Annotated in this window: 41 protein-coding genes and 1 pseudogene (1 of these 42 running past the window's edge); 21 read left to right on the top strand and 21 right to left on the bottom strand. The window is 63.4% G+C overall.

Features of this window, described 5'->3' with window-relative positions:
* Positions 1-519: 519 nt before the first annotated feature.
* From XI08_RS35475 to XI08_RS35465, 3 genes are all read right to left on the bottom strand, one after another.
* Complete coding sequence (locus tag XI08_RS35475; RefSeq protein WP_038967951.1) at positions 520-897, bottom strand: hypothetical protein; 378 nt, start codon at positions 895-897, stop codon at positions 520-522.
* 97 nt (positions 898-994) lie between these two features.
* Positions 995-1,504 (bottom strand): septal ring lytic transglycosylase RlpA family protein, encoded by a 510-nt coding sequence (locus XI08_RS46085; RefSeq protein WP_333928941.1) that lies wholly within the window; start codon positions 1,502-1,504, stop codon positions 995-997.
* A gap of 554 nt (positions 1,505-2,058) precedes the next feature.
* Entirely contained in the window at positions 2,059-2,295 is a 237-nt protein-coding gene (locus XI08_RS35465; protein WP_271577967.1) for a hypothetical protein, read from the bottom strand.
* Positions 2,296-2,600: 305 nt separating this feature from the next.
* On the opposite strand from XI08_RS35465, the gene XI08_RS35460 reads away from it, so the two are divergent.
* Positions 2,601-3,248 (top strand): recombinase family protein, encoded by a 648-nt coding sequence (locus tag XI08_RS35460; protein ID WP_333928940.1) that lies wholly within the window; start codon positions 2,601-2,603, stop codon positions 3,246-3,248.
* A 540-nt stretch (positions 3,249-3,788) separates the two neighbouring features.
* Here XI08_RS35460 and XI08_RS35455 read toward each other — a convergent pair.
* The gene (locus XI08_RS35455; protein ID WP_271577965.1) at positions 3,789-6,293 is read right to left on the bottom strand and encodes a primase-helicase family protein; all 2,505 of its coding nucleotides are present in this window, start codon (positions 6,291-6,293) and stop codon (positions 3,789-3,791) included.
* Positions 6,294-7,016: 723 nt separating this feature from the next.
* On the opposite strand from XI08_RS35455, the gene XI08_RS35450 reads away from it, so the two are divergent.
* Positions 7,017-7,286, top strand: coding sequence for a helix-turn-helix transcriptional regulator (locus XI08_RS35450; protein ID WP_271577964.1), 270 nt, complete (start codon positions 7,017-7,019; stop codon positions 7,284-7,286).
* 745 nt (positions 7,287-8,031) lie between these two features.
* Positions 8,032-9,108 carry a hypothetical protein gene (locus XI08_RS35445; RefSeq protein ID WP_271577963.1) on the top strand — a complete coding sequence of 359 codons (1,077 nt, stop codon included), beginning with the start codon at positions 8,032-8,034 and terminating at the stop codon, positions 9,106-9,108.
* Between the two features lie 834 nt (positions 9,109-9,942).
* Here the strand turns inward: XI08_RS35445 and XI08_RS35440 are convergent.
* Positions 9,943-10,344: a hypothetical protein gene (locus XI08_RS35440; RefSeq protein ID WP_271577962.1), complete on the bottom strand. Its 402-nt coding sequence runs from the start codon at positions 10,342-10,344 to the stop codon at positions 9,943-9,945.
* 295 nt (positions 10,345-10,639) lie between these two features.
* Here XI08_RS35440 and XI08_RS35435 point away from each other — a divergent pair, with 295 nt between their 5' ends.
* The gene (locus XI08_RS35435; RefSeq protein WP_027546509.1) at positions 10,640-10,888 is read left to right on the top strand and encodes a DUF2798 domain-containing protein; all 249 of its coding nucleotides are present in this window, start codon (positions 10,640-10,642) and stop codon (positions 10,886-10,888) included.
* Between the two features lie 25 nt (positions 10,889-10,913).
* On the opposite strand, the gene XI08_RS35430 is transcribed toward XI08_RS35435, so the two are convergent.
* From XI08_RS35430 to XI08_RS35420, 3 genes are all read right to left on the bottom strand, one after another.
* Positions 10,914-12,701 (bottom strand): chloride channel protein, encoded by a 1,788-nt coding sequence (locus XI08_RS35430; RefSeq protein WP_271577961.1) that lies wholly within the window; start codon positions 12,699-12,701, stop codon positions 10,914-10,916.
* A gap of 12 nt (positions 12,702-12,713) precedes the next feature.
* Positions 12,714-13,367: an L-fuculose-phosphate aldolase gene (locus tag XI08_RS35425; protein WP_271577960.1), complete on the bottom strand. Its 654-nt coding sequence runs from the start codon at positions 13,365-13,367 to the stop codon at positions 12,714-12,716.
* Positions 13,368-13,536: 169 nt separating this feature from the next.
* Complete coding sequence (locus XI08_RS35420; protein ID WP_271577959.1) at positions 13,537-14,163, bottom strand: MarC family protein; 627 nt, start codon at positions 14,161-14,163, stop codon at positions 13,537-13,539.
* A 144-nt stretch (positions 14,164-14,307) separates the two neighbouring features.
* Here XI08_RS35420 and XI08_RS35415 point away from each other — a divergent pair, with 144 nt between their 5' ends.
* The 4 genes from XI08_RS35415 to XI08_RS35400 all read left to right on the top strand — a co-directional run bounded on the left by XI08_RS35415 (position 14,308) and on the right by XI08_RS35400 (position 18,011).
* Positions 14,308-14,877: a YciE/YciF ferroxidase family protein gene (locus tag XI08_RS35415; protein ID WP_271577958.1), complete on the top strand. Its 570-nt coding sequence runs from the start codon at positions 14,308-14,310 to the stop codon at positions 14,875-14,877.
* Between the two features lie 187 nt (positions 14,878-15,064).
* Positions 15,065-15,448 carry an Hsp20/alpha crystallin family protein gene (locus tag XI08_RS35410; protein WP_092188000.1) on the top strand — a complete coding sequence of 128 codons (384 nt, stop codon included), beginning with the start codon at positions 15,065-15,067 and terminating at the stop codon, positions 15,446-15,448.
* A gap of 8 nt (positions 15,449-15,456) precedes the next feature.
* Positions 15,457-17,850 (top strand): endopeptidase La, encoded by a 2,394-nt coding sequence (lon, locus tag XI08_RS35405; protein ID WP_271577957.1) that lies wholly within the window; start codon positions 15,457-15,459, stop codon positions 17,848-17,850.
* A 5-nt stretch (positions 17,851-17,855) separates the two neighbouring features.
* A complete protein-coding gene (locus XI08_RS35400) occupies positions 17,856-18,011 on the top strand; it encodes a hypothetical protein (RefSeq protein ID WP_271577956.1) in 156 nt (51 codons plus the stop codon).
* A gap of 70 nt (positions 18,012-18,081) precedes the next feature.
* Here the strand turns inward: XI08_RS35400 and XI08_RS35395 are convergent, their stop codons facing one another.
* The 3 genes from XI08_RS35395 to XI08_RS35385 form a co-directional block, all read right to left on the bottom strand.
* Positions 18,082-18,384 (bottom strand): HU family DNA-binding protein, encoded by a 303-nt coding sequence (locus XI08_RS35395; protein WP_008139488.1) that lies wholly within the window; start codon positions 18,382-18,384, stop codon positions 18,082-18,084.
* Positions 18,385-18,729: 345 nt separating this feature from the next.
* Positions 18,730-19,962 carry an acetyl-CoA C-acetyltransferase gene (locus tag XI08_RS35390; RefSeq protein ID WP_271577955.1) on the bottom strand — a complete coding sequence of 411 codons (1,233 nt, stop codon included), beginning with the start codon at positions 19,960-19,962 and terminating at the stop codon, positions 18,730-18,732.
* A gap of 126 nt (positions 19,963-20,088) precedes the next feature.
* Entirely contained in the window at positions 20,089-21,552 is a 1,464-nt protein-coding gene (locus XI08_RS35385) for a GH1 family beta-glucosidase (RefSeq protein WP_271577954.1), read from the bottom strand.
* A gap of 461 nt (positions 21,553-22,013) precedes the next feature.
* Here XI08_RS35385 and XI08_RS35380 point away from each other — a divergent pair, with 461 nt between their 5' ends.
* The 3 genes from XI08_RS35380 to XI08_RS35370 are packed head-to-tail and all read left to right on the top strand — an operon-like array spanning position 22,014 to position 25,537.
* Positions 22,014-22,967, top strand: coding sequence for a sugar-binding protein (locus XI08_RS35380; protein ID WP_271577953.1), 954 nt, complete (start codon positions 22,014-22,016; stop codon positions 22,965-22,967).
* A 29-nt stretch (positions 22,968-22,996) separates the two neighbouring features.
* A complete protein-coding gene (locus tag XI08_RS35375; RefSeq protein WP_271577952.1) occupies positions 22,997-24,499 on the top strand; it encodes a sugar ABC transporter ATP-binding protein in 1,503 nt (500 codons plus the stop codon).
* A 12-nt stretch (positions 24,500-24,511) separates the two neighbouring features.
* Positions 24,512-25,537 carry an ABC transporter permease gene (locus XI08_RS35370; RefSeq protein WP_027546498.1) on the top strand — a complete coding sequence of 342 codons (1,026 nt, stop codon included), beginning with the start codon at positions 24,512-24,514 and terminating at the stop codon, positions 25,535-25,537.
* Positions 25,538-25,634: 97 nt separating this feature from the next.
* Here XI08_RS35370 and XI08_RS35365 read toward each other — a convergent pair.
* Positions 25,635-25,904, bottom strand: a pseudogene (locus tag XI08_RS35365) (family 1 glycosylhydrolase); the annotation flags it as partial.
* A gap of 629 nt (positions 25,905-26,533) precedes the next feature.
* On the opposite strand from XI08_RS35365, the gene XI08_RS35360 reads away from it, so the two are divergent.
* From XI08_RS35360 to XI08_RS35345, 4 genes are all read left to right on the top strand, one after another.
* Positions 26,534-27,301, top strand: coding sequence for a M48 family metalloprotease (locus XI08_RS35360; protein ID WP_167771176.1), 768 nt, complete (start codon positions 26,534-26,536; stop codon positions 27,299-27,301).
* Between the two features lie 546 nt (positions 27,302-27,847).
* A complete protein-coding gene (locus XI08_RS35355; protein WP_156936978.1) occupies positions 27,848-28,633 on the top strand; it encodes a hypothetical protein in 786 nt (261 codons plus the stop codon).
* An 80-nt stretch (positions 28,634-28,713) separates the two neighbouring features.
* Positions 28,714-29,172: a hypothetical protein gene (locus XI08_RS35350; protein WP_027546495.1), complete on the top strand. Its 459-nt coding sequence runs from the start codon at positions 28,714-28,716 to the stop codon at positions 29,170-29,172.
* A gap of 19 nt (positions 29,173-29,191) precedes the next feature.
* The gene (locus XI08_RS35345; RefSeq protein WP_271577951.1) at positions 29,192-30,814 is read left to right on the top strand and encodes a S8 family serine peptidase; all 1,623 of its coding nucleotides are present in this window, start codon (positions 29,192-29,194) and stop codon (positions 30,812-30,814) included.
* Between the two features lie 286 nt (positions 30,815-31,100).
* On the opposite strand, the gene XI08_RS35340 is transcribed toward XI08_RS35345, so the two are convergent.
* The 4 genes from XI08_RS35340 to XI08_RS35325 all read right to left on the bottom strand — a co-directional run bounded on the left by XI08_RS35340 (position 31,101) and on the right by XI08_RS35325 (position 33,953).
* A complete protein-coding gene (locus XI08_RS35340) occupies positions 31,101-31,508 on the bottom strand; it encodes a hypothetical protein (protein ID WP_271577950.1) in 408 nt (135 codons plus the stop codon).
* Between the two features lie 60 nt (positions 31,509-31,568).
* Positions 31,569-31,736 (bottom strand): hypothetical protein, encoded by a 168-nt coding sequence (locus XI08_RS35335; RefSeq protein ID WP_177234646.1) that lies wholly within the window; start codon positions 31,734-31,736, stop codon positions 31,569-31,571.
* A 137-nt stretch (positions 31,737-31,873) separates the two neighbouring features.
* A complete protein-coding gene (locus XI08_RS35330) occupies positions 31,874-32,791 on the bottom strand; it encodes an SDR family NAD(P)-dependent oxidoreductase (RefSeq protein WP_271577949.1) in 918 nt (305 codons plus the stop codon).
* Positions 32,792-32,879: 88 nt separating this feature from the next.
* Entirely contained in the window at positions 32,880-33,953 is a 1,074-nt protein-coding gene (locus tag XI08_RS35325; RefSeq protein ID WP_271577948.1) for an alkene reductase, read from the bottom strand.
* Between the two features lie 104 nt (positions 33,954-34,057).
* On the opposite strand from XI08_RS35325, the gene XI08_RS35320 reads away from it, so the two are divergent.
* A complete protein-coding gene (locus XI08_RS35320) occupies positions 34,058-34,933 on the top strand; it encodes a LysR family transcriptional regulator (protein WP_271577947.1) in 876 nt (291 codons plus the stop codon).
* A gap of 82 nt (positions 34,934-35,015) precedes the next feature.
* Here XI08_RS35320 and XI08_RS35315 read toward each other — a convergent pair whose 3' ends face one another.
* The 4 genes from XI08_RS35315 to XI08_RS35300 all read right to left on the bottom strand — a co-directional run bounded on the left by XI08_RS35315 (position 35,016) and on the right by XI08_RS35300 (position 39,647).
* Positions 35,016-35,249, bottom strand: a complete 234-nt coding sequence (locus XI08_RS35315; RefSeq protein ID WP_271577946.1) for a hypothetical protein — start codon at positions 35,247-35,249, stop codon at positions 35,016-35,018.
* Positions 35,246-35,545: a hypothetical protein gene (locus XI08_RS35310; protein ID WP_271577945.1), complete on the bottom strand. Its 300-nt coding sequence runs from the start codon at positions 35,543-35,545 to the stop codon at positions 35,246-35,248. The genes XI08_RS35315 and XI08_RS35310 overlap by 4 nt, the downstream gene beginning before the upstream one ends.
* 122 nt (positions 35,546-35,667) lie before the next feature.
* A complete protein-coding gene (locus XI08_RS35305) occupies positions 35,668-38,139 on the bottom strand; it encodes a TonB-dependent receptor (protein ID WP_271577944.1) in 2,472 nt (823 codons plus the stop codon).
* A gap of 149 nt (positions 38,140-38,288) precedes the next feature.
* Positions 38,289-39,647: a histidine kinase gene (locus XI08_RS35300; RefSeq protein ID WP_271577943.1), complete on the bottom strand. Its 1,359-nt coding sequence runs from the start codon at positions 39,645-39,647 to the stop codon at positions 38,289-38,291.
* Between the two features lie 210 nt (positions 39,648-39,857).
* Here XI08_RS35300 and XI08_RS35295 point away from each other — a divergent pair, with 210 nt between their 5' ends.
* Together XI08_RS35295 and fghA are read left to right on the top strand one after the other, a co-directional pair.
* Complete coding sequence (locus tag XI08_RS35295; RefSeq protein WP_092188016.1) at positions 39,858-40,478, top strand: response regulator; 621 nt, start codon at positions 39,858-39,860, stop codon at positions 40,476-40,478.
* Positions 40,479-40,556: 78 nt separating this feature from the next.
* Positions 40,557-41,402 carry an S-formylglutathione hydrolase gene (gene fghA, locus XI08_RS35290; protein ID WP_271577942.1) on the top strand — a complete coding sequence of 282 codons (846 nt, stop codon included), beginning with the start codon at positions 40,557-40,559 and terminating at the stop codon, positions 41,400-41,402.
* Positions 41,403-41,541: 139 nt separating this feature from the next.
* Here fghA and XI08_RS35285 read toward each other — a convergent pair whose 3' ends face one another.
* Complete coding sequence (locus XI08_RS35285) at positions 41,542-42,111, bottom strand: DUF3280 domain-containing protein (protein WP_271577941.1); 570 nt, start codon at positions 42,109-42,111, stop codon at positions 41,542-41,544.
* A gap of 59 nt (positions 42,112-42,170) precedes the next feature.
* On the opposite strand from XI08_RS35285, the gene XI08_RS35280 reads away from it, so the two are divergent.
* The 3 genes in view from XI08_RS35280 to XI08_RS35270 are tightly spaced (at most 8 nt apart) and all read left to right on the top strand, a layout consistent with a single transcriptional unit that may run on beyond the window.
* Positions 42,171-43,352, top strand: a complete 1,182-nt coding sequence (locus XI08_RS35280) for an ABC transporter substrate-binding protein (RefSeq protein WP_271577940.1) — start codon at positions 42,171-42,173, stop codon at positions 43,350-43,352.
* A gap of 8 nt (positions 43,353-43,360) precedes the next feature.
* Positions 43,361-44,329, top strand: coding sequence for a YVTN family beta-propeller repeat protein (locus XI08_RS35275; protein ID WP_271577976.1), 969 nt, complete (start codon positions 43,361-43,363; stop codon positions 44,327-44,329).
* On the top strand, positions 44,326-44,718 hold the 5' portion of the coding sequence (locus XI08_RS35270; protein ID WP_271577939.1) for an ABC transporter ATP-binding protein. 417 nt of this gene lie beyond the right edge of the window; the window shows 393 of its 810 coding nt (coding positions 1-393); its start codon is at positions 44,326-44,328; its stop codon lies beyond the right edge, outside the window. The genes XI08_RS35275 and XI08_RS35270 overlap by 4 nt, the downstream gene beginning before the upstream one ends.

Genomic DNA, 44,718 nt, shown 5'->3' with positions numbered 1-44,718 from the left:
GGGGTCAATCGCGTCGGTTTGGGCGGTGACTGCGGACTTCTGCTCCGCGCTCATAAGCAGACATCGTTACCGCCCGCTGGCAGGCCCTCGCACTTCCCAGAGCCGCTGTTAGCGCCGGGTCGAAAAATGTTAGTCCTCAGTCGCAGTTACTTCGCTCGCCCGTCATGCAGGACGAAACAGACCTCGTGGCCCGCTGGCGGTTGCAGACAGTCTGAACCGGGCTTCAAAGCACATGAGCCGGAACTGTTTTGGCGGTCGGCTTTGTGCGGAGCTTTGCCGAAAGACAAGCACGCTTTCCAGCGCTTCTCCCTCGGGTGCGGGAAACAAGCTCCGTAGACTGCACGCGTGATTCACTCCGCGAGTGCGCGATAAACTGACGCTCGGCCCATCGTCCGATCTTCAATGTCTTTGCAGACTGCCACCGCGGACGCTTCAATAGCCAATACACTGGTGCGGCCTCCTCTGCTCGACCATCATCCGATCCGCATCAACTCGGCGTCGATCAATTGCTCGACCATCCTACTTGATCGTCGCGTGCACTGTGATTACCGACGTGCCAGAAGCTTTCGGCCCCTTACCTGTTGCCCTAATTACAAAGGTGTCGCTTCCTTTGTATCTGGCCTTCGTCTTGTATTCGTAAGCCGCAACGTTGATCTTCTTGAGCTTGCCGTGTGCGGGCTTTTGCGAGATTTCCGAGCTACTCGTCGCGCCGCGCAACGTGATCGGGAAGATGCAACTGTCCCCAGACGCAATGCTGATGTCGCCGGTCGCGTTCTCGCCCCAATCCGCCAGCTCCATCGATCTGGAACATTCCGGAGCCGCCAGCGCGATAGAAACAGAAGTCGGGCTAGAAGCTCCCACGATAAGCGCCACAATAGCCAAACTGGACAACCGCATCACAGGCTCCTCGATATGCGTTCCACTGACCTCGGCCCTGCCCCGCCGTCGAGCATTGGTCAGCAATCGTCCGCAATGCCAATGGGCGGCTCCGGTTCTAGTGGCGACGGTGATAGCGGGGCGCAGGAGCCATCGCCATTGAGGATCCGAACGCTCCCAACGGACGCATGACGTCCTCCGTCGGCTGGAAGAACCCTGGCATGGCCGCCGCAGCGACGGGGCGTTGACGATCTCGGCCCGCAACCAATGTCCCACCGGATCCCATTTGCACAATCGTCGCGGTCACGTTGCGATGGGTGCAGCGGCAGCCGAGCGCACTCGCGGCCGCAGGCGATAGATCCAGGAACGCGCCGGTGAATGGACCGCGATCGGTTACTGTGACTTGGATCGACCGGCCGCCGCTTTGGACCATCAGGACCGTGCCGAAGGGCAGCGTACGGTGGGCGGCCGTCATTGCTGCGCAGTCGAGTACGCCCCCGGAGGCTGTTCGGCGACCGCACAGGCGGTCACTCCCGCCGTAGTAGGTCGCGCTCCCGGAAAGACGATGCGCCTCGGCCACGGAAGAGAGCGAGAGAAGGACGATGCCGGTCACGACCATGCGTTTCATGCTGGATCCCTCAGGTATGAAAGAGGCGCTGCAACAGCGTCGCGTCACCGCTAAGCCCAGGCGGAGGTCCTAGGGCCCGGCGCAGGAGGTCAAACAGTCGACCAAGCCCACAGGCATTGGTAACTTTGTTGATCGGCAAAGGTGCCGGAAATGGGGCAAATGGAATGCGAGATAGAGCTGCGGGCAACCATCGCCACCAGGCCGGCGCGGCACCGGCAAATAGATACTCTCGCAACTAACCTCAAATGCCTCGGCCCCCCCCCCGCAGTGCGTAGCCGGCATTTCCGCTGGGTCTACGCTTCGCGCCACGGACATCCCGAGGCAAAACGATTGAGTTCATGATCGCGAATAGTTCGAGCGGAAAGGTACGGGCATTCTCGTCGTAGAGAATTATTCCCCACCGCCACAAATGGTTCGCGGTTCACCCCGCAAAATCCAGCTGCGGTCGGGAGAAGATTTTTCTAAAAGCGAACATGGCGGGAACGCGTGCGGCCCGCCCTTACACTTCGCCTCGGCGGATAGACATCGCGTCTCATCATCGAGGCGGCGATGCCCTACTCTTTGAACCGCTCCCAACAGGAGGGGCATGGACGGTTCAGAGTAATCACGATCTTATCGATCGTATTCCAATCCGGTCCCCGCTCGACGATCTCGTCGAGATCTTCCAGCTCCTCGAACGCGATCGTCTGCTGTGGTCTACCATCCAGATAGGAAATTTCCGCCATCCAGCGATCGGGTACCGGCGTCTCTATTAGCGCTTTTGATATGGCCGCTTTCGCTCTGTGGGACACTTTCGCGCTCCGTCGATCGTGTTGGTGATCGTCGATCGCACGAGCATGCTGTAGCAGCTTGTCGAATGTGCGGCTCGAAAAGTCTGAGAGCGAGAAATTTTGTCGGGGAGCTTTGCGAACGTTCGAGATGCGACTGTTGTGGGACGCCAGGGGGCGGTCGCCGGCCACCAGCCCTGCCCCACACCTACACTGCTTCGGGCATTTAAGCTCTATTCAATGCACCCGCTCTCTTCCCACGCGTGACTCTTGCGAAGATTCGCCTCTTGTAACATACTGACGTTCGTCTGCCTGTTACGAGATGGATGATGTCGCAGCCAATTGTCGCCTATTATCGGGTATCGCGCGAGAAGCAGGGTCGGTCGGGGCTCGGTCTCGATGGCCAGCGACGCCTCGTCTCCGCCTTTGCGAGCAACGAGGCAATGGAAATCGCAGGCGAGTTTACAGAGGTCGAGACCGGCAAAGGAGCAGATGCACTAGACCGGCGTCCACAGCTTGCTGCGGCCTTGCGAAAAGCCAAGCAGCTCAGATGCCCGATCGTGGTGGCCAAGCTGGATCGGCTTTCGCGCGACGTGGCCTTCATCGCCGGGCTGATGGCCAAGCGGGTGCCATTCATCGTCACGGAGTTGGGGAAGGACGTCGACCCGTTCATGCTGCACATTTACGCTGCCGTGGCACAAAAGGAGCGCAGCGTCATTGCTGAACGGACCCGCCTCGCCCTTGCGGAGGCCAAGCATCGCGGCAAACGGCTTGGCAATCAAAGACAAGCCGACATCAACAAAGCCGCTGCAGCAACACGGGACGCCCAGCTAGAGCCTATCCTGAAGGCGATATGGGACTTGCCCTACCGCGATATCGCCCAGGAACTGACGGACCGTCAGATTCCTGCACCCCGGGGAGGCGCCTGGAATGCAATGAGCGTGCTGAGGTCGATGAAACGACTGGGCTTAGTTTGAGACTCCGTTAAAACTCGTCAGTTCGGCCGGCAAGCTTCGATGCTTGCGCATCCCTCACGCGATTTAGGAGTCGTGCAATTGGCAGCCGAGCTAACCTAAGGTGAAGCGACGACCATGTGCCTTCCGCTGAAAGCGCAGGCGCGCGATCAACATCCGGCCGCCGTGGCACTGGCAGACGCTGACCCCACGCATGGCCAGATTTCCGCACATTTGGCCATTCCGCTTCTTCGCAATGCAAGTCGGAAGGCCCGGCCGGCCCGGCCTGAACCGGTACTTTACCGCCGCAGCCTGCCACATTGCGTTCCCTGACCCGAACGAACGTCCCATTTGATGGCCTCGACTGAAGAAAGCGGGCCGAACCTCCTATGGGCTAGGCCGTCCGGTCAAGGCACGATCAGTGAAGTCAGTGAAATCAGTGGTTTTGCATCCTGCTCATCTTGTCGTCCTCGCGCGCGCGATCGACCTTGATCCAGGATATCGGACGTTGGCTGCATTTTTTTCATCAAGATAGAAAGTCACTGATTTCACTGACTTCACTGATCACGCTTGGTGGACAGGCGTGCAGTCTTGGCGGCTTGCGCTTGCCCCCGTCATTTTCGTCGCCGCAGCGAGCCGATCGCGCAGCGGCAGATTCGCCCTGGCATAGATGACTTGGCGCCTCCGATTGATGACCCAGAGACCGTCGCGTGTATTGTTCCGTACCACCACATACCCGCACTGCTCGAAGCGGTGCGGAATTTGCCGGCGGTTCTTGCGGTCTCCCAGCCAGATCTCGAACCCGTCAGATGCCATGGCCTGCACTTGGACCAAGGTCACGGCGTCAGGATTGCCAAGGCGATCAAGGACGTCGGCGAGCTCGGCGTCCTCCGGCGCGCGGCTTGCATCAACAATAGCCCAAAAGGCCTCGGTCTTCGGTGGCGGCGCCTTCGGATTGAAGGCAGTCAGATCGATGGAGGCGAGCCAGGCAGCAACATCCCGGTCTCCCCCGTCATCGTACCACCGCCATAGCTCTGTCCAGTATTCTGCGCTGAAGTCTTCCTTAACAAGGTCGCTCCAGGCGACATAGTGACGGCGGTCGTCGGCGGAGAGATAGATGCCGTCCGTCTTGTGGTTCGTCGTGATCAGGACACCGCACACATTCGGCACGCTGTACTCGCGCACATTCTTTTCGTCGATGCGCAGAACATCAGGTGGCGCCGCTGTAACCGCCTTCATGTGGTCGTAAAAGGCGAAGCGGTCGATTTCGCCGAGATCGCGCGCCTCGCTGATGCGAAGGATGACGGACTTGAGGAAGCCATTGAAGCGCCCCAACATCTGCTTGGGCGACACCTCATGCAAATTCCAGGGGCCGACCGCGCGTTTGACCGGTTCGATGAGCGTATCCTTTCCGATACCCTGCGCGCCACCCAACACCAGAGCATGATTGATCTTTTCCTGCGGACGTTGCACGCGGTGCGCCAGCCAGTGCAGTATGTGGTCGGCATCGCCGGGATAAACGCGCCGGATGTGATCGAGCCACCTTCGGGCGCCGCAAGGGTTGCCGCGATCAAGAGTTGGGGGCCGATACAGGTTCAGGATCGTGCAGCCGGCGCGCGGGATCCAGCCCCCCTCGGAGATCAGATGTCCCTCAAGCAGCGCCGGCTCGCCCGGAGCCCATGTCATCTGTTCGACCGGCCGATTCTGGTCCAACCATTTGTTTGCCGACACCGGCCTGCCGGAGCTGGAGGTTTTGACCGGCGCTAGACGCGCATTGACGCTTGAGGCCGGCCACAGTTCTCGCGTCGGCAAGAATATGTATTTGTGCATAGGCATGTAGGCGACAAAATCTTCGCGCCGCAACTCGATTAACTCGTAGCGGCAGCCACCGTGAGCGAACGAGGAAATGAACATCGATCCATCCTCGCGCCGGTACAGAATCGCTTTGCCGCGACCGTAATCCGGGCCTTCGAAAGGATCGGACAAGGTCTTGCTGATAAATTGGTCCGGCTTGGCAAGCACTTCCCCCACCGTAGCGCCGGCCAGATCGGGATCGTCGAAGAGCAGCGGAAAAGTCGAGCCTAATTCCTTTCGGTCAACCCAATGATCCACCTGAGCACGCGCCTCACTTTCGAGGTATCCCATGGCAGTCAGGCGTGCGATATGGCGAGCGCTCCACCTCGCCCGAGCTTCCCGTCGCTCCGGCAACAGCCTGAGCTCCTCAATGGCTCGCAGTTCGCTTCCCTTTGCTCTTTCATACTCGGAGAGCGGCGGACAACATAGCCGTGTGTCGAGCGAGGCTCCGCCATGAGCGACAACCTCACGTTCCATTTGCTCAAGGGGCGGCTCGACAATTGGACTGCCCTCGAAAACTAGACGTTCCGGCGAGCCAACTGCTTTGTCGATAATCGCTCGGTCGAGGAACGAGCCAGCGGCTGAAACTATGCCCCACCCGAAGCCTGCCAGCCAACAACGCTCATACAAATCGGATAAAAATCGCGGAATATCGGCAGCATCGACCACCGGGACCACAATGTGACGGCCTCCTGAGCCGGGGAAGCGCTGACCGGTAATCCGGTGAAGCAATCCACTGCTGGTCGAGGCGCGTTCAACGCAGGCTGCTCCAGAGAAGCCGGGTATAACTTCCTCCAGCGCGCGCCGAACGTCCCCACCCAATTCCTCTATTCGGCGTCTCGTGGCGGCCGGCATTCCTTTGGTATCGAAATCCAGCAGCGCGAGCCCCGGATTGCCAGCACGGAATGTAAGATAATCCAATGTCCGGGCAATAACGGTTGGATCTTTAGCTCCGTCGAGCTCGTCCTTGCGGACCACCCGGACGCGCTCCGGCAGGCCATCTCGAAGGCTGCCAATCGCGTAGGCTTCATTCGATTTCATCGAGGCGATCAAATCGGCAAGCGACTGCACATCTCTGATCGTAGCGCGGCGGGCAAACCCGCGTGCCATGCGGCAGGCAGAACTATCACTGGCGATCTTACCCTCGCGAAGGGCAATCCGCTTCGTGAGCGGGCCGCCGACCTTTTCAAAGACGGTGATCTCGGTCGGCATCATTGTGACGATCCGTCGTCGGCATGTACTGAAACTTGATTCGGAGGGCTCACGCAGACAATTTCCGTCGCGTTACCGCCTACTCCGCGGTTTAAGACCGTCCGTGAATACCTTTGTGCTTCGGTGCCGCGATTGCGACAGCGCCAGGCACAGCGGTGCCTTCTTAGGCACTTGTCTGCTCCTCGACCTCGAAGTTTCCACGCTTGCGGCGATCGGCGGTGATCGCGGCTTTCTCTTCTCGCTTCGCGATCCAATCACTCACAGCCTCATCAGCGATCCGAATGCCCGTACGACCGAGAACCATTTCACGTGGCCCCCACCCCTCACGCTTTGCTCTTTCATAAGTTGATCTCGAGATTCCAACCGAGGAGCAAAACTCATCGACGGTCCAGGATACCCGTGGCACTGGATTGCGCCGACTATTCTCCTCGCGCGATCGACACGCCATGACACTCCTCCTCTTACGGATGGCGAGCGCCTTCGCTCACCTTGTTGAACAAGACTTTGCGCTCAGCTTTCGGCGGAGAAAAGGGCTTTTCTGAAAAACGTGAGCTTGCTTTTGGTTAGCTCAGAAATCGTGGAATCTCGAAAACCGCTGCTGCACAGGCACTTCTTAAACAGCTTTCTTTTAGTTAGTCCCGAACTCGTGATCGAACAGATGCTCGACTGCATTTTGCGCCGCGCTATCGTGCCCACAGGCTGTTTCAAGGAATATCGAGGTGAAGCATGATGACGACCACCTCCAAGCGAAGCGACCGTCTCGATCTACGGCCCATGCTGACTGAGCAAATGGTTCTTGAGCTTGTTCCGATATCTCGCACCACGCTTTTTCGCCTCGAGCGCGCGGGGAAGTTTCCACGCTCGGTCTACGTCAGCCCGAATAGACGCTTTTGGTTTCGTGATCAGGTCGTCGCGTGGCAGACCGCGATTAACGACAACGACGAGCGCAATCCGAAACGAGGACGAGGCAAAGGTCGCCGGCGACGCGCCGCCTAATTCCCGGCCTGTGGTTCGGTAGATATGTTGTCCCACAAAGACGGAGAGTCACATGATCAATGGATTCGCACACGAGCGACTCGTTCCTGTCTGTCACCCTAGTCCCTACCGGGCTACGTCATAAAATCGCGGGACGAAAGTGTTTGCGCGGAAGTGCCACCTTCGGTCACGAAAGTGGCATGGCCGACGATAAAATTCATTGAAGCCCTCAGTCGCGTGCGAGCTGGCTCTGTGACATGCTCTCGCCGCGGTTGGTGGTACTCGCAGGAGGGCTATTGCCGCTTCTTAGACCATAGGTTTTTTGTCTCCGTGCTAAGACATCCCGGGGGTTGGACGGTAGATCGAGAAGATCTAGACGTGCCGCGCGACGAACGCGGTCCTCCCGAGATCCTTCGCACAGATGCCGGCGTACCGGTTGTGTTTTCGCAATTCTGGCTGGCCGATCTCGCAGCGAAGAGTCCTACCGTATTTGGACTTAGGTGGCTGGCTGGCATTTTGGATAAGCGTGTGGATTAGCTCGCGTTCGACGCTGCGAAAGAAAGACAGCGAGAAGCGGGCGTTTCTTGAGTTTGACGGCCAAAGCGCGAGCGATGCGCCGCTTCAAAGCTAGCGGTGGGTCCGCCGAAATCCGACACTTTGGCGACGAGTGATCACCGGCAGCACGGGAAAGCCCTTCTCAGCTCGTTGCCGTTGTCGGCATTCCCGATGTATCCTTCCGCGAGACCCCTTGGGCAGGAGGCATACAGTGGTGGCGGGGACCGGGATAGACGAAGCGCTCAGGTTAGAGGCAGTTTATCTTTCGACCCCGATACCGCGCAACGACGCCGTGTTGACCGTACTTGGCGCAGTCTTTGATAAGGTCTACTTCCCTGGCGTCCACATGCCGACGACAGGCTATGATCCGAAGGACGTGAAGAAGGAGATCGAGCGGCTCATCGCGTTGAACGACGCCCGGTACGAAACCCAGTTGTTGATCCGTGCGATGAAGTTGGCGCTCAAGGCGAAGACCCTCGAAGGCTTCTGCGAGTTCGTCGGCGATCCTGACGACCCCTTTTTGCACAAAGACCCCGTCCCGGATCAACTGATCAAGGCCCTGTACGAGACAATTAACGGACCGCCACGACCGGGCTTCACTCCAATGTTTAACTCCTCAAGCGTGAAAGGTCTTGGTGGCTATACCGGTCCATCGCTCATCATGCCTGGCGACTACCACTACATCGCCAGAGCCATGATCCACTCGGGCCGCACAGGCGTGCCGCTGCTAAATGATGTTCCCGGCCTAGAGTTGCCGGGCACGCCTGCCACCGCACCAGTTAATGATGCTAAGCTCTTAGCCGCGATCTTAGCTGTGGAGTGCACCCGCATTGCGCTGCCTCCAGTTCCGCTTCTTCGTCCTGAAGACTTGATGGAGTTTCGGGAAAGCAACGCCGCCCTCCTGCGAGGCTTTCGCCGCTCGATGCTGCGATATGCGGCCGACCTCAATGGCAAGATCAAGGGCATGGATGCTGACGAGTTCGAGCGGCAAACCAAGTTTTTTATCGATACCCAGATCGTTCCGGCGATGGACGAACTAAACGTTGCCATGAATGATCCTGCCCGTCCTTGGCACAAGCGCGCTATCGATACTTTGAAGATTATCCCCGAGATTGGCGGGGCTTACCTCGCGGGTGGTTCAGCCGCAGCTCTCACCAAAGCCTTAACATCTGCCGCCGCCCAATTCTTCGTTGAAGTTGCGGCAAAGGGCGACAAGGAAGAAACTCTCAAAAGAAGCGGTCTGACGTATCTCTTGCGTCTCAAGGCTTTTCACGACGACAGAAAATAAGCGCTAGCCGCGCTCTCGACAACACTCGTCGACCCCGGGCTGGCAGCGGCGGTCAAATGACGGTCTCGGTCATCGCGTTCGTTCCTATTTCCAACCAGAGTGCCTTCCGGAACATCCAGTGCGACTCGAAGTGCGGCGATGCGGGCGTTGTTCGGCATTTCCACGAGGGTTGTACTCCGACGTACCTGCTATTTTTGCAGCATAAATTGGAACGTGGGACCTGCAAACTCGCCGCCCCTTCAAAACTAGGGCCTATCGGGGCCCATTGGGTTGGAGCGGGACGTCTTCTCGGCCGGCAAAAGCCGAAAATGCCTTACTTTTCAAAAATTTATGCCGCTCTCAACAAAACAAGAAATAGCTGGACGCAAGGACCACACGGTTTTGCCGTACGCACGGCCCGCCATTTCGCCGCGGTTTTTCCAGCCCTGTCGACGGAGCCGGAAACCTGCTGGCGAGACGGACCTGTCAGCGCCGTTCGTCCGCACGAAGCCCTGGGCTCACGGAGAGCAATCCGCCCTGCCCTTGGCCTCTCGCGCCCGACGCTGCCGCGTCCACCGCAAAGCCCGGCTCGCGAAAATGACGACCACATGATCGCCCCTCATGGATGAGCCGGGATGGGCGACACATACGACAAATCCGAATTTCGGTAAAGCGGAATATTTTTAGGCGCGCGGGTTGACAGCTTCGCAGGTGTTTTGCCCGTCGGGCAAGATCTCGCAGCTGTAGCCCGGATGAGCGAAGCGACATCCGGGGTCTTGCCACAAGCTACAGCGGTCCCGGGTATCGCTGCGCTCATCCGGGCTACGACGAAACAGCCATGGCGAAAACAGCCGACTAATACGGCTGATAATAGCCGCGCGGCCCGTAGTAGGGACCGCCGCCGTAATAGCCCGGGCCGCCGTAGTAAGGACGCTGACCATAGTAATAGTTGTCCTCATAGTACTCGCGGCGCCGCTGCTCGGCGATCACCCCGCCGATGATGCCCGCCGCGGCACCCATGACGGCAAGGCCCGCAGCGTTCGAGCCGCGTCGATAGTAGCGACGTCGGGCTGCGCTGAAATCGGTGACGTCGGAGGCAGCCTGACCCGCCGTGACGACCTTTGCGGACACCGCCTTGGCCGGTCCCGCGGACGCCGCAGCCGAGGGCGATGCAGAGGTTGCGACCAGTGCCAGGCTGGCGACCGCGGCCAGTACAATGCTGCGACCAGCCGCGGAATTCATCGGTCCATCACTCATATTGTTTTGACCTTCCTCTGCTCTCGCCCAAATTGACCTATGCAAACGATATATAATGCGCAAACCGCTGAAATGGTTCGTGATCGCGGCAATCTGCCACGCTTTGAACGATTGTAACCCGAACCACCAGATGCAGCTTGAACCACTCAACCTGAGCGGATAATGAACAGCCGCGCCGTTTTTCGGTCGCCGTAAGCGTTTCACGTGAACCAACGCATCAACCGACGCCGTCGGGATCGATGCCATTTGCAGGGTTCAACGTGACTGACGCGTCCTTTTCCGTAAGAGAAATCAGATGATTGCGGTTCGCAAACTGCCGGCGCGCTATGCGCCGATCGTAATGCCCTTTGTGCTGTCCATCCTCATGACAGCCGTGGTGTCGGTCATTTCGACGCTTCGAAGCCTCGGCGCAACGCCGGCCTTCCTCGCGACCTGGCCGGGCGCCTGGGCACTGTCATGGCTCGTTGCCTTTCCCACGCTGCTGATGGTGCTGCCACTGGTCCGACGGATCGTGGCGTGCGTGGTCGCTTCTCCGTCTCAGTGAACCGGAAAGCGCCTGGCATCGCGCTTTACGACAGCGCCCCCAGCACCCCGCGCGTCGCCTTGTCGATCTCCTCGACATAGCGGCGGCGGGCGAAGTTCTCGGTGAGGAAGCCGACCACCTTGCGGCTGTCGGTGGAATCGACCACCGCCAGCATCTCGGCTTCCGCCTCGTCGAACACCGCCATCGCCGACTTCACGTTCATTTCCGGGATCAGCACGATGTCGATCAGACGGGCGAGCTCGATCACCTGGATGTCGTCGGCGATGGCGTCGAGGTCGCTGGAGAACAGATCGGGCAGCAGGACGAGGCCGACATATTCATCCGCATTGTTGACGATGACGATTCCGGGCCGCGAGCCCAGCGCGAATTCGCGGCGGACGGCAGCGATCGTCGTGGTCGACGGGACCTTGCCGACGTCGGAGCGCATCAGGCGCTCGACGGTGAGATTACGCAGCCAGCCAACGTCGTTGGCGCTGCGGATGGTCTCGCCGCGCAGATGCAGGCGCCAGGTCGAGAACGAATGGCCGAACATGAAGCGGACGCAGATCGAGGTGACGATGCAACCGGCGAGCACGACGGCGGTGACGTCGACATTGCGGGTCATCTCGAGCACGAGGAACGACATGGTCAGCGGGCCGCCAACGATGGCGACGCCGAGCGTCGCCATGCCCGTCAGCATCGCGACCAGCGGATCAATCACGAAATCCGGGCTGATGAGCAAAAGGATTGCGGCGAAGAACTTTCCGATCAGGCTGCCGACAAACAGCGAGGCAAAGAACAGACCGCCGCGGAAGCCCGAGGCGAGCGAGATCAGGCAGGCCGTCAGCTTCAAAGCGATGATGATCGCGATCAGGCCGATCGTCATGTCGTGAAAGAGGTCGAGCACCATGGCACCGTGGCCGGCCGCCAGCACCTGCGGCGTGACGATGGCAAAGCTGCCGACGATGAGGCCGCCAATCACCGGGCGCAGCCAGACCGGCAGCCAGGCAAATAGGCGCTCGAACATCGAAGACGACCGCATCACGGCGATGCCGACGCCGCTGGTGATGAGGGCGAGACCGATCAGGGCCAGGTACTGCTCGACGCCGACGGCGCTGACCTTCGGTATTTCGATGGAGTACGGCGCGCCGCCGAGCCATTGCGCAGTCAGGGCGCCGGCAAGCGAGGCCGCCAGTATCGGGGCGGCGCTGCTGACCGAATAGACACCGACGATCAGCTCGCAGGCGTAGAAGGCGCCGGTGATCGGCGCGCCGAACGCTGCGGCGATCGCGGCGGCAGCGCCGCAGCCGACCATCAGGCGCAGATCGTTGCGGCGCAGATTGAAGAACTTGCCGAGCAGCGAGGCGATGCCGGAGCCGATCTGGGTATAGCCGGCCTCGAGGCCGACCGAGGCGCCGCAGCCGTTGGAGATCAGCGTCTGGCTCGACACCACCAGGCTGTCGCGCATCGACAGATTGCCGCCGCGCAGCGCATTGGCCTCGATCGGGTCGACCGCGCTGGAGATCTTCATCCGCCGCCGCGACCATTCCATGATGCCGAGCGCCAATCCGCCGAGCGCAGGCGCGATCAGCGCCGCCCAGGGACTGACCCAGGCGTTGGCCGACAGGCGGACGTCGACGGGAATGCCGTAGATGAGCATATGGGCAATCTGCGCGATCTCGGCCATCAGCGTCACGATGGCGCCGGCCAGCGTGCCGATCACCAGCGCGAGCGGGATCAGGTAGAATTCGTTGCTGCGCAAGAGCGCGCGCAGGCGAACCATGACGCGGTTCGATCCCTTGCGATCGACGAGATGTCTGATCCGCACGAACACCTTCTGCTCGCCCTACCCTTCCGACATGCCGTAGCCGGCCATGCGCTGGCGAACCCGCTCGATCTCGGCGCTCGAGAGCAGCGGCGGTTTCCCGATCTGGAGACAGCCGTGATATTGCCGCGCCAGGGTCTCGACCTCGACGGCGAGCCACATCGCCTTGTCCAGCGTCTTGCCGATCGCGATCATGCCGTGATGGTCGAGCAGGCAGGCAAGCCGCCCCTCCAGCGCCCGCACCGCGTGTTCGGACAGTTCCTCCGTTCCGAAGGTGGCATAGGGCGCGCAGCGGATGCTGTCGCCGCCTGCGGCCGCGATCATGTAGTGCACGGGCGGGATCTCCATGCCCATGATCGCCAGGATGGTGCAATAGGTCGGATGGGCGTGGACCACGGCGTTGACGTCCGGCCGGGCCTTCAGGATGTCGCGATGGAAGCGCCACTCGCTGGACGGCTTCTGATCGGGCGCGTGCGAACCGTCCATCGCCATGAACACGATCTGGTCGGGCGTCATGGCCTCATAGGGCACGCTGGTCGGCGTGACCAGCAGCCCGTCCGCATGCCGGACGCTGATATTGCCCGAGGTGCCCTGGTTGATGCCGAGCGCATTCATGCGGCGGCAGGCGTCGATGATGGCCTGTCTCTTGGCGGGCTCGTCCGCTGTCATCGACATCTCGATTTCTTCTCGGCTTCTTGGCGATGGGCGTTTGTCAGACCGGAAGTACGTCAAAGCAATATGGCAGCGCAAGCGAAAGCGACCGGATCGCCCGTCGTCTCGCCGGCCGGGCCGCGGCTCCACGAAATAGACCGTGGAATCAACGGATTAACGGATCGTCGCAATCCTACGGCAGGCTCGCCCGGACGGCCGCGATGCCGTTGATCACGAACTGCACGGAATAGGCGGCGAGCAGCATGCCGAGCACGCGCGACAGCACCGCATTTCCGGTGCGCCCGAGGGTGCGGGCGATCAGGCTCGCGGAGAGAAAGCACAGCATGCAGAGCAGGCACACCGCGAGGACGATCGCGATGATGATGGCGAGCCTCGCCCCGTAGCCGGCATTGCCCGTCAACAGCAGCGTGGTCGCGATCGCGCCGGGACCGGCCATCATGGGGATGGCCAGCGGAAACACCGCGACATCGGACGCGTGCTCCGAGGTCGCCTTGTCGGCCTCGCGGGCCTCGCGATGCGGGCGGTCGCCGAAGATCATCTGGTAGGAGACGCCGAACAGCAGCAGCCCGCCGGCGATCTGGAAGGCGGGGATGCCGATCCCGAGCTGCCGCAGCAGCCAGTTTCCGACCAGCGCGATCACCACCAGGATCGAGGCCGCGATCAGCGGCGCGCGCAGCGCGATCGTGCGCTTGACCGTGTCGGGCATGCCCCCGGTCGCGGCGAGGAAAGCCGGCGCAAGGCCGACGGGATCGACCACCAGCAGCAGCGTCACGAAGGCGGACAGGGCGAAGTCGAGCATGCGGGTGGGTCTCACGCAAGGTGCAGCCGCAATCCATAACGGCTCGGGGCGGCCTTCGCGAGGAACATTTGCCCTCCCAGAGTCTTGGTCGCGCGAGGATTGAGGAGGGCATCGCCTTCCCGTGTCACCTCGAGAGGAGGGATTATGGCAAAACGAACAAAGAAACGTGCGAACGCGAAAAAGACCGCGGCGCGCCGCCCGCGTCAGGCGCCGAAGATGTTGAGCGACCTGTTCCTGGAGACGCTGAAGGACATCTATTACGCCGAGAACAAGATCATCAAGACGCTGCCGAAGATGGCGAAGGCGGCTCACTCCAAGCAGCTCTCCGCCGCCTTCAACAAGCATCTGCGCGAGACGCAGGGCCAGGTCAAACGCCTTGACCAGATCTTCAAGATGCTGGGCAAGCCCGCGCGCGGCAAGCCCTGCGAGGCGATCAACGGCATCACCGACGAGGGCGCCGGGATCATGAAGGATTTCAAGAACGCCCCCGCCCTCGACGCCGGCCTGCTCGCCGCAGCGCAAGCCGTCGAGCACTACGAGATCTCCCGCTACGGCACATTGCGCACCTGGGCCGCGGAGCTCGGCATGCCGGACGCCGCCAGGCTGCTCCAGGCGACGCTCGATGAGGAAGAGGCGACCGATCACACCCTGACCGAGCTCGCCACCTCCGTGATCAACCTCGAAGCGGAAGGAGAATACCGCGCCGCCGCCTGATCTGCGCGCCGCGCCCAACTGTTGCCTTCGACGCCGCGGAACATCGCCGCGGCGTCGTGGCGTCTGATTGCAAGGGCCTCCTCGGGTTCGAGGGGACAGGCATGCTCCAAACGCGCGATGCTGGAATTCCGGGGAACCGTCCCCATATGCTGGTCTTCCAAACGCAGCGCCTTTCCCGAGTCTTGCCATGCAACCCAAAAATCCCCTCGACTGGATGCTGTCCGAAGCCCTGGACTCGCTGACCCGCGCCGACCGGCTGCGGCAGCAGTTCGGCCGCCAGGAAGCCTGCTGGGAGCCGCCGATCGACGTGCTCGAAACCGAGCATGAGCTTTTGATCCTGGTCGCGCTTCCCGGCGTCAATCCCGATAATGTCGAGACGGTGATCCATGACGGCGCGCTCGTGATCTCCGGCCAGCGCACGCTTCCGCCGGAGCTTCGCAACGCCCGCATCCACCGGCTCGAGCTGCCGCAGGGCCGCTTCGAGCGGCGCATCGCGCTTCCCCTTGGCCGCTACGCCATCAGCCGCTTCGTGATGGACGGCTGCGTCGCACTGCGCCTCGCCAAATCCTGAGGTCGATCATGGCCACCGAACAGATGAATACCGCCCAGACCAATTCCCAAAACAATACCGACGTGAAGATCCCCGACGACGCGCTGATCATCATCCCCGTGCGCGAGATGGTGCTGTTCCCCGGCGCCATCGCGCCGATCGCGATCGCGCGGCCGAAGTCCATCGCCGCCGCGCAGCAGGCGCTGCGCGAGCAGCGGCCGGTCGGCATCGTCCTGCAGCGCAGCCCCGAGATCGAGGAGCCCGGGCCGGACGATCTCTACCGGGTCGCGACCATCGCCAACATCGTGCGCTACATCACCGCGCCCGACGGCACGCATCACATCGTCTGCCAGGGCGTGCAGCGCGCGCGCATCCTCGACTTCCTGCCGGGGACGCCGTTCCTGGCCGCGCGCTTCCAGCAGATCCCCGAGCCGACCACGACCTCGCCCGAGATCGAGGCGCGCGCGCTGAACCTGCAGCGCCAGGCGATCGAGGCGATCGAGCTGCTGCCGCAGGCGCCGCCCGAGCTGGCCGCGATGTTCCAGGGCACCACCGCGCCCGGCGCGCTGGCGGACCTGGCGACGTCGTTCATGGACATCAAGCCGCAGGACAAGCAGGAGGTGCTGGAGACCATCGACCTCGCCTTGCGGGTCGAGAAGGTATCGAAGCATCTGGCCGAGCGGCTGGAGGTGCTGCGCATCTCCAACGAGATCGGCCAGAAGACCCGCGCCAGCTTCGACGAGCGGCAGCGCGAGGCGATTCTGCGCGAGCAGATGGCGACCATCCAGCGCCAGCTCGGCGAAGGCGACGGCAAGGCGGCCGAGGTCGCCGAGCTAACGGCTGCCATCGCCAAGGCCAACATGCCGCCGGAGGCGGAGGCGCACGCCAAGAAGGAGCTACGCCGCTACGAGCGCATGCCCGAGGCTGCCGGCGAAGCCGGCATGGTCCGCACTTACCTCGACTGGCTGATCGAGCTGCCCTGGGCGCTGCCCGCGGAGAAGCCGATCGACATCAAGGAAGCGCGCCGCATCCTGGATGCCGATCATTTCGGCCTGGAGAAGATCAAGAGCCGGATCATCGAATATCTGGCGGTGCGCAAGCTCGCCCCGCAGGGCAAGGCACCGATCCTGTGCTTCGTCGGCCCGCCCGGCGTCGGCAAGACCTCGCTCGGCCAGTCCATCGCACGCGCGATGGATCGCCCCTTCGTGCGCGTCAGCCTCGGCGGCGTGCATGACGAGGCCGAGATCCGCGGCCACCGGCGCACCTATATCGGCGCGCTGCCCGGCAACATCATCCAGGGCATCAAGAAGGCCGGCACGCGGAACTGCGTCATGATGCTGGACGAGATCGACAAGATGGGCCGTGGCGTGCAGGGCGATCCTTCCGCTGCCATGCTGGAGGTGCTCGACCCCGAGCAGAACGGGACGTTCCGGGACAACTATCTGGCGGTGCCGTTCGACCTGTCGCGCGTGGTGTTCATCGCGACCGCCAACATGCTGGACCAGATTCCGGGTCCACTGCTGGATCGCATGGAGCTGATCAGCCTCGCCGGGTACACTGAGGAGGAGAAGCTGGAGATCGCGCGGCGCTACCTGGTGCGGCGGCAGCTCGAGGCCAACGGCCTGACGGCCGAGCAGGCCGAGATCGAACCGGAGGCGCTGAAGCTGGTCGTCAAGGGCTATACCCGCGAGGCCGGCGTGCGCAATCTCGAGCGCGAGATCGGCAAGGTGTTCCGCCATGCCGCGGTGCAAATCGCCGAGGGCACGGCTGCCAAGGTCGTGGTGACGCCCAAGGACATCGCCACCGTGCTCGGCCAGCCGCGCTTCGAGGGCGAGATCGCGCAGCGCACCAGCATTCCGGGCGTGGCCACCGGCCTTGCCTGGACGCCGGTCGGCGGCGACATCCTGTTCATCGAGGCCTCGCGCGTGCCGGGCCGCGGCGGGATGATCCTGACCGGCCAGCTCGGCGACGTCATGCGCGAGAGCGTGCAGGCTGCGATGACGCTGGTGAAGAGCAAGGCCAGCCAGCTCGGCATCGATCCACAGCTGTTCGAGAAGAGCGACATCCACGTTCACGTCCCGGCGGGCGCAACCCCGAAGGACGGGCCGAGCGCGGGGGTTGCGATGTTCACGGCGCTGACGTCCCTGCTCACCAACCGCACGGTGCGCAGCGACACCGCCATGACCGGCGAGATCTCGCTGCGCGGCCTGGTGCTGCCGGTCGGCGGCATCAAGGAGAAGGTGGTGGCTGCGGCCGCCGCCGGACTGAAGCGGGTGATGCTGCCGGCGCGCAACAAGCGGGACTACGACGACATCCCGAAGAGCGCGCGGGACAACCTCGAATTCATCTGGCTGGAGCGCGTCGACGAGGCCATCGCCGCAGCGCTCGAGCCGGCCGCGGCCAAGATCGAAGCGGCGGAGTGAATGCGATGAAGAAACTGCTGGAAAGAGCAAAGAGATCGCGGAAGACGCAGCGGCTGCGCCAGCTGCTCGATCGCGCCATCGACGGGGTTCGCGATGCGCTCGCGGGACCCGAGCCGCGGCTTCAGCCGATCCCGGTCCGCGTCAGGCGCCGCAAGGGCTGAACCCCTCCGCTTCAGCCCTCGCGGTCGTCGAATACAAAAGGCCCCCTCCTGCGAGGGGGCCTTTGCTTTATCAGGCCACGGCGTCCTTGGCAGCCTTGACCGGGCGGGCGCGGACGATCTTCCGGGCCGGCTTGGCCTTGAACATCATCTCTTCACCCGTGAACGGGTTGGTGCCCTTGCGCGCCTTGGTCGCGGGCTTCTTGATGACCACGAACTTGGCGAAGCCCGGCACCAGGAACAGGCCGTTCTTCTTGAGCTCCTTGTGACCGACGTCGGTCAGCGTCTCCATGACGCTCTTGACGTCGCGCTTGGAAAGCTCGGTGGCGGTCGCAATCTTTTCGATCAACTGCGATTTGGACATTTGGGCTGGCATCGTGTCTCCTCTGATTCGTTGCCGGTTGCATATTAGACCAACCGGCGAAGGCCTAGAGCCTTCTGCACAGTTATGTCGCGATTTTACGGGCTTTTTTGGCCCTCTGTGGCAAAAAACCCTGCTTTTTAGCTACTTCCGGAGCGGGAAGAGCCTCTGGCAGCGGATTTTACCTTGTTTCAAAGGCCCGCACGCAGCCTTGCTAAAGCTGATTCGCCGCTTTCGACAAGCGATGACCGGCCTCTTTGTGCGAGGAGGAGCGCGTTTCGCCCTAGAAAATAAGGCTAGATCGCATCGCCGAGGCGATCCGACCTCTCCCCGCAAGCGGGGAGAGGTGAAGAAAGAAGGCTAGATGCGCTCGATGACGATGGCCGGCGCCATGCCGCCGGCGGCGCACATGGTGACGAGACCGCGCTTGAGGTCGCGCCGTTCGAGCTCGTCGAGCACGGTGCCGATCAGGATCGAGCCGGTCGCGCCGATGGGATGGCCGAGCGCGATCGAGCCGCCATTGACGTTGACCTTGGCGCGGTCGAGCTTGAGGTCGCGGATGTATTTCTCCGCCACCACCGCGAAGGCCTCGTTGATCTCGAACAGGTCGATGTCGTCGATGGTCAGCCCCGCCTTCGCCAGCACCTTGCGCGTCGCCGGCACCGGCGCGTTCAGCATCAAGGTCGGCGAGTCCCCCATGTTTGCCATCGCCACCACGCGGGCGCGGGCTTTAAGGCCATGCGCCTTGGCGTAGGCGGGCGAGGCCAGCAGGATCGCGGCGGCGCCGTCGACGACGCCGGACGAATTGCCGGCATGGTGCACGAAGTCGATGTCGAGGTCCGGATATTTCTGCAGGATCAGGCCGCGATAGGTGGTGCCCTTGTCGTCGAGCGCATAGTCGGCAATGGCGGGGAAAGCCGGCTTCAGGCTGCCGAGGCCTTCCATCGTGGTCTGCGGCCGCGGATATTCTTCGTGGTCGAGCGCAAGGCTGCCGTCCTCGCGATGAACAGGCACGAGGCTCTTCTTGAAGTGCCCGTTCGCCATCGCATGCGCGGCGCGCTTCTGGCTCTCCAGCCCGAGCGCGTCGACGTCCCGCCGCGTGATGCCCTCCATGGTCGCGATCGCATCGGCGCAGACGCCCTGATGCGACTGCGGATGCCGCGCGCGCAGGCGCAGATTGCCGGAGTCCATCATCATCGGACCGCCGCCGCGACGTCCCTCCATCGACATCATCTCGCAACCGCCGGCGATGACGAGGTCTTCGGCGCCCGCCATGATCGAGGATGCGGCCATGTTGACGCTGGTGATGCCGCTTCCGCAGAAGCGGTCGAGCGTCACCGCGCTGGCGCGCACGTCGTAGCCGGCATCGAGCGCCGACATGCGGCCGAGATCGCCGCTTTGGGTTGCGACCTGCGCGCTGCAGCCCCAGACGATGTCGTCGACATCGGCCGTATTGATGCCGGTGCGATCGGCGAGCGCGCGCAGCACGGTTGCGCCCAGCTGCTGCGGATGAATGCCCGAGAGCGCTCCCTTGCCGGCCTTGCCGACGCCCCGCGGTGTCCTGCAAGCATCGATGATCAGCGCGTCAGCCATTGGCGTTGTCCTCTTGTTATGAGTGTTGAGAGGCGTTGTGGGTCAGGGGATGAGGGGAGTCAATGCGCTGTGCCTTCCCCTTGCCTCTCCCCGCACGCGGGGAGAGGCGAAGACACCAAAACGCCGCTACACCCCCGCAGCATTCCTTGCGATCACGTTGCGGTAGTAGCTTGCGCTGAGCTTTGGCGTGCGGACCTGGGTGTCGAAATTGACGTGATAGAGCCCGAAACGCTTGCTGAGCCCGAACACCCATTCGAAGTTGTCCATCAGGCTCCAGAGGAAATAGCCGCGCACCGGCACGCCTTCGGCGGTGGCGCGCTGGAGCTGGGCGAGATAGTTGCGCAGATACATGATGCGGTCGGTGTCGTAGATCTTGCCGTCGGGCGTCACCACATCCTCGCCGGAGGTGCCGTTCTCGCTGATATAGATCGCATCCGTCTTCCAGATCTTGGCCGCCAGCTTCGGCACCCAGTAGATCGTCTCCGGCGCGACGCGGAGCCAGTCCGAGTTCATGTGCGGGAATGATTTCGGGATCGGCAGCGGCATGAAGCCGGCGCCCTGGTCGGACGGCACCACATAGTGCTGCGGCGCGTAGATGTTGAGGCCGAGGAAGTCGACCGGCGAGGAGATGATCTTCAGCTCGGCGTCGGTGTATTTCGGCGCATTGGCGCCCGCGTATTTCAGGAACGCCTCAGTGTAGCTGCCGGTCATGATGACGTTGAGATAGCCCGCGTTCATCTCGCGCAGCGCGATCTCGGCGGCGCGGACGTGCTCGGGCGTGTCGATCGCGGGAACGCAGACGTCGATGTTCTCGGCCGGCCCGACCCTGGTGCCGCGGCGGCCATGGGCGCGCACCGCCTGCACCGCAAGCCCGTGCGCGAGCGCGCTGTTGTGCCTGACCTGGTTGACCTCTGCTTGCGGCAGCGTCACGCCGGGCGCATCGATGCCGATACCATAGCCGAACTGCACGAAGCGGCCGCTCTCGTTCAGCGTGAACACGTTCTTGACGCGATCGGTCAAACGCTCGGCGACATAGGCGGCATAGTCGCCGAAGATCTTGCAGGTCTCCGTCGAGCGCCAGCCGCCAAAGCGGTCCTGGAGCGATTGCGGCAGGTCCCAGTGATAGAGCGTCATCCACGGCTCGATGCCGTTCTTCAGCAGCTCATCGACGAGGCGATTGTAGAAGTCGAGCCCCGCGGGATTCGGCTTGCCGTCGCCGTCGGGAAACACCCGCGGCCAGGCGATCGAGAAGCGGTACGCCTTGCAGCCGAGCTCCTTGATGAGCGCGATATCCTCCTTGTAGCGACGATAGTGCTCGTTGGCGCGATCGCCGGTCGAGCCGTCCTCGATCTTGCCGGGGATGCGGACGAACCTGTCCCAGATCGAGGCCCCTCGCCCGTCCTCGTTGACCGCGCCCTCGACCTGATAGGACGAGGTCGCCGTGCCCCAGACAAAGCCGACGGGAAAGCCGCTGTCGCGCGAGGCCGCTGCCGCCGGCTTGGCGTCGGCGAGCTCGAGCGGACCTGTCATTCCGGCTGCGGACAGCCCCGCGATTTTCGCAAACTGGCGACGCGAGACCTTGTCCGACATTGATATTGCCCCGAGATGATTGATGCGGCGGCACAATGACGGCACGCAGCCGGTTTGAAAAGCGCCGGCGCCGAAGCTTGAGGATGCAGAATTGCGCTGCCGGTGTCGCGACATGCCGGGTCGTCGAGAATAGGGTTCCCTGACAATTCCCTGACTTCAAATATTGCGATGCAACCATATGCGGCGGCGCCCCCTTGCCTGCACGATGGTCGGCGGTGCGGCGCCGAGGACTGCGGTCCCCGTCGCGTATTTCGCCTTCAATTTGCACGCGTGGTGGGCTTCTGCTACGCTGAGGTACGTGCCTCATTTCACCTCGCGGATTGCCCGTTGACGGGCCACCGCCGCAAAAGAAGCGGATGGCGGCCGTTCCGCGTGCACCGTGGAGAGGGGGCATGCGCTCAATTTCGCGCTCAAGCAGAGTTGGCCTGCATCAAGGGCCGGCCACCTAAGGGAGGATGGTAATGAAGCGACTCTTGGTTGCAGGTGTATCGTTTGCTTTCGCAATTGCACTGGGTACCGGCTCGGCCGTCGCGGCGGACAAGAAGGTTCTGGCCTTCGTCGTCAACGGCGCGTCCGACTTCTGGAAGATCGCGGAAGCCGGCGTGAAGAAGGCCCAGGGCGAACTGCCCAACTACAATCTTCAGCTCAAATATCCGGAACAGGCCGCCGCTGCCGTTCAGCAGCGCATGATGGACGACCTCGTCGCCGCCGGTGCCGCCGGCATCATGGTCAGCGCGGTCGATCCGAAGAACCAGGTCGAGCACCTCAACAAGATCGCCTCGCAGTCGCTGCTGTTCACCACCGACAGCGACGCGCCGAACTCGAAGCGCATCGCCTATATCGGCTCGTCCAACGTCGACCTCGGCAAGGACGCCGGCAAGCTGATGCTCAAGGCGCTGCCGAACGGCGGCAAATGCGTCGGCTTCGTCGGTCTTCCCGGCGCCGACAACGCCCGCGAGCGCATCGAGGGCGTCAAGGAGACCATCAAGGGCTCGAAGGTCGAGCTGGTCGACGTTCGCGGCGACGAGATCGATCAGACCCGCGCCAAGCGTAACGTCGAGGACATCCTCGCCGCCATGCCCGACGTGAGCTGCCTCGTCGGCTTCTACTCCTACAACACCCCGCGCATCTATGAAGTGCTGAAGGAGGCCGGCAAGCTCGGCAAGATCCAGATCATCGGTTTCGACGAGGATCCGATCACGCTGGGCGGCGTCAAGGAAGGCGCCATCGCCGGCACCGTCGTGCAGCAGCCGTTCGAGTGGGGCTATCAGGGCATGAAGCTGATGGCGAAGTACATTGAGGGCGACAAGTCCGGCGTGCCCGCCAACGGCATCATCATCGTTCCCGGCAAGGTCATCGACAAAACCAATGTCGACGACTTCATGGCCTCGATGAAGACGATGCTCAAGAAGTAGGAGACGTGCGGCGTTGCCCGCAAGCGTCAATGCCTGAGCCGTTTCTCGAACTGGTCGATATCAGCAAGAGCTATCCCGGCGTGGTCGCACTCGACCACGTCGGCCTTGCCGTGTCGCCGGGCGAGGTGATCGCGCTGATCGGCGAAAATGGCGCCGGCAAGTCCACCTTGATGCGGGTGCTCGGCGGCGTCGTCGAACCGAGCGGCGGCACGATCCGCGTCGATGGCGCCGAGCGGAGCGCGCTCACGGTGGCTGAGGCGATCGCCGCGGGCATCGCCTTCGTCCATCAGGAGCTCAATCTCTTCGACAATCTCGACGTCGCCGGCAACGTGTTCATCGGCCGCGAGCCCGTGCATGGCGGGCCGCTGCGGCTGATCGACCGCAAGGCGCTCTACGCCAGGACTCAGCCGCTGCTGGACCGCCTGGGGGCCGATTTCGCGCCGGACGCGCCGCTCGCCGAGCTGTCGCTGGCCCAACGCCAGCTCGTCGAGATCATGAAGGCGCTGTCGCTCGATGCGCGCCTTGTGATCATGGACGAGCCGACATCAAGTCTGACCCTTTCCGAGACTGACCGGCTGATGCGGGTGATCGCGGCCCTGAAAGCCGACGGCGTCAGCATCATCTTCATCACCCATCGCCTCAATGAAGTGATGCAATGCGCCGACCGCGCGGTGGTGTTGCGCGACGGGCGCATGGTCGGCGCGCTGACCCGCGCCGAGCTGTCGCCCGCGGCGATGATCCGACTGATGATCGGGCGCGACCTCAAATCGCTCTACGTGCCGCCGGCCGCTCCGCCCGGCGAGGCCGTGCTCGACATCGTCGAGGCCGTCACCGACACCTATCCGGAGCGCGCGGTGAGCCTGTCGGTTCGCCGCGGCGAGATCCTGGGACTGGCCGGTCTCGTCGGCTCCGGCCGAACCGAGCTTGCGCGCGCCGTTTTTGGCGTCGATCCGCTCCGGGGCGGCGCGATCAAGCTGAACGGCGAAGCCATCCGCGTGACAACCCCGCGCGCGGCGATCGACCACGGCATCTATCTGATCCCGGAGGACCGCAAGGCCTGCGGGCTCCTGCTCGACGTGTCGATCGCCGAGAACATCTCGCTGCCGGATCTGTCGTCCTATCTGCGCTTCTTCCTGGTCAACACCGCGCAGGAGACGAAGAACGCGCGAGCCCAGCGCGAGCAGCTCAAGATCCGCGCGCCAGACGTTGACACCACCGTTGGCTCGTTGTCCGGCGGCAATCAGCAGAAGGTCGTGCTGGCCAAATGGCTGTCGATGCGGCCCAAGGTGCTGATCTTCGACGAGCCGACGCGCGGCGTCGACGTCGGCGCCAAGCAGGAGATCTACGAGATGCTGCGCCGGCTGACCGACGCCGGCGTCGCGATCCTGATGATTTCGAGCGACATGGAAGAGGTGATCGGCGTCAGCGACCGGATTGCCGTCATGCACGAGGGTGCGATCTCGGGTTTCCTTGATCGCAGCCAGTTCAGCGAGCACAACGTGCTTCAGTTGGCCGTCGGCCACGCGGTTTGAGATGAGGGTGCCTTGAACAAGAAAGATCTGAGCCTGCTGGTCCTGATCCTGGTGGTCGGCGCGGTCGTTGCCTTCATCAATCCGCGTTTCCTCTACGTCGGCAATCTCTCCAACACACTGAACCAGGTCGGGATGTTCGGCATCTTCTCGATCGCGGAAGCCTTCGTCATCATCATCGGCGGGATCGAGCTCTCGGTCGGATCGGTGATCGCACTGCTCGGCGTTCTCTTCATCGACCTCATCGTCAATCACGACGTCAACTGGATCCTCGCCTTTGCGGCGGTCATCGCCGCCGGGCTCGTGATCGGCCTCGTGCACGGCGCGCTGGTGACGCGGATGCACATCCAGCCGTTCGTGGTGACGCTGTGCGGACTTTTGATCTATCGCGGCGCGGCGCGCTATTACACCGAGGACGCGACCGCCGGCTTCGGCTTCGGTGCCAGCTTCCCGACGCTGGAATGGCTGACCGCGGGCCGCACCAACGTGCTCGGCTTTCCGCTGCCGCACAGCGTGGTGGCGCTGATCGTCGTCGCCGCTATCGCTTGGGTGCTGCTGCATCGCTCGGTGTTCGGCCGCTATCTCTACGCCGTCGGCAAGAACGAGGAGGCCGCGCGCTATTCCGGCATCCGTTCCGGGCGCGTGATGATTTCGGCCTATGTCATCTGCGGCGGGCTGACCGCGTTTGCCGCGATCCTGTTCGCGATGTACACCCGCTCGATCTCGCCGGCCGTGCACGGCTCGTTCTACGAGCTCTATGCCATCGCCGCGGCCGTGCTCGGCGGCTGCTCCTTGCGCGGCGGCGAAGGCTCGATCGTCGGCGTCGTGCTCGGCACCGTGCTGCTCCAGGTGCTGCAAAACCTGGTCAATCTGCTCGGCATCCCGAGCTCACTGAACTTCGCAGTGATGGGCGCGGTGATTCTGATCGGCGTGCTCGCCGATCAGTATCTTGTGCAGCGACGACACCACGTGAGCCCGGCCAAAGGCCGGGGGCAGACGAGTGTGGCGGCCGCGCCGCTCGAGCGGGTGAAGGTGGAGTGAGGGACGGACGGTCTCGCGCCAGATTGGGCCTACTCTTCAGCATCTCCTGATCCTTGCAGCTTGCCGCGCAGCGCCGACATGACGCTTCGCGTGGTTTGGCGCGATCGCCGGTCGAGCCGTCCTCGATCTTGCCGGGGATGCGGACGAACCTGTCCCAGATCGAGGCCCCTCGCCCGTCCTCGTTGACCGCGCCCTCGACCTGATAGGACGAGGTCGCCGTGCCCCAGACAAAGCCGACGGGAAAGCCGCTGTCGCGCGAGGCCGCTGCCGCCGGCTTGGCGTCGGCGAGCTCGAGCGGACCTGTCATTCCGGCTGCGGACAGCCCCGCGATTTTCGCAAACTGGCGACGCGAGACCTTGTCCGACATTGATGCTGCTCCACTTCTCTTGGTTTCGGACCGGCACAATGACGAGTTCCGGCCGATTTGAGAAGCAGTGTCCCTGGTTGTCACGACTGCAACCGACGCTCACATCTGTCGTCCCCGACGTGGAGCGCCGATAAGGCTTTATCGAACCAAACCATTGTTTAGCTTGAATAGAACCCGGTTCCCGAGGTCTCATCTAGACTGTTCACACCGAAGCGAATCGGACGCCCCATGTGGATATCGGGATTTCCTGTGTTCACGGCATGAAACTCGCATGACATGGCACCGGGAGATCCGTAACTTTTGCTTTGAACGCGCACGAGGGGACAAGGGTGATTCACGCTGGCGTAAGCCCGATGGCGTTGCGTGGTGATCGGCACGGCCAAGATGTCGCTGCCGACCTCACGCCGAGCGTTTCGTTCGCTCTGGTGCGCCATGCGCCGCGGGAGATGCTGCGCGTTTTACGGTGCGGCCCTGCCGTCGCCGTGGAGATCCATTGGCCGTCGGGAGAGGCAGGCCTCTTCCTACGATGCCGTATCGAGCTGAGCTCGAGAGACCAGTGGCGGTTACGGCATCGGCGGCACGCCCATCAGACTGTGAACCATCAATCATCTCAATTGGCGATCCTTGCCATGACATTGCTGCTCGCCGTCTGCGGCTGGAGCGTCGGCGGAGCCGAGGGCATGCAGCGGGCGCTGTTGGGAAGCACGCCCCGTCCCGACGAAACGGTCATCTCGCGCGAGAACGTGTATCGCTGGTTCGGCGCCCGCCTGCTGTCCCCTGCGGAGGTGCCGGACCTGTTCGCCGTTCTGACAAAAGTTTGCAGCAGGGCCGGGCTGGTGCGATTACCGGATCTCTATTGTCTGCCGGCACCGCGCGACATGAATGCCTATGCGCTCGGCGGACCGGAACGCAGTGCCATCGTGTTAACCGAAGGCCTGCTACGCGGCATGACGCGCGACGAAGTTGCCGGGATATTGGCCCATGAAGTCGCTCATATCCGCAACAATGATGCCTGGACGATGGGCTGGGCGACAGCGTTGCGACGCGCGATCGATTGGACCTCGCTCGCTGGTCTCGCGTTGCTGCGAACCGGCCATCATCACGGTGGCATGACATCAAGCCGGCCATTGGCGATGCTGCTGAGCGCAGCACCAGCTCTCGGCCAGCTCCTTGGACTTGCTCTGTCGCGAGTTCGCGAACTGGATGCAGATGCAACGGCGCTCGAACTGACCGGCGACTCGCGAGCGCTGATCGCCGCACTCGACAAACTGGAGCGCCATCACACCGGGTCCGCACCAAGCCGCACGTCCGCATTCGTGCATGATCCGATGCACTTGCTTCGCAGCCATCCCGCCACCTCCGAGCGCGTCGGCACATTGCTCAACCTCGCCTATTAAGCACTCGCTCAAGTGGGCATCTGCGCACATCGGAAGGCTCGCTGACCAGGCAAAGAGTGCTGACGAAGAATCCGCGCGGCTTGAATGATCGCCGCCAAAATATCGCCGCGCTTTCGCGAAACTATTTCGACGTGAGTACGTTTTCCGCGTCTCTGCTCATTGCAGCACTGGGGAGAAACCAGCGTAATTGCCAAGCGTTCGAGCGGACGTGAGACATAAATTATAAATGGCTGGCCATCGTGCCAGCGAGGAAAATCCGCTCCCACCTTTTTCGACGGCAATGATTTTGCCGCTCTAAAACATCTCACCGTCGGCTTGTCACCTTGAGGGGACGCATCTCGCGCCTCCCAGGCGGGCGACATTGCCTGCGGCCGAGACTTCCGTGCCAAGCATTCGAACTTGAAGCTCCAACGCCGTCGCACCGGCGTGACAGACCGCTATTGCCATCGAAGGGGTCGCGCATGCGACCGGCCTTTGCAGGATTCTTGACAGGATTCTTGGCAGGATTTTGGGCTGAGGGCACCACCATCGCAAGGAGACCAAGCGATGACCTATTACGACACCCTACAACAGAACCTCGCGCATGGTTCGCCGTTCGGCCAATTCGGTCCGCAACAATGGGGATCGGGAGCATTCGGTTCGCAAGGCGGCCAACAGTATGGAGGAGGCGGTCTTGGATTGGGCCAGGCGGCCTATGGACAGCAACACGGACAGTTCGGCGGTCAGCCGACCTTTGGCGCGTTTGGATATGGCCCCGGCTGGGGCGGGCAAACGGGCTGGGGTCAGCAGCAGCCTCAGCAGCAGCCTCAACAGCAGCCTTGGGGCGGACAACAGCGCCAGCTTTCGCCACAGGACGTGAATGAGGTCGTGCGGCAATTGGTACCGGCGCTGCCTCAAATTCTCGCGCAAGCTCAAACTCCATTCGCAGGAATGGGCTATGCGGCTTACGGCCAGGCGCCGCGGCAGCTCAGTCCGCAAGACGTGAGCGAGGTGGTGCGGCAGATCCTGCCGATCGTGCCGCAAATCATGGGAATGCTGCAAAGCCAGCCCCAAATGCAGCATTCGGCCATGCACGGCGGTCCCGGTCAGGGACAATTCGGAGGCCTCGGTCAATTCGGTCCCGGCTATCCCACACAGACTCAGCCAGCGCAGATGTGGGGTACGCAGTTCGGCGCGCCGCAGTTCCAGGCGGCATTCGGCGGTCCGACGGGCTTTGGCCAGCAGCGACAACTGACGCAGCAAGATGTCGCCGACATCACCCGCCAGCTGATCGGCGTCATACCCCAGGTCATCGGTAACCTTCAGGCCTACGGCCAGCAGCGGATGATCTGACCGCGCGGTAAGGCGCGACCGCCGCCAAAAGCGGCGGTCGCGCCTGCCGTTGCGCATGCTTCCTCCGAAGGAGAACCCTCATGTCGGATTCCAATCCCTCCGCCGCATCCGCGTCACATCGCCACTCCTCAGACATTCAGCAGCTCGTGGGCCTGCTCAGCAATTTGATGCCGCTGCTCTTGCGCCTGCAGTCGCAACCGTTCGAGCAGCCGTTCCGAACCATGCCCGGCAACTTCCCGATGCCGAACCCGGTGCTCGATCATCAGGCTGCGGAAAACATGATCGGAGACATGATCGCGGAATCGCTGCGCTCGCTCTCCGCCTATCTCGAGGCCAACGCGGCACAGCATGCGGGCCTGGAAAACTGCGTCTCGATCGTCACCCAGGCAGCCAACAAGTTTACCGAGCGGGATTTTCCGCAGGCCTTCAACCTGATCTATTTCGCCTATCGCGCGATCGAAGCCGCCCGCGCAGCCGATCCCCGCCTTCCGTTACCGCGACAGGCTTCGATCGATCGCACGCAATCTTCTATCCACTGAAATCAACGGAGGCCACGCCATGGCAACAAGTCCAGACGATGCGCGACCGACCTCGAGCGACAATCGACGCAAGCCAGTGCGCACCACTCAATACATGATCGCGCCAGCGGGCGCCGGCATCAGTGCTCAAACGCTGGCCGAACAATTGAATCGGTTCGGCAACATCCTGTGGACCCACGACCAGCGCGGCGTCAGCGGCCCGCCAATTGCGATCGTGCGCATGCCTGACGAAACCGCCGAGGCCCTGCGCCGTTCCACGGGAGGTAGCCTTATCATCGAGCCGGACAGCCATCTGCGAGCAGCATCCTTTGCCGGGCCAACCTCCTCTTTGATCCCGACCACGACGATGACCGCGCTCGGGCCGGACTTGACGGTGACGATCCGGGTCCTCAGCGAAGCCGGAGCGCCTGTGGAACAGGCAATTGTACGGCTCGTTGGCGGGCAGGCGTCAGCTCAAGGACGGACGGACCGTGATGGCAACGTCGATCTTGCGCTGCGCGACGAAGTGCCGGAAACAGTCGCCGCCATTTTCGTCAGCCCACGCTCCGGCCATTGGGGCTTGTGGCAACAGCAGCCCTATATCGAGGCCGGTGCGGTGAACACCCTCACCCTGAAACCGTTGCCTCTACCCGGCCGGCTGGATTGGGGCGGCGAAGCGATGCGCTTCGATCAGATTCCCGACCACTGCCGTGGAGCCGACGTCAAGATCGCGCTCATCGACAGCGGCGTGGCGACCGGCCACATGCAATTGGCTCACATCAAGCACGGTATCGATGCCCGAAGTGGCGAAGATCGCTTGTGGTCGAAGGACGTCACTGGCCACGGCACACCTTGCGCAGGCATCATCAATGCGGCAGCACAGGCAGATTACGGCATCCGCGGCTACGCCCCGGACAGCGAGCTGCATGTTTGCAAGCTTCCCCCAGATGCCCGTTGCAGCGACCTGATCGCGGCGCTCGATGATTGCCTGCAATACGGCATCGACGTGGCGTGCATCGGAGTCGGTTGCGAGCGCGGCTCCGTGCTGGTTGAGCAGCACATTGCCATGGCCAAGCAGCAAGGCGTCAGCATCATCGCTGCCGCCGGCAACTCCGGAGAGGGCATACTGTTTCCGGCCTGTTCTCCGCATGTCGTAGCGGTCGGTGCGGTCGGACAGGTGGGAAGCTTCCCGGAAGACAGTCTCCAGGCGGCGCAAGCCGCAGCCGCCACTGCGGCGGCGGGTGGGTTGTTTGTACCGCCGTTTTCCTGCCGCGGGTCCGAACTCGACCTGTGCGCGCCCGGTGTTGCGGTCATTGCCTGCCAGTCGCCGGACGGCTACGCGGTCTGCGACGGCACCTCGCTTGCAGCGGCTTACGTCGCCGCGCTTGCAGCCTTGATCCTCGCCGACCACGCCGACTTCAAGGGCAGCTTCGCCGCAAAGGATGGCCACCGGGTCGAACGGCTGTTCCAAATTCTGAAGGATACTGCGCAGCCCATCGGCCATCCATGGCAGACCGGGGCCGGGTTGCCGGATGCAGCCCGCGCACTCGGCGTCCGATCCGATCAGCGGCCCCTCGCCATGCCTCTGAATGCCGGATTGCGCGAAATGCGCAACGCATTCGGCAGCTCGATCGGATTCCATTCAGCGCAAGCCAAGCGATGATATTCGAGCCGCCGCGCGGCCCGGCCAACGTGACGCGGCTTCCGCTGAATCCGGCCCCTCTGGCGTTCCAGGCTACCGGCGCGGAAACAGCGACGGTGCATGAACTCAGAGCAGCCATGGCGCTCGCGGGTCTAGCGGAAGGACCTTAGGGATGATCGGGACCCCGCAGTCCTAGAACGTCGCGCGCAAGCCTGCATAAGGGCCCGCGCCGGATGCAGAATTGCGCTGCAAGGGCCGCGACATATGGATGCGGGCGACCCGGCGGGCCGGCGAAGCGCTCCCGCGATCAGCGCGAGCGCTTCGGCAGCTTTGGAAGCTTGCCGGGATTGAACGCGGGGACCTGTCCGGCTTGTTCAGGTGCCGGCTGCTGCTGTTCCGTCAGGATGAGCGTTCCCTGCAGGATCATTCCCGGCACTTGCTGTGCCGTCGCCGTGTAAGTCGCGATCTTGCCGGGGCAGTGTCCCTCGATGTCCAGCGTGAGTTCATCATCGACGCCGAAGACCGTCGCACGTCCATCGGTATGACGCCTCGTCAACACGGTTGCGGTGAAGCGATCGCCGTCGACCTTGCAGGAGCCGTGATAGGTCATCAGGCTGTCACGGCCCCAAATCTGGCCGTCGGCGACATGGACGATACCGGTCCCCTGATCGAGGGGCGTCTTGTACCACGCCGTGTAGGTGCCATCCTTCAGCATGGGAGGCGTCTCCCTGGTATTCCCCCGCAAACAATCCGCACCATTAGCGCTAAGAAAGCGTTAATCGCGCGGCCCGTGCCAATCCGGTCGATCCCTGCGCAGCTCGGCTTCAAGGTCCTCGATGATGCTATGAAGCAGACACGCGGCAAGCGGGTCGGTCACTTCCCGTTCCAGATGCCGATAACGCGCGATCCGGGATTCCTGTTCTTTCAACTGGTGCTCTGTCATCAGACGGGCCCTCCGGCAAACCGACGCGGAGACAGCCAAACAGTTTCGTTAAAATTTTCGGATCATTTGCGATGGTTTCTGATCCGTTAACGCTTGCGCGCGTCGGACGCGAACTCAGACCCGAAGACGAACTCCGGTCATGTTCCCGCTCCCTCGCCTGCCCGGCCCGCTAACGCGCGACTGACCAATCGGTCGGACGCCGCCATCAGTGCGGCCGCATAGGACGGTTCCCTGGCTGACGGGCTGGGCAGGATGGCCTCCGCCCTGTTGTTGAACATCGCGCCGCTGCGGCCATCGAGGTCGCGTGACACCAAGAGCGGGACCAGCCGCGCGGCGTATGTATCCGGCTCGATCATCATGAAGCTGGTCAGCCATTCCACGACGGCGACAAGCGCGCGCGACCCGAGCAGATTGGCGCGGATGTTGGTCTTGACGAAGCCGGGGTTGAGGCCGAACGCATCGACGTCGGGAAAACGCCTGGCGGCCTGAAGGACAAGCACCTCGTTTCCGGAAACGGTGTTCGAGTGTGCGGAGAAGCGCTTGTAGCTTTGTTCCGAGTTGAGGTCGTCGAGATCGGCCTTCTGCTCCGTGCCCGGGAATCCCATGACGAAAATGCGGGGCCTCAGGTCGGTCCTCGCCCGGTCCTTGCCGAGACGCGGAGCAATCTCGTTCAGGATGACGAGGCGACTCAAATAGCTGACGGCAAGATCGCGTTCGATGCCTTCGGGTGTCACCTCGCGTTTGGGGCCGGCCATGATGCCGGTCGTGAAGACGACGATGTCGATGTTTCCGGCGGGCAGCTCGGCGCCGATCCGCCGCGCATCCCGCATCGAGCTCAAATCGGCCTTCATGAACGCGATGCGCGGCACCTCCCGATCGCGGAAAGTCTGCCCGACGACCAGGACATTCGCGCCCTTGGCCGCGAGTTGATGGCTGAGCGCCCGACCGATTCCGCCGGTGCCACCGATCACCGCGACATTCAGTCCGTTGAGCCGGAGGCTTTCGAGCGGCGGCGGAGTGGCATTCAGGCTCTTGTCCAGTTCCACGCGCTTCATTGCAGGTCTCCTTCCGCAAGCATTGATGAAGAACAGCGGCCGCACCGCGAACGCGGTGCAGGACCGATGACGAGGTGGTCACCCGTCCTCAGACGGTTGCAGTCGCGTCCAATGCGGGATAGTCGGTGTACCCGCGGGCGGTGCCGCCGAAGAACGTCGTCCGATCGGCCTCGTTCAGGGGCGCGCCGGATTTCAGGCGCGCGATGAAATCGGGATTTGCCAGGATCATCTGGCCATACGCTTCCAGATCGGCCAGTCCCGCGGCGACGTCGGAGCCGATGCGATCGCGCGGACGCCCCGGCCTGTTCACGATCAGCTTGCCGCGCCACAGCTTGCGCAGATCGGCCAGAAGGCGCTCGTCGCCCTGATGCAGGATGTGAAGGTAGGCGAGCGAGAGCTTGTCGAGTTCGCCGACCAGATGGCGATAAAGATCCGGTCCTTCGGCGCCTTCGTCGATGCCCCACATCGTGATGCCCGGCGACAGGCGGATCGCCGTCCTGTCCGCGCCGATCTCCCCGGCGATGGCGGCCGCCACCTCGATGGCGAAACGCGCGCGATTTTCGATCGAGCCGCCATATGCGTCGGTTCGCGTGTTCGCGCTCGGCGCAATGAACTGCTGGACCAGATACCCATTCGCGCCATGGATCTCGACGCCGTCCGCCCCCGCCGCGATGGCGTGGCGCGCGGCTTCGCGGAAATCGGCAACGGTCCGGCGCACCTCATCGGTCGTGAGCGACCGTGGCTGCGGGATGTCCTGCATGCCCTTCGGCGTGAATATCGGCGTATCAGGCGCGATCGCGGACGGGGCCACACCCTGCCGATGATGCGGCGTGTTGTCTGGATGCGACATGCGTCCGGCATGCATGAGCTGGATGAAGATATGGCCGCCGTTGCCGTGGACGGCGTCCGTAACCTTGCGCCAGCCAGCGACATGTGCGGCCGTGTAGATGCCCGGCGTGGTCATGTAGCCCTGCCCGTCATCGGATGGCTGCGTGCCCTCGGTGACGATCAGTCCAACTCCGGCGCGCTCAGCGTAATATTCGGCGGCGAGGCTGCCGGGAACTCCATTGGCTTCGGCGCGCGAACGGGTCATGGGCGCCATGACCAGGCGGTTTGAAAGCTCAAGTCCACCGACGCGGACGGGACGGAATAGCGGGTTCATGGCGAGTTCCTTCTCGAAGACGACTGAGAAGGGAGATGGACCCTCCACTCAATGGAATAAATGCCGTATAATGGATCAGATTGATCCATGTATGGGATAATTTGATGGAGCTGTTGAACGACATGGCGCTCTTCGTCGAGGTCGTGAAGGCCAGGAGTTTCCGAGGTGCGGCCGCGACGCTCGACATGCCCAACTCGACCCTGTCGCGACGGATCAGCCTGCTCGAGAAGGAAATCGGGTTGCGCCTCCTGAACCGGACGACGCGCAGGATCGAATTGACCGAAGCCGGCCAGCTCTATTTCGAGCGCTGCAAGCGCATCGTCGACGAAGCGCGCCTGGCGCACGAGCAACTCGGCGAGATGCTGGCGCAGCCGAGCGGATTGCTGCGGGTCTCACTGCCGGTGGACTTCGCCAACACCTATCTGGCCCCGCTGATCACCGAATTCGCGCAGCATTATCCCGGTATCGATTTCGAATTCGACCTGACGCCGCGACGCGTCGACCTGGTCTCCGAGCCGTACGATCTGGCGATCCGCGTCGGAGAATCCGTGGCGTCCCACATGATCGCACGGCCGCTCGCCCGGCTGCACGGCCATCTCTACGCCTCGCCGCGCTATCTCGAACTCAACGGCGAGCCGCGCGAACCGGCCGACCTTGCACGCCATCAATGTCTCTGTCAGACAAAGGTGAGCACATGGACGCTGCACAACGGAACGCAAACGGTCGAAGCTGAAATTGCCGGCCGTTTCCACCTCAACAGCATTGGCATGCTCCGCCGTCTCGCGACGCTCGACATGGGCATCGCTTTCACGCCGCAGGAAATCGTCGCCGACGAAGTCGCATCCGGCCGGCTGCGCCGCATCCTGCCGCAATGGCAGGGCTTGCCCATGACCATCTACGCAGTCACCGAGACCAGACTGCTCCCTGCCAAGACGCAACGCTTCATCGAATTTCTGCGCGAACGGCTGAGCCGGGGTTAGATCGGACTGCTCCAACCTCCCGTCTGCAGATCGCGCGTCGCGTTCGCGTGCGAAAGACCGAGGCGCAAGCGAATCGACGACCTCACGGCACTTCGCCGTTCCTGCGACTCCCGCCGATGCTGTGCGGCTTGTTGAGGAAGAACTCCCGATTGCCGAGAGCCGCCTCCGCGTACTGATCGATCGCGACCTGGATGGCCTCGATGTGCATCCGGCACCAGCCTTCGTAACATGACAGGCGCCGCGCATGATCGAGCGCCTTCAGGAATTCCGGCGGCTCCTGCATGTCGGAGAAGTAGGTCGGCCTCTCGCCCTTCATGCCTGTGCCACCTCTCGCGGCGGGACAAGACGGCGCTTCTCGACATGGACGCGCGGCGGCGTCGGCCGCCGGCGGGGAATGAAGAGGCTGGCGACGACAATCGGGTCGGTGTCACCGAGCGCGGCCCGCTCCTGGACAAGCCCGCTCATGACGGTGCGCATCTTCATGACCTCGTGGGCCACGAAAGTGCAGTCCTCGTCCCGGTTGATCTGTTCATGCATGATCGCTTCAGCCTCACGCATGCTGACACGTAACGCTCTGATAATTCTGCGGATTTCATTGATGCGGTTGTCCATGGCTCGCTCCTTGGCTGGACGGCCAGCATAAGAACAAATCATGAACATTGTGTCAATCGGCCTAAGGTAGAACGGGTCGGTGCCGACACCCCATGACGGGCCCGGCGAACGGTCCGCCGAACTCAGAACGTCACCCGCATCCCCGCATAAAACGCCCTTGGCCTTGCCGGGCTGAGCGAGCGCGGGTCGGTGAATTCTGCGCCGCCATTGGTGAAGTTGGGCAAGGCGCCACGGTCGAAGAACTGTCCGTAGGTCGCGTAACGCTTGTCGAAGATGTTGTCGACCCTGCCGTAGAGCTGGATGTCCTTGGTGACCTGGTACGAGGTGTGGAGATTGAACACCGTATAGGACGGCAGCTTCGTGTACTGGTTGGACTCGTCGCCGACGAAATACTGGCTGGAGACGAACAGCGCGTTGCCGCCGACCTTCCAGACGTCGGTCACGGCATAGTCGACGCCCAGCTTGACGCGGTGGCGCGGGATCGCCGGAATCTGGTTGCCGGGCGAGACGTGGATGGTCTCGGTCACAGGATCCCTGAACGGGCTCTCCGAGCCGAGTTCGAGCGCGTCGAGGAAGCGAGCGTCGACGAAAGCATAGCTCGCCTGGAATTGCAGAGTGGGCGACTTGATGTTGACCTCGGCCTCGAGGCCCTGCCGCCTGGTACGGCCGACATTGGAGAAGTAGCCGAAGCCGGTGCGTCCGACCGCAGGAACGGCGACGATGTCGTCATAGTTGGTGGCGCGGAAGCCGCCGATCTTCCATCCGAGCGTACCGATGTTCAGCTCCTTGCTGCCGCGCAGACCTGCCTCCACGGTCTTGGACACGACCTGCTTCAGCGGCGGGTCCGAAACCAGAAACGCCGCGAGCAGGCAGGGCCTGACCGGGTCGGCGCAGCCGAGCTCGAGCGGCGTCGGCACGCGGTTGGCCTCGGAATAACCGGCATAGGCGGTCAGCTCGGGCGTGATCTTGTAGGTGCCGCCGATCACCGGATTGAAGCGGGTGAAGGTGTGATCGCCGTTGAGAGCGGTGCCGAGCTGGTCTTCCAGCGTGATGCGCGCCACGTTGAAGCGGCCGCCGCCGGTGACGGCGAAGGCATCGGTGATGTTGAACGTGTCCATCGCGTAGAGGCCGTTATATTGGTTGACGGTCCGCAGCGAGACGGGACCGGCAACGGGGGCCGGCGTGCCTGTCGGTCCCAGGAAGACGCCACTGCCGCTGACGACGTAGTCTTCTCCGATCGAACCGATCTCGGCGGTGGCGTTGTAGCGCGTGACGCTGGCGTCATAAGTCGCGCCCACCACGAAGCGATTGTCGTGCCCGAGCAGCTGATCGGTGTTGGTGGCCTGCCCCGACACGCCGAAGGTGGTCGACCGTATCGAGCTGCGGTCGATCTCGCCGAGGATCGTCCCCGAAGGAAACGGATTGGCAAGCTGCACGCCGTTCGTGCCATTCGCCGGCGTCGTATCGTCGCCGAAGCACAGCAGACCGGCGATCGCGCATTCCTGCACGTCGGTCGGATTGCCATCGACCAGCTTCTGCTCGTACCTGCGCACATGGGCGGTGCCTTCGAGCGTCCAGGTCGGCGTCGCATCGACCTTGCCGGTGAGGTTCAGATAGCCGACGCGGTTGGAGGTGGTCTGCGGTGTGGTGTAGGTCGCGCCCCAATATTTGTCGAGCAGCTCGGCCGGAACGGTGGCGCTGGCGCCGAAATCGTTCTTGGCCACTCCCATGTTGGCGTGGAATTCGCTGTCGCCGGCCTTGTAGCCGACGTCGCCGTAGAAGCGCCGCACGGTTGATTGCGAGAAATTGCGGAAGCCGTTGTCGCGCAGGCCTTCGAGCGCGGCGTAGACGCCGTAGTTCTTGTCGACCTGCTTGCCCCATTGCGCCGAACCCTGGATGCGGCCGAACGAGCCGCCCATGACGTCGAGCTCTGCGCCCTGATAGGTGAAGCCGTCCTTCATTTGCAGGTTGAGCGCGCCGCCCAGCGCATTGAGGCCGAAGGCGGGATTGTTGGTCACCAGCGTCACCGACCTGATCGCGGCGGTCGGGATCAGGTCCCAGTTGACGGCGTCCGAGAAGGCTTCGTTGATGCGGACGCCGTTCTGGTACACGGCAAGGCCTTGCGGCGTCCCCGTCACCGGCGAGGCGACGAAGCCGCGGAATTCGACATCCGGCTGAAACGGATTGCCGGTGACTTCGGTGATGTTGACACCGGCGATGTTGTCGCGCAGCGCGTCTGTGACGTTGAGCGAGCCGGTCCGCCTGATCTGGTTGGCATCGACGGCGTTGATCGCGGAAGGAACCTTGTCGACATCGAGGCCCCTGCCGGTGCCCGGCGCGGTCGGATAGACGTAGATGCGTGTCTTGGGACGGTTCGACGACGATGCCCCCGCTTGCGCCACCGGCCGCGACGACACGTTGCGCCTTGTCGTCGCGGGCGGCGGTGCCGTCACCTCGACCGGCGGCAGGTTCTGAACGTTGGTCTCATCATCCTGCGCGGCCCCGGCAGGGCCCGCAATGACCAACCCCGACAGCAGCCCCGTCGAAACCGAGGTCATCCACAAACGACGCTTGAACCAAAGACGCGTGCCCATCCCAGCCTTCCCATCCGTGACCGCCGGCTGTTTTGATTTTTCGCCGTTTGGTCGAGACGAGTGTATTCGGCAGCAGCTCACGCGCCAGCCACAAAAGGTCGGGCGATATCCGCACCCGTTTTCCCGACGAAATCGGGAATTTTTCCCGATCAGGTCGCCGCCGTCGGCACCAGCGCCTCGACGGTCAAGCCGCCGTCGCCGGAGACGACGTTGAGCGTGCCGCCCAGCGCCAGAATCCGCTCGCGCATGCCGACAAGGCCGAAGCCCAGCTTCTGGCCCGGCTCCATGCCGCGGCCATTGTCGCTGACCCGCACCCGGGCACAGCAGCGGCCATCGCGCGTGAGCTGCTCTGCCGGCTCGATGACGACATTGACCGCGGTCGCGCCGGCATGGCGGAACACATTGGTGAGCGCCTCCTGCACGACGCGGTAGATGGTGAGGTCGGCGGTCTCTCCGGTCGCCCCGAGCCCGGACGAGATCGTGGTCTGGATCGTGACGTCGGGATGCGACTCCCGCCACAGCCGCGACAGCGATTCGAGCGCCTGGCCGAGGCCGAGTTCGGCAAGGCCGACGGGACGCAGCCGCTCCAGCACGCGGCGGGTGAACTGCTGCAGCGCGTTGATCTGCTCCAGCAAGGCGCTGCCATGCTTGCGCACCGCCTCCGCGCTCGGCGCCCGCCCGTCCGCGAGCTTCGCCAGCGCGCTGGCATGCGCGCGCAGCGAGAACAGATACGGCCCGAACTCGTCATGCAGCTCGCGCGCGATCTCCTTGCGCTCCACGTCCTGGAGCGACACCGCGCGCTCGGCAAGGCGCCGCTTGTCCTCGACCGCCTCACCGAGCGTTGCCGCAAGATGGTTGAGCTTGGTGCAGATCGCGGCGAGCTCGGGCGCGCCGCCCGGCGCGACGCGCGCCTCATAGTGCCCGCCCTCGAGCTCGGTCATCGCCTCCGCCAGCGACTGGAGCGGCGCCAGCGCCCGGCCGACCACATTCATCATCACCAGGAACAGCGCGAGCGCGATCACCGAGCCGACCTCGAGCTGGGTCACGATGCCGTCCCAGATCTCGGCGATCTCGTCGTCCGGATGCGAGGTGATCCGTAGCGAGCCGGGCCTGCCATGGATCGAGACCGGCACGCTGACCGCGGTCTGCTCGGGATGAACCAGGCTGACGAACCAGGCCGGGGGCCCGCGCGTGTCGTCATCGGCATCGGGCCGTGGCGGCGTCAGCGGGTTCCCGCCGGAATCGTGAAGCGCGATGCTGACATGGCGCAGCCGGCTGAGATCGCGCGCGATCTGGTTCAGCCTCGCATCCGGATCGGGCGCCTCGTTCAGGTCCGCCACGATCATCTCGATGAACTCGCGCGCGAGCCGGATCACGCTCTGGTCCTCGGCCTGCACCCGCGGCCCCGCCTCCGCGACCTGGCGGCCGATATTGACGGCGAGCCCCAGCGCCAGCAAAAGCGCCAGCAGCAGGTTGATGCGCGCGCGCAAGGATAGATTTTGCCACATTGGTGTCGCCTGCTACTTGCGAAGCCTCGCCCGCACCTGTCCGATGACGTTGACAGAGGCGAAGCGCCCGATATCTAATCGAAAGCGTACAGCAATCCCGGCCGGGTTGCATGAGGCGACATGAGACGCGCGTGGCTCTCCTGTCCGGTATCATGCGGCGCAAAACAGGCAGGTTCTATCACGGGGAACGTGCTGTCGCGGGGAACGCCTATGCGCATTCTGATCGTCGACGATCATCCCATCGTGGCCTCCGGCTGCCGTGCCGTGCTGGCCGACGAGGGCGAGATCGAGATCCTGGAGGCCGCGGACGCCGAAGACGGCGAGTGCGTCTTCATCGTCGAGCGCCCCGACCTCTGCGTCATCGACATCAACCTGCCGACCGTCTCCGGCTTCGAGCTGGCGCGCCGCATCCTCGAGCGCGCGCCCGAGGCCCGCATCATCATGTTCAGCATGAACGACGACCCTGCTTTCGCCGCGCGCGCGATCGAGTGCGGCGCCAAGGGCTACGTCTCAAAGACCGGCGACCCCGACGATCTCGTCGAGGCGATCCGCACCGTCGGAGGCGGCGGCACTTACCTTCCGAGCGCGATCGCACGCAGCATCGCCTTCGCGGGGCCGGCGCTGGCGCAAAGCCCACTGTCCAAGCTGAACGCGCGCGAGATGGAGATCCTGCGGCTGCTCAGCGCCGGAAAGAGCCTGTCCGAGATCGCCTGGCTGGTGCAGTCGTCCTACAAGACGGTCGCCAACACCTCGTCGATCATGCGCCAGAAGCTCGGGGTCAAGACCTCGGTCGAGCTGGTGCGGCTGGCGATCGACAGCGGCGTCGCCTGACGCGCGGGCAGCCGCCACACATTCGGTCACACAAGCGTTGCAATGTTGATGTGGTTAAGTGCCACTGGAGCTTAGGGCATGACGATTCAGACTGTCTCGACCAACAAATCCTATGGCGGCGTACAGGGCGTGTATCGCCACGCCAGCCAGGCGACCGGAACCGACATGGTGTTCTCGGTCTACGTTCCCCCGCATGCGGACGGCGCCAAGCTTCCCGTGGTCTGGTATCTGTCCGGCCTCACCTGCACGCATGCCAACGTCACCGAGAAGGGTGAATTTCGCAAAGCCTGCGCCGAGCTCGGCCTGATCTTCGTCGCGCCAGACACCTCACCGCGCGGGCCGGACGTGCCGGGCGACCCCAACAATGCCTATGATTTCGGCCTGGGCGCCGGCTTCTATGTCGACGCGACGCAAGAGCCGTTCGCACGCAACTATCGGATGTGGAGCTATGTCACCGACGAGCTGCCGAAGCTGGTCGCCGAGAACTTTCCGGTCGATGCCAGGCGGCAGTCGGTGATGGGCCATTCGATGGGCGGACACGGCGCGCTGACGGTGGCGCTGCGCAACCCGCACCGCTATCGCGCCGCCAGCGCGTTCGCGCCGATCGTGGCACCGTCGCAGGTGCCCTGGGGCATCAAGGCGCTGACCGGCTATCTCGGGCCGAACAAGGACAATTGGCGCGGCCACGACACCGTGGCGCTGATCGAGGACGGCGCGAAATTCTCGGGCTTCCTGGTCGACGTCGGCGATGCCGACAATTTCCTGAAGGAGCAGCTCAAGCCGGAGCTGCTGCAAGCCGCCTGCACCAAGGCGAGCATCCCGCTGACGCTGCGGCGGCAGGCCGGCTACGACCACAGCTATTATTTCATCTCGACCTTCATGGGCGACCATCTCAACTGGCATGCGGAGAGATTGAAGGGGTGATGTCTTCTCCCTCTCCCCGCTTGCGGGGAGTGGGTTGGGGTGAGGGGGACTCTCCGCGCGGACGGTCGCAGTTGGACTCGCGGAGACTCCCCCTCACCCGGAATTTGCTCTCGCAAATTTCGGCCTCTCCCCGAAGATCTCACGGCCTGCCGTAATTCGGCGCCAGCAACCGGTTGCGGATCAGGTAGCTCATCGTGCGCGTCCAGGATTCGTCGGTGTTGCCGCGCATGTCGGCGCTCGCCGCCGTGATCATGGCGCCGGTCTTGACGTCGCGCAGGTAGATGTTGAGGTTGATGATCAGGTTCGAGACCTTCTGCACCATGCCGGTGATCTCCAGGTCGGCGCCCAGCTGCCCGGCGAGCTTGAGGTCGCAGCCGCCGCAGGCCTGCAGATTGGCGTGACGGGCGGCGTCCCTGACCGGCGCGATGTCGAGCACCTGGAACCGGCCGGAATCAGCCAGCTCCTTGCGCAGCTGCTCGCTGATGCGATCGAGCCGTACCAGCTCCGGCTTGGAGCCGTAGAACTCGCCGGGCAGGCTGGTGTCGATCAGCTCGAAATCGAACACGGCGAGCTTCGGCGGATCGGCGAGCGCGACTGAGCCCGTCAACAGCAAAGCGGCTAAACACAGCAGCGCTCGCATGATCGTGATTCCGCGTCCTCGCGTCGCGAGGACGAAATGCGGGGTTGCATGGCCTGACAAATTGGTCATGCTTTAGCAGAGACAATTCTCCATCGGCGGTCAAGCCGGGGAGGACGTTTGGAGGAAACATGATCCGATGGTTGGTCGGCCTGATCGGCCTGGGTCTTGCTGCGACGAGCGCGTCCGCGGCCGACCCTGTCATGATCGGCGTCGGCTATCTCGGAATCGCCGGCGCCAGATCGACGCTGTCGCTGGTGGAGCAGCCCGCAGAGAATGACGGCGTCGCCGGCGCGCGCCTCGCCATCGAGGACAACAACACGACGGGAAAATTCCTCAACCAGCGTTTCACGCTGGAGGAGCGCCGCATCAGGGAAGGCGAAGATCCGGTCCAGGCTGCGACTGCGCTTGCCGAGAAAAACGGCTTCATCATCACCGACCTGCCGGCCGACGCGCTGCTGAAGGTCTCGGATGCCTTGCGCGAGCGCGGCACGCTGCTGTTCAACGCGGGGGCGATCGACGAGCGGCTGCGCGAGGCCGATTGCCGCGCCAATGTCATCCACACCGCGCCGACGCGCGCGATGCTGGCCGATGCGCTCGGCCAATATCTGGTGTGGAAGCAGTGGAAGCGCTGGCTGCTGGTGGTCGGCTCGCACGATGAGGACAAGCTGTTCGCCGATGCGTTGAGGCGCACCGCGACGCGGTTCGGCGCCAAGATCGTGCAGGAGCGCACGTTTGATGACGCCGGCGGTGCGCGCCGCACCGACTCGGGCGTGACGCTGATCCAGCGCCAGATGCCGGTATTCACGCAGCAGGCGCCGGCTTACGACGTGCTGGTCGCCGCCGACGAGAGCGAGGTGTTCGGCGCCTACCTGCCCTATCGCACCTGGGATCCGCGGCCCGTGGCGGGCTCGGCGGGCCTCGTGCCGCGTAGCTGGGACGCCGCGCAGGACCAGTGGGGCGCGATCCAGATGCAGAACCGTTTCATCAAGCTGAATTCGCGGCGCATGACGGCGCTCGACATGCAGGCCTGGACCGCGGCGCGCATGATCGGGGAAGCCACCTCGCGCACCAGTTCCGGCGACGTGAAAAAGGTCACCGATTTCATCAAGGGGCCGGACTTCTCCGTCGCCGCCTTCAAGGGCACGCGGCTGACCCTGCGTGACTGGAATCTCCAGCTGCGCCAGCCGATCCTGCTGGTCGACGGCCGCATGGTGGTGTCGGTGTCGCCGCAGGAAGGTTTTCTGCACCAGGTCTCCGAGCTCGACACGCTCGGCTATGACCGTCCGGAGAGCAAATGCAAATTGAAGTGAGGACGCAGATGTCGCGCATGTGGCGTGTTGGGCTTCTCTCCGGACTGGCGCTTGCGGCGGCGCCCGCGCATGCCTTCATCGCCTATGTCTCGAACGAGAAGAGCAACACGGTCTCGGTGATCGACACCGACAGCTGGACGGTGACCAAGACCATCAAGGTCGGCCAGCGCCCGCGCGGCATCGACTTCACCCGCGACGGCAAGTTCGTGATGGTCGCGGTCGGCGACGACGACACCATCCAGGTGATCGACGCCAAGACGCAAAGCATCGTGGACAGCCTGCCCTCCGGTCCCGACCCCGAATTGTTCGCGCAGGATGCCGCCGGCAAGATCCTCTATGTCGCCAACGAGAACGACAACACCGTGACCGTGATCGACCTCGAAAAGCGCGCCCGCCTCGGCGACATCCAGGTCGGCGTCGAGCCCGAGGGCATGACCATCAGCCCCGACGGCAAGACGCTGATCAACACGTCCGAGACGACCAACATGGCGCATTTCATCGACACCACCTCGCGCCAGATCGTCGCCAACGTGCTGGTCGACGCGCGGCCGCGCTTTGCCGAGTTCAAGCACGACGCGTCCGAATTGTGGGTGTCCTCGGAGATCGGCGGCACGGTCTCGATCATCGATCCCAGGAAGCACGAGGTGATCGGCAAGGTCACGTTCGAGATTCCGGGCCTGCGGAAAGAGGCCATCCAGCCGGTCGGCATCGGCATGACCAGGGACGACAAGACCGCCTTCGTCGCACTCGGTCCCGCCAACCGTATCGCCGTGGTCGACGTCGCCTCGCGCAAGGTGACGAAATACCTGCTGGTCGGGCAGCGGGTCTGGCACATGGCGTTCACGCCGGACGAAAAATACCTGCTCACCACCAACGGCGTGTCGAACGATGTTTCCGTGATCGACGTCGCCGCGCAAAAGGTGATCAAGACCATTCAGGTGGGCGAACTGCCCTGGGGCATCACGATCGCGCCATGACCAGTCCCGCTCCCATCGCCGAGCCACGCGAGACCGCGCCGAAGCTAGATCCGGCGGCGGTGCCGGCGCTGTCGATCGACGGCGTCAGCCATGCCTATGGCCAGCGCCGGGCGCTGATGGACGTCTCCTTCAACGTGCAGCCCGCGAGCTTCACCGCGCTGCTCGGCCTCAACGGTGCCGGCAAGAGCACGCTGTTCTCGCTCATCACGCGGCTGTTCGGCATCCAGTCCGGCCGCGTCGGCATTTTCGGTCACGACGTCAGCAAAAGCCCCGGCGAGGCGCTGCGGCTGCTCGGCGTCGTGTTTCAGCCGCGCACGCTCGATCTCGATCTGTCGCTGACGCAGAACCTGCTCTATCACGCAGCCCTGCACGGCATCAGCCGGCGCGAG

The sequence above is a fragment of the Bradyrhizobium sp. CCBAU 11361 genome (assembly GCF_028128935.1).
Lineage (GTDB): Bacteria > Pseudomonadota > Alphaproteobacteria > Rhizobiales > Xanthobacteraceae > Bradyrhizobium > Bradyrhizobium niftali.
The sequence above is the reverse complement of the archived record's forward strand: the minus strand, read 5'-3'. Positions and strand labels throughout refer to the sequence as shown.

Excerpts from the sequence above, each read along its gene's own strand:
- XI08_RS35475 (WP_038967951.1), bottom strand. The coding sequence starts at position 897 with ATGCGGTTGTCCAGTTTGGCTATTGTGGCGCTTATCGTGGGAGCTTCT.
- XI08_RS46085 (WP_333928941.1), bottom strand. The coding sequence starts at position 1,504 with ATGAAACGCATGGTCGTGACCGGCATCGTCCTTCTCTCGCTCTCTTCC.
- XI08_RS35460 (WP_333928940.1), top strand. The coding sequence starts at position 2,601 with ATGTCGCAGCCAATTGTCGCCTATTATCGGGTATCGCGCGAGAAGCAG.
- XI08_RS35455 (WP_271577965.1), bottom strand. The coding sequence starts at position 6,293 with ATGATGCCGACCGAGATCACCGTCTTTGAAAAGGTCGGCGGCCCGCTC.
- XI08_RS35450 (WP_271577964.1), top strand. The coding sequence starts at position 7,017 with ATGATGACGACCACCTCCAAGCGAAGCGACCGTCTCGATCTACGGCCC.
- XI08_RS35440 (WP_271577962.1), bottom strand. The coding sequence starts at position 10,344 with ATGAGTGATGGACCGATGAATTCCGCGGCTGGTCGCAGCATTGTACTG.
- XI08_RS35435 (WP_027546509.1), top strand. The coding sequence starts at position 10,640 with ATGATTGCGGTTCGCAAACTGCCGGCGCGCTATGCGCCGATCGTAATG.
- XI08_RS35425 (WP_271577960.1), bottom strand. The coding sequence starts at position 13,367 with ATGTCGATGACAGCGGACGAGCCCGCCAAGAGACAGGCCATCATCGAC.
- XI08_RS35420 (WP_271577959.1), bottom strand. The coding sequence starts at position 14,163 with ATGCTCGACTTCGCCCTGTCCGCCTTCGTGACGCTGCTGCTGGTGGTC.
- XI08_RS35415 (WP_271577958.1), top strand. The coding sequence starts at position 14,308 with ATGGCAAAACGAACAAAGAAACGTGCGAACGCGAAAAAGACCGCGGCG.
- XI08_RS35410 (WP_092188000.1), top strand. The coding sequence starts at position 15,065 with ATGCAACCCAAAAATCCCCTCGACTGGATGCTGTCCGAAGCCCTGGAC.
- lon (WP_271577957.1), top strand. The coding sequence starts at position 15,457 with ATGGCCACCGAACAGATGAATACCGCCCAGACCAATTCCCAAAACAAT.
- XI08_RS35400 (WP_271577956.1), top strand. The coding sequence starts at position 17,856 with ATGAAGAAACTGCTGGAAAGAGCAAAGAGATCGCGGAAGACGCAGCGG.
- XI08_RS35395 (WP_008139488.1), bottom strand. The coding sequence starts at position 18,384 with ATGCCAGCCCAAATGTCCAAATCGCAGTTGATCGAAAAGATTGCGACC.
- XI08_RS35390 (WP_271577955.1), bottom strand. The coding sequence starts at position 19,962 with ATGGCTGACGCGCTGATCATCGATGCTTGCAGGACACCGCGGGGCGTC.
- XI08_RS35385 (WP_271577954.1), bottom strand. The coding sequence starts at position 21,552 with ATGTCGGACAAGGTCTCGCGTCGCCAGTTTGCGAAAATCGCGGGGCTG.
- XI08_RS35380 (WP_271577953.1), top strand. The coding sequence starts at position 22,014 with ATGAAGCGACTCTTGGTTGCAGGTGTATCGTTTGCTTTCGCAATTGCA.
- XI08_RS35375 (WP_271577952.1), top strand. The coding sequence starts at position 22,997 with ATGCCTGAGCCGTTTCTCGAACTGGTCGATATCAGCAAGAGCTATCCC.
- XI08_RS35360 (WP_167771176.1), top strand. The coding sequence starts at position 26,534 with ATGACATTGCTGCTCGCCGTCTGCGGCTGGAGCGTCGGCGGAGCCGAG.
- XI08_RS35355 (WP_156936978.1), top strand. The coding sequence starts at position 27,848 with ATGACCTATTACGACACCCTACAACAGAACCTCGCGCATGGTTCGCCG.
- XI08_RS35350 (WP_027546495.1), top strand. The coding sequence starts at position 28,714 with ATGTCGGATTCCAATCCCTCCGCCGCATCCGCGTCACATCGCCACTCC.
- XI08_RS35345 (WP_271577951.1), top strand. The coding sequence starts at position 29,192 with ATGGCAACAAGTCCAGACGATGCGCGACCGACCTCGAGCGACAATCGA.
- XI08_RS35340 (WP_271577950.1), bottom strand. The coding sequence starts at position 31,508 with ATGCTGAAGGATGGCACCTACACGGCGTGGTACAAGACGCCCCTCGAT.
- XI08_RS35335 (WP_177234646.1), bottom strand. The coding sequence starts at position 31,736 with ATGACAGAGCACCAGTTGAAAGAACAGGAATCCCGGATCGCGCGTTAT.
- XI08_RS35330 (WP_271577949.1), bottom strand. The coding sequence starts at position 32,791 with ATGAAGCGCGTGGAACTGGACAAGAGCCTGAATGCCACTCCGCCGCCG.
- XI08_RS35325 (WP_271577948.1), bottom strand. The coding sequence starts at position 33,953 with ATGAACCCGCTATTCCGTCCCGTCCGCGTCGGTGGACTTGAGCTTTCA.
- XI08_RS35320 (WP_271577947.1), top strand. The coding sequence starts at position 34,058 with ATGGAGCTGTTGAACGACATGGCGCTCTTCGTCGAGGTCGTGAAGGCC.
- XI08_RS35315 (WP_271577946.1), bottom strand. The coding sequence starts at position 35,249 with ATGAAGGGCGAGAGGCCGACCTACTTCTCCGACATGCAGGAGCCGCCG.
- XI08_RS35310 (WP_271577945.1), bottom strand. The coding sequence starts at position 35,545 with ATGGACAACCGCATCAATGAAATCCGCAGAATTATCAGAGCGTTACGT.
- XI08_RS35305 (WP_271577944.1), bottom strand. The coding sequence starts at position 38,139 with ATGGGCACGCGTCTTTGGTTCAAGCGTCGTTTGTGGATGACCTCGGTT.
- XI08_RS35300 (WP_271577943.1), bottom strand. The coding sequence starts at position 39,647 with ATGTGGCAAAATCTATCCTTGCGCGCGCGCATCAACCTGCTGCTGGCG.
- XI08_RS35295 (WP_092188016.1), top strand. The coding sequence starts at position 39,858 with ATGCGCATTCTGATCGTCGACGATCATCCCATCGTGGCCTCCGGCTGC.
- fghA (WP_271577942.1), top strand. The coding sequence starts at position 40,557 with ATGACGATTCAGACTGTCTCGACCAACAAATCCTATGGCGGCGTACAG.
- XI08_RS35285 (WP_271577941.1), bottom strand. The coding sequence starts at position 42,111 with ATGACCAATTTGTCAGGCCATGCAACCCCGCATTTCGTCCTCGCGACG.
- XI08_RS35280 (WP_271577940.1), top strand. The coding sequence starts at position 42,171 with ATGATCCGATGGTTGGTCGGCCTGATCGGCCTGGGTCTTGCTGCGACG.
- XI08_RS35275 (WP_271577976.1), top strand. The coding sequence starts at position 43,361 with ATGTCGCGCATGTGGCGTGTTGGGCTTCTCTCCGGACTGGCGCTTGCG.